General features: G+C 71.0%; 50 protein-coding genes (1 of these 50 running past the window's edge). 30 read left to right on the top strand and 20 right to left on the bottom strand.

Translation table 11 applies throughout. From position 1 onward, the window contains the following. Positions 1-573, top strand: partial view of a protein kinase domain-containing protein gene (locus ACFPZ3_RS30960; RefSeq protein ID WP_379517813.1) — the 3' portion only. Its footprint begins 294 nt before the window's first position; only the last 573 of its 867 coding nucleotides appear in the window; its start codon lies off the left edge, out of view; its stop codon occupies positions 571-573. Here ACFPZ3_RS30960 and ACFPZ3_RS30955 read toward each other — a convergent pair. Continuing rightward, positions 570-3314 carry an ATP-binding protein gene (locus tag ACFPZ3_RS30955; RefSeq protein ID WP_379517812.1) on the bottom strand — a complete coding sequence of 915 codons (2745 nt, stop codon included), beginning with the start codon at positions 3312-3314 and terminating at the stop codon, positions 570-572. The two genes, ACFPZ3_RS30960 and ACFPZ3_RS30955, sit on opposite strands and share 4 nt — an antisense overlap. Positions 3315-3447: 133 nt before the next feature. On the opposite strand from ACFPZ3_RS30955, the gene ACFPZ3_RS30950 reads away from it, so the two are divergent. Genes ACFPZ3_RS30950 through ACFPZ3_RS30940 form a run of 3 tightly spaced genes read left to right on the top strand, consistent with a single transcriptional unit; the run spans position 3448 to position 6835 of the window. Continuing rightward, positions 3448-4083, top strand: coding sequence for an SRPBCC domain-containing protein (locus tag ACFPZ3_RS30950; RefSeq protein WP_379517811.1), 636 nt, complete (start codon positions 3448-3450; stop codon positions 4081-4083). After that, complete coding sequence (locus ACFPZ3_RS30945; protein ID WP_379517810.1) at positions 4080-5360, top strand: MFS transporter; 1281 nt, start codon at positions 4080-4082, stop codon at positions 5358-5360. The genes ACFPZ3_RS30950 and ACFPZ3_RS30945 overlap by 4 nt, the downstream gene beginning before the upstream one ends. Then, entirely contained in the window at positions 5357-6835 is a 1479-nt protein-coding gene (locus tag ACFPZ3_RS30940; RefSeq protein ID WP_379517809.1) for an MFS transporter, read from the top strand. The genes ACFPZ3_RS30945 and ACFPZ3_RS30940 overlap by 4 nt, the downstream gene beginning before the upstream one ends. Before the next feature lie 55 nt (positions 6836-6890). On the opposite strand, the gene ACFPZ3_RS30935 is transcribed toward ACFPZ3_RS30940, so the two are convergent. Then, complete coding sequence (locus ACFPZ3_RS30935) at positions 6891-8378, bottom strand: PucR family transcriptional regulator (protein ID WP_379517808.1); 1488 nt, start codon at positions 8376-8378, stop codon at positions 6891-6893. Positions 8379-8451: 73 nt separating this feature from the next. Here ACFPZ3_RS30935 and ACFPZ3_RS30930 point away from each other — a divergent pair, with 73 nt between their 5' ends. From ACFPZ3_RS30930 to ACFPZ3_RS30890, 9 genes are all read left to right on the top strand, one after another. Continuing rightward, the gene (locus ACFPZ3_RS30930) at positions 8452-9564 is read left to right on the top strand and encodes a DUF917 domain-containing protein (RefSeq protein ID WP_379517807.1); all 1113 of its coding nucleotides are present in this window, start codon (positions 8452-8454) and stop codon (positions 9562-9564) included. After that, entirely contained in the window at positions 9561-11165 is a 1605-nt protein-coding gene (locus ACFPZ3_RS30925; RefSeq protein ID WP_379517806.1) for a hydantoinase/oxoprolinase N-terminal domain-containing protein, read from the top strand. The genes ACFPZ3_RS30930 and ACFPZ3_RS30925 overlap by 4 nt, the downstream gene beginning before the upstream one ends. Further along, on the top strand, positions 11162-12754 hold the full coding sequence (locus ACFPZ3_RS30920; protein ID WP_379517805.1) for an ABC transporter substrate-binding protein: 1593 nt from the start codon (positions 11162-11164) through the stop codon (positions 12752-12754). Before ACFPZ3_RS30925 ends, ACFPZ3_RS30920 begins: the two co-directional genes overlap by 4 nt. Before the next feature lie 3 nt (positions 12755-12757). After that, the gene (locus ACFPZ3_RS30915; RefSeq protein WP_379517804.1) at positions 12758-13810 is read left to right on the top strand and encodes an ABC transporter permease; all 1053 of its coding nucleotides are present in this window, start codon (positions 12758-12760) and stop codon (positions 13808-13810) included. A gap of 4 nt (positions 13811-13814) precedes the next feature. Beyond that, positions 13815-15545 carry a dipeptide/oligopeptide/nickel ABC transporter permease/ATP-binding protein gene (locus ACFPZ3_RS30910; protein WP_379517803.1) on the top strand — a complete coding sequence of 577 codons (1731 nt, stop codon included), beginning with the start codon at positions 13815-13817 and terminating at the stop codon, positions 15543-15545. Then, on the top strand, positions 15542-16333 hold the full coding sequence (locus ACFPZ3_RS30905) for an ABC transporter ATP-binding protein (protein WP_379517802.1): 792 nt from the start codon (positions 15542-15544) through the stop codon (positions 16331-16333). The genes ACFPZ3_RS30910 and ACFPZ3_RS30905 overlap by 4 nt, the downstream gene beginning before the upstream one ends. A gap of 208 nt (positions 16334-16541) precedes the next feature. Continuing rightward, positions 16542-18257, top strand: a complete 1716-nt coding sequence (locus tag ACFPZ3_RS30900; protein ID WP_379517801.1) for a CoA transferase — start codon at positions 16542-16544, stop codon at positions 18255-18257. 8 nt (positions 18258-18265) lie between these two features. Next, positions 18266-19744 carry an amidohydrolase gene (locus ACFPZ3_RS30895; RefSeq protein WP_379517800.1) on the top strand — a complete coding sequence of 493 codons (1479 nt, stop codon included), beginning with the start codon at positions 18266-18268 and terminating at the stop codon, positions 19742-19744. A gap of 124 nt (positions 19745-19868) precedes the next feature. Further along, positions 19869-20681 (top strand): HTD2 family dehydratase, encoded by an 813-nt coding sequence (locus ACFPZ3_RS30890; RefSeq protein ID WP_379517799.1) that lies wholly within the window; start codon positions 19869-19871, stop codon positions 20679-20681. 70 nt (positions 20682-20751) lie between these two features. On the opposite strand, the gene ACFPZ3_RS30885 is transcribed toward ACFPZ3_RS30890, so the two are convergent. Continuing rightward, entirely contained in the window at positions 20752-21153 is a 402-nt protein-coding gene (locus ACFPZ3_RS30885; protein WP_379517798.1) for an alpha/beta fold hydrolase, read from the bottom strand. A gap of 366 nt (positions 21154-21519) precedes the next feature. Here ACFPZ3_RS30885 and ACFPZ3_RS30880 point away from each other — a divergent pair, with 366 nt between their 5' ends. After that, positions 21520-22563 (top strand): LLM class flavin-dependent oxidoreductase, encoded by a 1044-nt coding sequence (locus ACFPZ3_RS30880; RefSeq protein ID WP_379517797.1) that lies wholly within the window; start codon positions 21520-21522, stop codon positions 22561-22563. Between the two features lie 28 nt (positions 22564-22591). On the opposite strand, the gene ACFPZ3_RS30875 is transcribed toward ACFPZ3_RS30880, so the two are convergent. Continuing rightward, positions 22592-23521, bottom strand: coding sequence for an AraC family transcriptional regulator (locus ACFPZ3_RS30875; protein ID WP_379517796.1), 930 nt, complete (start codon positions 23519-23521; stop codon positions 22592-22594). A gap of 82 nt (positions 23522-23603) precedes the next feature. Here ACFPZ3_RS30875 and ACFPZ3_RS30870 point away from each other — a divergent pair, with 82 nt between their 5' ends. The 3 genes from ACFPZ3_RS30870 to ACFPZ3_RS30860 all read left to right on the top strand — a co-directional run bounded on the left by ACFPZ3_RS30870 (position 23604) and on the right by ACFPZ3_RS30860 (position 26250). Then, positions 23604-24332: an SDR family NAD(P)-dependent oxidoreductase gene (locus ACFPZ3_RS30870; RefSeq protein ID WP_379517795.1), complete on the top strand. Its 729-nt coding sequence runs from the start codon at positions 23604-23606 to the stop codon at positions 24330-24332. A 79-nt stretch (positions 24333-24411) separates the two neighbouring features. Beyond that, a complete protein-coding gene (locus tag ACFPZ3_RS30865) occupies positions 24412-25239 on the top strand; it encodes a class I SAM-dependent methyltransferase (protein ID WP_379517794.1) in 828 nt (275 codons plus the stop codon). A gap of 261 nt (positions 25240-25500) precedes the next feature. Continuing rightward, the gene (locus tag ACFPZ3_RS30860) at positions 25501-26250 is read left to right on the top strand and encodes a peptidylprolyl isomerase (protein ID WP_379517793.1); all 750 of its coding nucleotides are present in this window, start codon (positions 25501-25503) and stop codon (positions 26248-26250) included. Between the two features lie 72 nt (positions 26251-26322). Here the strand turns inward: ACFPZ3_RS30860 and ACFPZ3_RS30855 are convergent, their stop codons facing one another. Continuing rightward, on the bottom strand, positions 26323-28905 hold the full coding sequence (locus ACFPZ3_RS30855; RefSeq protein WP_379517792.1) for a hypothetical protein: 2583 nt from the start codon (positions 28903-28905) through the stop codon (positions 26323-26325). Between the two features lie 239 nt (positions 28906-29144). Here ACFPZ3_RS30855 and ACFPZ3_RS30850 point away from each other — a divergent pair, with 239 nt between their 5' ends. Further along, positions 29145-29693 (top strand): hypothetical protein, encoded by a 549-nt coding sequence (locus ACFPZ3_RS30850; protein WP_379517791.1) that lies wholly within the window; start codon positions 29145-29147, stop codon positions 29691-29693. 51 nt (positions 29694-29744) lie between these two features. Here ACFPZ3_RS30850 and ACFPZ3_RS30845 read toward each other — a convergent pair whose 3' ends face one another. From ACFPZ3_RS30845 to ACFPZ3_RS30815, 7 genes are read right to left on the bottom strand one after another with little or no spacing between them, the layout of a single operon-like run. After that, complete coding sequence (locus ACFPZ3_RS30845; protein WP_379517790.1) at positions 29745-31007, bottom strand: MFS transporter; 1263 nt, start codon at positions 31005-31007, stop codon at positions 29745-29747. Continuing rightward, positions 31004-31561 (bottom strand): ArsR/SmtB family transcription factor, encoded by a 558-nt coding sequence (locus ACFPZ3_RS30840; protein WP_379517789.1) that lies wholly within the window; start codon positions 31559-31561, stop codon positions 31004-31006. Before ACFPZ3_RS30840 ends, ACFPZ3_RS30845 begins: the two co-directional genes overlap by 4 nt. Before the next feature lie 43 nt (positions 31562-31604). Continuing rightward, positions 31605-32594: an aromatic/alkene monooxygenase hydroxylase subunit beta gene (locus ACFPZ3_RS30835; RefSeq protein WP_379517788.1), complete on the bottom strand. Its 990-nt coding sequence runs from the start codon at positions 32592-32594 to the stop codon at positions 31605-31607. A gap of 2 nt (positions 32595-32596) precedes the next feature. Continuing rightward, a complete protein-coding gene (locus ACFPZ3_RS30830; protein ID WP_379517787.1) occupies positions 32597-32902 on the bottom strand; it encodes an MmoB/DmpM family protein in 306 nt (101 codons plus the stop codon). A gap of 11 nt (positions 32903-32913) precedes the next feature. Further along, a complete protein-coding gene (locus ACFPZ3_RS30825) occupies positions 32914-33273 on the bottom strand; it encodes a Rieske 2Fe-2S domain-containing protein (protein ID WP_379517786.1) in 360 nt (119 codons plus the stop codon). Then, complete coding sequence (locus ACFPZ3_RS30820) at positions 33263-33514, bottom strand: toluene-4-monooxygenase system B family protein (RefSeq protein WP_379517785.1); 252 nt, start codon at positions 33512-33514, stop codon at positions 33263-33265. The genes ACFPZ3_RS30825 and ACFPZ3_RS30820 overlap by 11 nt, the downstream gene beginning before the upstream one ends. Positions 33515-33524: 10 nt before the next feature. Further along, positions 33525-35012, bottom strand: a complete 1488-nt coding sequence (locus ACFPZ3_RS30815) for an aromatic/alkene/methane monooxygenase hydroxylase/oxygenase subunit alpha (RefSeq protein WP_379517784.1) — start codon at positions 35010-35012, stop codon at positions 33525-33527. A gap of 369 nt (positions 35013-35381) precedes the next feature. On the opposite strand from ACFPZ3_RS30815, the gene ACFPZ3_RS30810 reads away from it, so the two are divergent. Together ACFPZ3_RS30810 and ACFPZ3_RS30805 are read left to right on the top strand one after the other, a co-directional pair. Further along, a complete protein-coding gene (locus ACFPZ3_RS30810) occupies positions 35382-37997 on the top strand; it encodes a hypothetical protein (RefSeq protein WP_379517783.1) in 2616 nt (871 codons plus the stop codon). 48 nt (positions 37998-38045) lie between these two features. After that, on the top strand, positions 38046-38897 hold the full coding sequence (locus ACFPZ3_RS30805; RefSeq protein ID WP_379517782.1) for a hypothetical protein: 852 nt from the start codon (positions 38046-38048) through the stop codon (positions 38895-38897). A gap of 20 nt (positions 38898-38917) precedes the next feature. Here the strand turns inward: ACFPZ3_RS30805 and ACFPZ3_RS30800 are convergent, their stop codons facing one another. The 3 genes from ACFPZ3_RS30800 to ACFPZ3_RS30790 form a co-directional block, all read right to left on the bottom strand. After that, the gene (locus ACFPZ3_RS30800) at positions 38918-39157 is read right to left on the bottom strand and encodes a hypothetical protein (protein WP_379517781.1); all 240 of its coding nucleotides are present in this window, start codon (positions 39155-39157) and stop codon (positions 38918-38920) included. Positions 39158-39177: 20 nt separating this feature from the next. Further along, positions 39178-40752 (bottom strand): MDR family MFS transporter, encoded by a 1575-nt coding sequence (locus tag ACFPZ3_RS30795; RefSeq protein ID WP_379517780.1) that lies wholly within the window; start codon positions 40750-40752, stop codon positions 39178-39180. A gap of 99 nt (positions 40753-40851) precedes the next feature. Continuing rightward, positions 40852-41466 carry an acyl-CoA-like ligand-binding transcription factor gene (locus ACFPZ3_RS30790; protein WP_379517779.1) on the bottom strand — a complete coding sequence of 205 codons (615 nt, stop codon included), beginning with the start codon at positions 41464-41466 and terminating at the stop codon, positions 40852-40854. Between the two features lie 142 nt (positions 41467-41608). On the opposite strand from ACFPZ3_RS30790, the gene ACFPZ3_RS30785 reads away from it, so the two are divergent. The 4 genes from ACFPZ3_RS30785 to ACFPZ3_RS30770 all read left to right on the top strand — a co-directional run bounded on the left by ACFPZ3_RS30785 (position 41609) and on the right by ACFPZ3_RS30770 (position 43442). Continuing rightward, positions 41609-41833 carry a hypothetical protein gene (locus ACFPZ3_RS30785; protein ID WP_379517778.1) on the top strand — a complete coding sequence of 75 codons (225 nt, stop codon included), beginning with the start codon at positions 41609-41611 and terminating at the stop codon, positions 41831-41833. Beyond that, positions 41830-42090 (top strand): protein kinase domain-containing protein, encoded by a 261-nt coding sequence (locus ACFPZ3_RS30780; protein WP_379517777.1) that lies wholly within the window; start codon positions 41830-41832, stop codon positions 42088-42090. The genes ACFPZ3_RS30785 and ACFPZ3_RS30780 overlap by 4 nt, the downstream gene beginning before the upstream one ends. Beyond that, positions 42005-42412, top strand: coding sequence for a hypothetical protein (locus ACFPZ3_RS30775; protein WP_379517776.1), 408 nt, complete (start codon positions 42005-42007; stop codon positions 42410-42412). The genes ACFPZ3_RS30780 and ACFPZ3_RS30775 overlap by 86 nt, the downstream gene beginning before the upstream one ends. A gap of 133 nt (positions 42413-42545) precedes the next feature. Continuing rightward, positions 42546-43442: a LysR family transcriptional regulator gene (locus tag ACFPZ3_RS30770; RefSeq protein WP_379517775.1), complete on the top strand. Its 897-nt coding sequence runs from the start codon at positions 42546-42548 to the stop codon at positions 43440-43442. A gap of 19 nt (positions 43443-43461) precedes the next feature. On the opposite strand, the gene ACFPZ3_RS30765 is transcribed toward ACFPZ3_RS30770, so the two are convergent. Together ACFPZ3_RS30765 and ACFPZ3_RS30760 are read right to left on the bottom strand one after the other, a co-directional pair. Beyond that, complete coding sequence (locus ACFPZ3_RS30765) at positions 43462-44229, bottom strand: SDR family NAD(P)-dependent oxidoreductase (RefSeq protein ID WP_379517774.1); 768 nt, start codon at positions 44227-44229, stop codon at positions 43462-43464. Beyond that, positions 44226-44969 (bottom strand): oxidoreductase, encoded by a 744-nt coding sequence (locus tag ACFPZ3_RS30760; protein WP_379517891.1) that lies wholly within the window; start codon positions 44967-44969, stop codon positions 44226-44228. Before ACFPZ3_RS30760 ends, ACFPZ3_RS30765 begins: the two co-directional genes overlap by 4 nt. A gap of 334 nt (positions 44970-45303) precedes the next feature. Here ACFPZ3_RS30760 and ACFPZ3_RS30755 point away from each other — a divergent pair, with 334 nt between their 5' ends. Both ACFPZ3_RS30755 and ACFPZ3_RS30750 read left to right on the top strand, forming a co-directional pair. Beyond that, on the top strand, positions 45304-45780 hold the full coding sequence (locus tag ACFPZ3_RS30755) for a hypothetical protein (RefSeq protein ID WP_379517773.1): 477 nt from the start codon (positions 45304-45306) through the stop codon (positions 45778-45780). A gap of 243 nt (positions 45781-46023) precedes the next feature. After that, positions 46024-46536: a hypothetical protein gene (locus tag ACFPZ3_RS30750; protein ID WP_379517772.1), complete on the top strand. Its 513-nt coding sequence runs from the start codon at positions 46024-46026 to the stop codon at positions 46534-46536. 31 nt (positions 46537-46567) lie between these two features. Here the strand turns inward: ACFPZ3_RS30750 and ACFPZ3_RS30745 are convergent, their stop codons facing one another. Then, positions 46568-51517 carry an nSTAND1 domain-containing NTPase gene (locus ACFPZ3_RS30745; protein ID WP_379517771.1) on the bottom strand — a complete coding sequence of 1650 codons (4950 nt, stop codon included), beginning with the start codon at positions 51515-51517 and terminating at the stop codon, positions 46568-46570. A 168-nt stretch (positions 51518-51685) separates the two neighbouring features. On the opposite strand from ACFPZ3_RS30745, the gene ACFPZ3_RS30740 reads away from it, so the two are divergent. From ACFPZ3_RS30740 to ACFPZ3_RS30725, 4 genes are all read left to right on the top strand, one after another. Next, positions 51686-52534, top strand: a complete 849-nt coding sequence (locus tag ACFPZ3_RS30740; protein ID WP_379517770.1) for a hypothetical protein — start codon at positions 51686-51688, stop codon at positions 52532-52534. 15 nt (positions 52535-52549) lie between these two features. After that, positions 52550-53458, top strand: a complete 909-nt coding sequence (locus ACFPZ3_RS30735) for a hypothetical protein (protein ID WP_379517769.1) — start codon at positions 52550-52552, stop codon at positions 53456-53458. Between the two features lie 199 nt (positions 53459-53657). Beyond that, positions 53658-54014 carry a hypothetical protein gene (locus ACFPZ3_RS30730; RefSeq protein WP_379517768.1) on the top strand — a complete coding sequence of 119 codons (357 nt, stop codon included), beginning with the start codon at positions 53658-53660 and terminating at the stop codon, positions 54012-54014. A 66-nt stretch (positions 54015-54080) separates the two neighbouring features. Next, the gene (locus ACFPZ3_RS30725; RefSeq protein WP_379517767.1) at positions 54081-54347 is read left to right on the top strand and encodes a hypothetical protein; all 267 of its coding nucleotides are present in this window, start codon (positions 54081-54083) and stop codon (positions 54345-54347) included. A 42-nt stretch (positions 54348-54389) separates the two neighbouring features. On the opposite strand, the gene ACFPZ3_RS30720 is transcribed toward ACFPZ3_RS30725, so the two are convergent. Continuing rightward, positions 54390-55268: an SDR family oxidoreductase gene (locus tag ACFPZ3_RS30720; RefSeq protein WP_379517766.1), complete on the bottom strand. Its 879-nt coding sequence runs from the start codon at positions 55266-55268 to the stop codon at positions 54390-54392. A 75-nt stretch (positions 55269-55343) separates the two neighbouring features. Continuing rightward, the gene (locus tag ACFPZ3_RS30715; RefSeq protein ID WP_379517765.1) at positions 55344-56099 is read right to left on the bottom strand and encodes a DUF4389 domain-containing protein; all 756 of its coding nucleotides are present in this window, start codon (positions 56097-56099) and stop codon (positions 55344-55346) included. Positions 56100-56651 lie beyond the last annotated feature (552 nt).

The following is a 56651-nucleotide window of genomic DNA, read 5'->3' as shown; positions in this document are numbered from 1 at the left end:
GCCGCCACCGGGCATCCTGCCTTTCCCGGCTCCACCACCGCGGCGGTGGTCGGCGCCATCGTGACCCGCGAACCGGACCTGTCCGGCGTACCGGACGCTCTTGGCTCGCTGCTGAGCGCGTGCCTGGCCAAGGATCCCGCTGATCGCCCCGCCATCCACGGCATGCCGGCCGGCTTCACGCGGGTCCGTGCCCAGCCCGGCAGCCGCCACGACCGGCCGGCCCCGCCTCCCGCACCCGAGACCACGCACGGCGAGGAGGATCCCGAACAGCTACCGGCGCCTGCCGGTTCTCCTCGCCGCCGTACGTCACGGCGCCGGAGACCGGCCGCGGTCGCAGGTGTGGTGGCCGTGGCCGTCTCCTTATCGGTGTGGTTGTGGGGCCCGCCCGAAACCTGGCCATCGTTCATCCCGTCACCCGCTGCCGAACCCTTCGGCACGTTGGTCGATGAGCCGTTCTCCGCCGGCGACCGCTGGATCGACGCGCTGGCGGTGGCACAGCTCGGCGACCGCCCGGTGGTGGTCTCCGCTGACGGCGCCGGCACGGTGCGGGTCTGGAGCCTAGGTCCGGCCTAGCCGCTCTCGTGCTCCCGCTGATCTTCCGTCGAGGAGTGGCAGCCGATGGCGCGGAGTTCCTCGATCGCCTCCTGCTCCCGGCCGGGCAGCAGGCGCAGCGTGCAGGCGCGCTCGAACCGGGCGTCGATCGACGTCCACCGTTCGACCGCCTCCGCCAGCGTGTCGGGGTCGCCGTGCAGGATCGCGCGGGTACGGGCCAAACCGGCCGCCGCCCAGGCGTTCTGCTCCGCGTACGGCAGGCAGGCGGCGAACCGGTCGGCGGCGTCGGGCAGGCCCGCGACGACGGCCAGCTCCGCGCCCGCGGCGCGCGCGTAGGCCTCGTACCAGCGGATGGAGAAGGGGGCGAACGCCCGCTCGACGAGCGCGGCGGCCTGGTCGTAGGCGCGGGTGTGGAGGGCGACCCGGGCGTCGACGAACGCGGCGAAGGCGGCCAGCACCGGTGTGGAGGCCGCATCGTCCGTCCTGGCCATCTCCAGAGCGCGCGAGCGCCACAGGCCGAACTCCCCGCTGCCCGCCAGCCCATGCGCCAGCGCCACGGCGGAGACCGCGGTCGACATCCACGAGCTGCGCGGGCTGCCGGCCTGATGCCAGGCCTCCCACATGGCGGGAGCCTGCCGGAAGACCTCCGGGAACCGGCCGCTCAGCGCGAGCGGCCTGATGGTCTTGGGGAGGGACAGGTAGGGATGCTCGCCGATGGGGTCCTCGCGGTGCGCCCGGCGGGCGACGGCGAGCGCGGCAGGCAGGTCGCCGACACACAGCTCGGCGCGTGCCGCGGAGTGGAAGGTGTCGACGATCTCGGCCGCAGCGGACGGCTCGTGTGCCGGCAGGTGTTCGATGAGCGTGAGCCGCTCCTGGCAGATCCGCTGGACGGCACGCATCCGGCCGGCTCGCGCGTTCGCGCGGGTGAGCACGTCCAGCGCGCCCAGCAGGACGATGGGGTCGCCGCACTCGCGGGCGCTGGCCGCGGCGGAGCGGGCCAGTTCCAGGCCGCCGTGTTCCCAGGCCCGGGCGATCGTCAGGAGCGCCGCGGTGCGCGGCTCGGCAGCGGCGGCCTCCTGGTCGAGCAGCGCCGAGAGGCGTTCGGAGGCCGGGCCGCTGTCGCCTTTGTAACGGTGGGCGACCACGAGGGCGGAGGCGAGCGTGGCGGCGCGCGGACCGGCCTGTCCGGCCTGTCCGGCCTGTTCTGCCTGTCCGGCCTGTTCCGCGGCCCGCATCAGCAGGCGGAAGGCCAGGGGTCCGTCGGCGATCGCGACGGCCGTGTCGGCCGCGCGCAGGAGGTCCTGGTGACCTGCCGCGGCCTCGCAGGCCCGGTCGGCGGCGGCCAGGTAATGGCCGATCGCCTCGCGATGGAAGCGCCGCGCGAAGGTCAGGTGCGCCAGCGACCTGGCCAGGCCGTGCGCCCGCGGGTCCGGGACGGCGGGGGTGTCGGCGAGTGTGGCCCGGAGATCATCGGCCACCAGGTCGAACTGCGGCTGCCAGGCGCCGTCGAGCCGTGATTCCAGTGCGGCCGCCGTGCCCGCCGCCCACCGCAGACGCAGCCGGAGGCTCTCCTCGGTCTCGCCGCCGTCCGCGAGCCGGTCGGCGGCGAAGGCCCTGATGGTCTCCAGCAGCCGCCACCGGCCGCCGCCCACCACTCCGGCCAGGCTCTTGTCGACCAGCCGGCCGATGACGTCGGCCACCGCGCTCGGCGGCGCGTCCGGCATGAGCGCCGTGGCCGCCGCCAGGTCGAACCCGCCCGCGAACACCGCCAGGCGGCGCAGCAACGCGCGTTCCTCCTCATCCAGCAGGTCGTAGCTCCAGCCGATGACCGCACCCAGCGAGCGGTGCCGTGACGGCCTGCCCCGGGCGCCCGACAGCAGCCGCAGCCGATCCTGCAGCCCCACGCGCAGGGCGTCGATCCCGAGCGCGGCGACGCGTGAGGCGGCCAGCTCGATCGCCAGCGGCAGCCCGTCGAGCCGGGCGCACACCTCGGCGATCGCCGCGGGCTCGGCGTCGAACGCCGGATCGATCGCGCGCGCCCGTTCCAGGAACAGCTGCTCCGCCTCCTCCGCCAGGGGCGGCACCGTGATGACCCGCTCACCGGCGAGACCCGGCCGCTCCCTGCTGGCGATCAGGATGCCGGCCTGGGGGCAGGCCGAGCGCATGCTCTCCACCAGATCGCCGACCTCGTCCAGCAGATGCTCGCAGTTGTCCAGGACCAGCAGCGACCGACCGAGCGCGAGCCGCTCGGTGACGACCTGTTCCAGCGGCTGGGGCGGACGTTCCGCCAGGCCGAGCGCGTCGGCCACGGCTCGCAGGACGAAACCCTCGCCGATCGGGGCGAGATCGACGAAAGCCCCGCCGGCGGGGAACGACGTCGAGGCCGTCTGCGCCACCACGGCGCCCAGCCGGGTCTTGCCGACGCCGCCCGGCCCCACCAGGCAGACCGGCGCGGACTGTGCCAGCGCCGCCAGCGCCTCCTGCCGTTCGTGCCGGCGCCCGATGAAGGAGGTGTGGCTGACCGGGATCGCCTCGATGTGCCCCGGCCTGGCTGACGGGGATGACCGGTGCCGGTTCATGGCCGCCAGGGCCGCGCGGTCGGCGACGCCGTACTTGCGCAGCAGCGAGGAGACGTGACTTTCCACGGTACGGACCGAGACCTGTAACCGGCGGGCGATCTGCGCGTTCGTCAGCTGCTCCGCCACCCCCGCCAGCACCTCGGCCTCGCGGGGCGACACCTCCCGCGGCTCGCTGCGAACCATGTGCCCATTGTGGCCTTCGTGTTTCTTCAGTAGCGAATCGGTGCTGACTCCGTGGTGGTCGAGTGATCTGCACGGATGTCCCCGCGTGGCCTGGCGGGCCACAGTCGCCGGTGACATCCACTGAGAGGTTCACATGATCGAACACGCCACGTTCGTGGCCCAGCACGTCTACGGCGTCCCACCGGTCGAGGTGTTCTCCGCCTGGGCCGACCCGGCCGTCAAGGCCCGATGGTCCAGTGGTCCCGCCGAATGGAATCCGCGGCTCGACCTGGATTTCCGGGTCGGCGGACTGGAGCGGTACCACGGCACCGAGGTGGGCGGCCCCGCGCACACGGTGCAGGCGCGCTACCTCGACATCGTGCCGAGCAAACGCATCGTCTACAGCTATGACGTCCTGCTCGACCAGGTGCGCATCCTGGTCTCACTGGCCACGATCGAGTTCGCCCGGGACGGGGCGGGCACCAGGCTCATCCACACCGAGCAGGTCGCCTTCTTCACCGCCGGGGACACCTCGCCGTTCGAGCGGCACATGACATACGCACTGGAGTCCCTGGCCACGGAACTGCGCGGCCAGACCGCCGCCTTCGACGGCACGCCGGCCTCCCAGCGCGGCCGGACCGCGGAGTTCGACGAAGGACTGCCGACGCTCCAGCGCGGCCGGACTGCGGCGTTCGACGAAGGACTGCCGGCGCCCCAGCGCGACCAGGCCGCCGCCTTCGACGACGGGATGCCGGACTCCCGCCCGGTCAGCGGATCCGCGCGGCCATGACCGCCGCCATTCACGCGGGGCGGCCTCCGATCGTCACCGGGGCGCTGCTGCTGCGGATGACCACCGTCGTGGCCTCGTCGATCGGGTTCTTCCTGCCGTTCGCCGTCGTTCCCGAGTACGCCGAGCGGTCGGCGGGCGCCACCGTCGCCGGCGCCGCGAACGCCGCCCTGCTGGTGACCACCGTGGCCGTCGAACTGGCCGCGCCGGCCCTGGTGGCCAGGCTCGGCTACCGGTGGGCGCTGGGGCTGGGCCTGCTCGCCCTGGGCGCGCCCACCCTCGCGCTGATGACGTCCTCGGACACCGCGGTCATCATCGCCGTCAGCGTCCTGCGCGGCATCGGTTTCGCGGTCACGGTCGTGGCCGGGGGCGCGCTCACCGCCGAACTCCTGCCGGCCTCGCGACGCGGTGAAGGGCTCGCGCTGGTGGGCCTGGTCAGCGGGGTCAGCGCGCTGCTGGCGCTGCCCGCCGGCACCTGGCTGGCGCAAACCGTGGGCTATGACGCGGTCTTCGCCGCGACCGCCGCCGTCCCCATCCTGTCCGTCCTCGCCGTCCCATTCCTGCCGGCCCGCCCGACAGCCACCGCACGCACAACCGGGCCCACGATCGGGCGCGTCGTGGAAGGAACCGCGGAAGGCGCTGCGGGAGGCGCTGCGGAAGATGCTGCGGAAGACGCGGCGGGCCGGGCCGGGGACGGCGCTGTGGGGGTTCTGGCCGGGCTGCGTTCGCCGATGCTGATGTGGCCGGCCGCGGTGTTCGCCGCGTCGGCCGCCGGCACCGGCATCCTGTGCACCTTCGTGCCGCTGGCCGTGCGCGGCGGACCCGTCTGGGTCGCCCCGGCCGCGCTGCTGGCCCAGTCGGCCACGGCGACGCTCGCCAAATGGGTCGCCGGCCGCGCCGGCGACCGGCGGGGGCACGAAGGGCTCATGCTCCCCGGCCTCGTCCTGTCCGCCGCCGGGATGGCCGTCGTCTCCATGACGCACTGGAGCGCGGGCGTCGTCATCGGCGCCGCCGTCTTCGGGGCCGGATTCGGCGTCCTGCAGAACGCGACCATGACCATCATGTACGGGCGCGTCCGCCCGGCCATGTTCAGCACGGTCAGCGCCCTGTGGAACGCCGCCTACGACAGCGGCATGGCCGCCGGGGCGTTCGCGGTCGGCCTTCTGGCCCCCATGACCGGCTATCCGCCGGCGCTGCTGATCGCCGCGGCCCTGATGGCGGTCGCCGTCACCCTCGTTCCCCGCGCCCGCACAGCCCTGCCCTCCATGGAGCCGAGATGACCCTGAACATGATCACACCCGTGAGCGACCGGCGCCGGCTGATCGCGCTCGCCGCGCTGGCGCTGCCTACCCTGCTGGTCGCCATCGACATCTCCGTCATGAACGCCGCGCTGCCGTCCATCGCCCGCGACCTGCGGCCCAGCGCCGCCGAGCTGCTGTGGATCACCGACAGCTACAACTTCCTCGTCGCCGGATCCATGCTCGCGACGGGAGCCGCCGGCGACCGGATCGGCCGCCGGCGGATGATCCTCATCTGCGCGGCGATCTTCGCCCTGGCCTCCGCCGTCGGCGCCTTCGCCACCACCCCGCTGCTCGTGATCCTCGCCCGCGCCGTCATGGGCGTGGCCGGGTCGGCCATCATGCCCGCCTCGATGTCCCTCATCGGGGTGCTGTTCACCGAGGACAAGTCCCGGGTGCAGGCGATGGGCGCGTACATGACGGTGTTCCTCGCCGGTATGGCCGTGGCCCCGTTCGTCGGCGGGTTGCTGCTCGCGCACTTCTGGTGGGGCTCGGTGTTCCTGGTCAGCGTGCCGGTCATGGCCGTCACCATGGCCATCGTGCCACGGCTGCTGCCCGAGTCACGCTCCGACCGCGCGCCCCGCGTCGACCTCGTGAGCACCCTGCAGAGCCTGGGGGCGGTCCTCGGGCTCGTCTACGCGCTCAAGGCCTGGGTCAACGACGGCGCGGACGCCTCAGCCTGGCTCACCCTGGCGGGCGGAATCATCCTCGGTGTCCTGTTCGTCCGGCGGCAGCGGCGGCTGGAGCACCCGCTGCTCGACCTGGCCCTGGTCCGCAACCCAGGAGCGGCCAGAACTCTGGCCGCCCTGTTCCTCACCTCGCTGATCATGGGCGGCAGCTCCCTGTTCTTCAACCTCTACCTTCAGGACGTGCAGGGCCTGACGCCGCTCGGCGCCGCCTGGTGGACGTTGCCGCAGATCGTCCTCATGATCGCCGCCTCCAACCTCGGCCCCTGGCTCAACCGCCGGCTCGCCCACCGCACGATCGTGATGTCGATGCTGCTGATCACGTCGCTCGGATTCATCCTGTACGCCGTCCTGCCCGTCACCTGGATCGGCCGTCCTCTGGCGGCAGCCGGCGCCGCCCTGGCCGCGTTCGGCATCGGAGCGGCGTTCCCGCTGCTCATGGACCGCGTCATCAGCGCCACACCGCCCGAGCGAGCCGGAGCGGGGGCGGCGCTGGCCCAGGTGAGCAACGAGCTGGGCATCGCGGCCGGCCTGACGGTCCTGGGATCCCTGGGCACCGTGGTCTACCGCGGCCGCCTTGACCTGCCGGACTCCCCGGCCGCCGTCAGCATCGTCGACGGCATCCGCGACGCCGCCGCGAGCGGCGACCCGCTTCTCCTCCAGGACGTCCGGGCGGCGTTCACCGACGCCTTCAACGTCGTCGGCCTCGTCGGCGTGGCCGTGCTGATCCTGGTGCTCCTCCTCACCAGAACCATGTCGAACAGGGCCTGACGCTGAACCCGGCCCTGCTCACCAGGCGGGCCGTCGGGTCCCGCGCGGCGGCCGGTCAGGGGCGCGAGGCGATGAGCCGTACGCGGCAGGCGAGCTCGACCGCGAACCGCGCGTTCGGCTCGGTGAGGTCGAGCCCGAGCGTCTGCTCGATGCGCCGGACGCGGTAGTTGACCGCGTTGGGGTGCAGGTTCAGCTCCTCTCCCGCACGGGACAGGGAGTTGCGGTGCCCGAGATACGCCACCAGGGTTCTCATGGCGATCAGCGCGCGCTCGGGCCCGAGCGCGTTGAGCGGCGCCAGGATGTCGTCGAGCAGCGACCGGCTCAGCGGAGAGGCGTAGAAGTCCAGCAGCACGCGGCGCAGCCCCGTGACGTCGGTGACCTCGACGTGCCCCGCCCGGCCGCCGGCCACGGCCGCCTCGGCCGCGACCCGCGCCTCCGTCGCGGACTGCCGCAGGCCGGCCGCGCCGCTCTGCGGCGTCCCGAGCCCGACGGTGAAGCTCCACTCACCGCCCACGGCCGAACTCGCGTGGGCCATGACGGCCTCCATGACGTCGCGCAGGCGCCGCTGGTGGTCAGGGGCGCCGGCCTCCTCGGAGGCGACCATCACGATGTCGTTGTGGAAGGTGGCCAGGTGCCACACCTCCTCGCGGCTCTCGACGAGCTGGAGCGCGTGCAGTTCGACGGAGGAGGCGAGCACGGCGGCCGGCCGGCGCTCCGGATCGCCGCGATGGGTGGGGGTCAGCCACGCGACCACGTGGGAGAGCGACACCGGCAGCCCCGCGCGGGTCGCCTCGACGGCGAGCTTGTCGATCCGCGACGACTCGGCGGAGATGAGCTCGATGATGAGGTCGGCACGTGAGCGGACCGGCCCGAAGCGCGCCTGCATGTCGTGCTGGAGGGTACGCGAGAGCATCGCGGCGATCGCCGGGAGGGCGACCGTGACGGACGCGTCGTCACGGTCGGCCGTCAGCCGCCCGATCGGCACCTCGCCCACGCAGACCGCGTCGGGTTCCGACCATGTCACGCCGGTGTCCTGGACGAGGGAGAGCCGCACGCCGAGGGCCGCGCCGACGTCCTCCAGGATGGCCTCCGTCGGCCGGCCCTGCGCCGTGGCCGCGGCCCGCGTGGCGCGGGCGATCGCGTACTCGGCGCGTGACAGCACCTCCTCGGCGCCGCCGCGGATCGTCCGGTCCATCAGCACCGCGAGCTCGGACGGCGTCGCGGTGCTCATCAGCACCGGCAGCCCGCCGCGCTCGGCCAGCGCGCGGGAGGTCTCGGCGAGCGGGAAGTCTCCGAGGAAGACCAGCCCCGCGCACTCCGCGGCGATGGCGCGCCTGATGGCGATGTCGACCTGGTAGGGACGCGGCACCGCGTCATGGGTCGTGGTCACGATGACGAGGCGGCCGGGGGAGGCCGGCCCGAGCTCGTCCATGGCGACGATCTCCACGCCGGACACCGCCACCCCCTCGGGGTCGCCCGCGACGCAGCGGATGCCCAGCCGCTCTCCCTGCGTGACCATGTCCGCGACGCCGACCTGTTTCATGGGCACAGTCTGGCGCGTTTCTCTGGGTTGCCGGCACATTGTTGTGCCCAACCGTGCTCCCTAGCCTCGGTACATGCCCGACCAGGACCTGCATTCCCGGGGCGATGGCGCACCCGTGCGCACGATCGCCCGATCCGACGTCGCCGCTCTCGCGGCCGGCGCCGCCATATTCGGCACCGGCGGCGGAGGCGCCGTGCAGACCGAGCAGCTGGCCGTGGAGACGGCCATCGACAGGTACGGCCCGGTGAGCGTCATACCGGTGGAGGAGCTCACCGACGACGACGCCGTGATCGTGATCTCGGCCATTGGAGCGCCGTCCGTCGGCATCGAGATGCTCGTCGCCGAAGGCCAGACCGACACGATCGTCCGCGAGGTCGAGCGGTACACCGGCCGGCGCATGACGGCCGTGATGGCGGCGGAGATCGGCGGCAGCAACGGGGTAGCGCCCGTGGGCTGGGCGGCGCGGCTGGGGCTGAAGGTCCTCGACGCGGACGGGATGGGCCGCGCCTTCCCCCAGGGCACGATGATCTCGATGAACGTCGCCGGGCTCCCCAGCGAGTTCGCCGTCATGAGCGACGCGATCGGCAACGTCTCCCTGCTGCGTACGGTCAATCTCGCCTGGCTGGAACGCCACGCCCGCGCGCTCACCGTGGCCAGCGGCGGGATCTCGCTCGGCGCCCACTACGTGCTCACCTCCAGGACCGCTCCCGGCGCGGTCATCGAGGGGACGGTGAGCCGGGCGGTCCAGGTCGGCCGCCGCCTGCTCGCCGCGGCCGAGCCCATCGCCGCGCTCGCCGACGAGCTCGGAGCCGAGGCCGTCGTCCACGGCAAGATCATCGACGTCGACCGCAACACCGAGGGCGGTTTCACGCGCGGGTCGGTGACGGTCGAAGGCGTCGGTCCCGACCGCGGCCGCCTCATCCGGGTGGAGATCCAGAACGAGAACCTGGTGATCATGGAGGACGGCCTCGTCATCGCGACCGTCCCCGACCTCATCACCATCGTCGACTCCGAGACCGGCGAGGCCATCTCCACCGAGCTCCTCCGCTTCGGCCAGCGGGTCAGCGTGCTGGCCTGGGCGTGCGATCCCCTGTGGCGGACGGAACGCGGCCTGGAGCTCACGGGCCCGCGCGCCTTCGGATACGACCTCGACTACTCCCCGTTCGCCGCCGGAGCACACCGATGAACGACTACCGCGACCTGTCCATCGGCATCGACGTCGGCGGCACCAACACCGACGCCGTGGCGATCTCCCCGTCGGGCGAGGTCATCGCCTGGACGAAGAGCGCCACCACGCAGGACGTCACCGGCGGCATCCGGTCGAGCCTGGCCACCGTGCTCGACGCCCTGGGCCCGGACCGGGACTCGGTCTCGCGCGTGATGCTGGGCACGACGCACGCCACCAACGCGATCGTGCGCCGCCGCGACCTCGGGCGCGTCGCCGTGATCCGCCTCGGCGCGCCGGCCGCCACCGTCTATCCTCCGCTCACCGGCTGGCCCGAGGACCTGCGCGACACCGTCCTGGTCGGCTCCGTGCTCGCCGGCGGCGGGCACCTCGTGGACGGCTACCCCATCGCCGAGCTGGACCGGGACGGCATCCGCCGCGCGCTCGACGGCCTTGAGGGCCGCTTCGACGCGGTCGCGGTGTGCGGCATCTTCAGCCCCTCCTTCCCGGGCCAGGAGCTGGAGGTGGAGGCGCTCATCCAGGATCACGCAGGCATCGACGTGCCGATCTCGCTCAGCAGCGAGATCGGGGAGCTGGGCCTGCTGGAGCGCGAGAACGCGACCGTGCTCAACGCCGCGCTCTACGGGGTCGCGCGCGACATCACGACCGCGCTCACGACCGTGGTCGCCGAGCACGGGCTCGACGCCGCGACGTTCTTCGCCCAGAACGACGGCACGTTCATGGCCGTCGAGTACGCGGCCCGCTACCCCGTGCTCACGATCGGCTCCGGCCCCGCGAACTCGATCCGCGGGGCCGCCGCGCTCTCCGGCGCCGCCGACGCCATCGTCATCGACGTCGGAGGCACCACGAGCGACCTCGGTGTGCTCGTCGGCCGCTTCCCCCGGGAGTCGACGATGCCCCGCGAGGTCGGCGGCGTGCGTACGAACTTCCGCATGCCGGACATCCTGAGCCTGGGCATCGGCGGCGGCACGATCGTCGACGTGGCCTCGGGAGCGCCGGGCAACGACTCGGTCGGCTACCGCATCTCGCAGGAGGCGCTGCTGTTCGGCGGCTCCACTCCCACCCTCACCGACGCGGCGGCCACGCGCGCCACCGTCATGGCAGGGCGGGAGCTCCCGGCGCTGGACCGCTCCGTGCGCACGGCACTCGCCGGCGCGCTGGCCGTCGCCCACGACCGGATCGAGTCGGCCGTCGAGCGCATGTCGCTCGGCCGTACGGGGCTGCCCCTCGTCGTGGTCGGCGGCGGCGGATTCCTCGTCCCCGACCAGGTCCTCGGCGCCAGCGAGGTCGTACGGCCCGATCTCGGCGCCGTGGCGAACGCGGTCGGCGCGGCGATCGCGCTGGCGGGAGGCCGGGCGGACCGGTTGTGCGAGCTCGCGGACCGCGCGGCCACCATCGAGGAGACGAGCCGCGCGGCGATCGAGAAGGCCATCCAGGCGGGGGCGGACCCCGCCCGCGTCGAGATCACCGACGTGCTGGAGACACCGGTGTCCTACACCGCGCAGCCCACCCTCAAGGTGGCCGTCAAGGCGGCGGGACCTCTCGCTCAGATCGGACACACCCCACGCCGGCCCGCCCGGGAAATGGAAGAGCGCACATGAACAACAGACACATCAGGACGTCCGCGGCCGCCGCCGCGGTCGTCCTGGCCGCGACAGGTCTCACGGCGTGCAACTCCTCACAGGGCGGCGGCGGCACGGCGAAGGGAGCCGTCTCCGGGGGCGTCTTCGTCAAGGCGATCTCCTCCGACCCCGGCCATCTCAACCCGATGACGGGCGTCTCCCTCGCGGCCCGCGAGATGGTCGGCTACGCCTACGAGTCGCTCGTGTACTCCACCCCGGACGGCACGTTCGTGCCGTGGCTGGCCACGGAGTGGAAGGCGGGCGAGAAGAAGATCACCTACACCCTGCACGACGGCATCACCTGCTCCGACGGCAAGCCGTTCACCGCGCAGAGCGCGGCCGACAACATCAACTACCACGCCGACCCCGACCACGCGACCTTCTACTACGGCCCCCAGATCCACAAAGGGCTCTCCGCCAAGGCCGAGGGGAACACGCTCACCGTCACGAGCAAGGTCAACGACCCGTTCCTGCTCGCCAACACGGGAACGGTCGAGATGGTGTGCCAGGCGGGCCTCGACGACCCCGACGCCCTGAAGACCACCACCGACGGCACGGGCCTGTTCGCCCTGACGGCCTCCACCCCAGGCTCGGTGTACACCTACACCAAGCGGAAGGGGTACGCCTGGGGGCCGGAGGGCGTCACGAGCGAGACCCCTGGGCTGCCGGACACCCTGGAGATCCGTGTCGTCACCGACGAGAGCACCGCGGCCAACCTGCTGCTCTCCGGCGAGGTCAACGCGGCCGTCATCACCGGGACCGACCGCACCAGGCTCAGCGCGGCCCAGCTCAAGACGGTAGGCGTGCGCAACCCGGTCGGCGAGATGTTGTTCAACGAACGCCGGGAACGCCCGACCTCCGACCCGCTCGTGCGCAAGGCCCTTGTCACGGCGCTCGACCGCAAGGAGATCGGCGACGTGGTGAGCGACGGATCCGCGACGGAGTCGAAATCCCTCGTCGTGAAGAACCCGCTGCTCTGCGTCGCCGGCGGCCCGAAGTGGACGCTCCCCGCCACCGACCCCGCCAAGGCCGCGGCCCTGCTCGACCAGGCCGGATGGAAGCTCGGCCCCGGCGGGAAACGCGCCAAGGACGGCAAACCGCTGACGATCAAGTTCATCTACGACGCCGCCACGCCGGCGCACGCCTCCGCCGCCGAGCTCGTGCAGCAGACGTGGGACAAGCTCGGCGTCACGACCCAGCTCTCGGCCAACGACGCCAACGCGTGGTCGGAGCAGTTGTTCCAGACCTTCGACTGGGACACCGGCTTCGTGCAGATCGCCCCGGGCGGCCCGGTGACGGTGAGCAGCTTCTTCGACGGAGCGACCCCGGACAAGGGGGGCAACAACTTCATGTTCGTCGACAACCCCGGCTACAAGGCCCTGGTGAAGCAGGCTTCCAGCGCCTCCGCCGACGAGACGTGCGCCCTGTGGCAGCAGGCCGAGGCCGAGCTGATCGAGCGCACCGACGTGTTCCCTCTCGCCGACAACGAGATGCGCACCTTCCTGTCCGGCGTGGAGCTACAGCAGCCGAACTTCGTCGCGCCCACCACCATCCGGATGCTGGGGTGAACCATGGCGATCCCGCCGACCGCCACTCCCGGCCCCGGCCCCGGCCCCGTTCCCGGCTCGGCCCCCGGCCTGGCCTCTGGGCCGGCTGACCCGACGCCGGCGCGGCGGCTGTCCCCGCGTACGACCTTCCTGCTGCGCAGAAGCGGGCGGGCGCTGGTCTCGCTCGGTGTCGTCGTCGCCGCCACGTTCCTGGTGGTGCACCTCGTGCCGGGCGACCCGGTCCGCGCCGCGCTCGGGCCGAGCGCGACCCCGGAGCTCGTCCAGCGCACGCGCATGGAGCTGGGCCTGGACAAGCCGGCCCTCCAGCAGTTCGCCGACTACCTGTCCGGCCTGCTCCGCGGCGACCTCGGCGTCTCGCTGCGCTCCCACCGCCCGGTGTCGGCCACGCTCGCCGAACGGTTCCCCACGACGCTCACGCTCGCCTGCCTCGCCTTCCTGGTCGCGGCGCTCGGCGCCGTGCCCATCGGCGTCGCGACGGCGGTGTCGGCGTGGAACGGGCGTCGCCGTACGCTCCACGCCGGTGTGTCGTGGCTGCTCGGCGCACTGATCGCGGTCCCGAACTTCCTGCTCGCGGTCGGGCTCATCGCCCTGTTCGGCATCACATTGAACGCGCTTCCCGTGGCCGGGTGGGGCGGCGCCGCCGAGGCCCCGCTCCCGGTCGCGGCCCTGGCCATCGGGCCCATGGCCTACCTCGCACGGATCGTGCACGTCGAGATGCTCGCGGTTCTCGGCACGCCGTACATGACGACAGCCCGGAGCAAACGGCTTCCCGCACGCCTGCTCTACCTGCGCCACGCACTGCCGAACATGATCACCGCCGCGCTCGCGACCGGAGGGCTCATCCTCACCGGGCTCGTGGCCGGCACCGTCCTCATCGAGGCCGTCTTCGTGATCCCCGGGCTCGGGTCGACGATCGTCTCCTCGATCACGGCGAAGGACTACCCGATGATCCAGGGGGTGGTCCTCGTCTACGCGATCCTGGTCCTCGTCCTCAATCTGCTCATCGATCTGGTCCTCGCCACCCTGGACCCCCGTTCGTCGATCATGGAGGGCTGACATCGTGCGCTCCGGTTTCCGGCAGAGGCTGCTCAGCCCGCAAGGCGTCGTGACCGTCCTCGCGGCAGGCGTGCTCCTGCTCGCCGTCGTGCTCGCGCCGCTCGTGTGGGGGCACGACGCCACCGCCACGGCGGTGGCCGACCGGGTCCGAGGCCCGGGCGGCGACCATCCGTTCGGCACGGACGACCTGGGCCGCGACGTCCTCGCCCGCGTTCTCGTCGCGACCCGGCTGTCGGTGCTGCTGGCGCTCGGATCGACGACGATCGCGGTCCTGGGCGGGACCGTGCTCGGCGTCGTCGCGACCGTGCTCCCGCGGCCCGTGCGCCGCCTGGTGACCGCGCTCATCGACATCCTGCTGTCGTTCCCGTGGTTGCTGCTCACCCTGTTCTTCTCCGTGATCTGGGGCGCGAGCGCGAGCGGCGCCATGCTCGCGGTCGGCTTCGCCGGTGTGCCCACGGTCGCGCGGCTGACGTACACGCTGTCGTCCTCCGTGTCCGGGCGGGACTACGTGCGGGCGGCCAGGATCGTCGGCGTGGGACACGCGGGCGTCATCGTCCGGCACGTGATCCCGAACATCCTGCCTCCCCTGCTCGTCAACACGGCCGCGCACGCCTCCGCGGCGCTGCTGTCGTTCGCCGGGCTGTCGTTCCTGGGGCTGGGCGTCCAGGCCCCCGGCTACGACTGGGGACGCCTGCTGCGCGAGGGCATCGCGCGTATCTACGTCAACCCGATGGCGGCGCTCGGCCCGGGCATCGCCATCATCCTCACCGGCCTGATCCTGAACTCCCTCGGATCGTTGACGGGCGAGACGGCCTCCAGGACGTCGCCCGGCCCCAAGGCACGGCGAGCTCGCGCCATCCGGCGGGCGCCGGAGCGGCCGGAGTCCGCGGCGGTCGTCGAGGTCGAGGACCTGCGCGTGAGCTTCCCCGGCCCGGACGGAGGGCTCGTCGAACGGGTACGCGGCGTGAGGTTCTCCATCCTGCCCGGTGAGACCGTCGGCATCGTCGGAGCCTCGGGATCCGGCAAGTCCGTCACGGCGATGGCGATCGCCGGCCTCCTCGGCGCCGAGGCGCGGATCAGCGCCGGAGCCCTGCGTTTCCAGGACATCGACATGACCTCGCCGCCCACGCCCGCGGAGAGCGGCAGGCTCGGCCTCGAGGTGGCCGTGGTCTTCCAGGACCCGCTGACCTCACTCAACCCGTCCCTCACGATCGAAAGGCAGCTCACCGAGGTGAGCGAGGTCCACGACCGCGTCCCGCGCAAGGAGTCGAGACGCCGGGCCAGGGAGGTGCTCGAGTCGGTCGGGATCGCGGAGCCGGACCGGCGCGCCCGCCAGTACCCGCACGAGTTGTCCGGCGGGATGCGGCAGCGGGCCATGCTCGGGATGGGGCTCATGGGCCGCCCGCGCCTGATCATCGCCGACGAGCCGACGACCGCGCTCGACGTGACCGTCCAGCGTCAGGTGCTGCGCGTGCTCCACGAGGCGCGGCGGCGGACCGGGAGCGCCATCCTGTTCATCTCCCACGACATCGCCCTCGTGAGCGGCTTCTGCGACCGGGTCCTGGTCATGAAGGACGGGGAGATCGTCGAGGAGGTCGCCGCGGCGCGCCTGGAAGAGGCCGGGCATCCGTACACGCGGGCCCTGGTGGCGTGCGTGCCGCACATGGCGACCGATCGTTCCCGCCCGCTCCCCGTCATCGACGAGGGCGAGATCGCCGAGGAGGCCCGGACGTGAGCACACTCGAATACTCCGGCATGACCGTGCGCTACGGGCACGGCGCCGGCGCCCACGTGGCCGTCCAAGGGGTGGATCTCACCGTGGCCTCGGGCGGGGTCCACGGGCTCGTCGGGGAGTCGGGCTCGGGCAAATCGACCCTCGCCGCCGCCGCGGTCGGGCTCGTACGGCCCGCCGCGGGCTCGATCCGGCTGGACGGCACCGACATCGTCGGCCACTCGGCGTCCGCCCGTACCGCGCGGCGGCGCGTGCAACTGATCTTCCAGGATCCCTTCTCGGCGCTCGACCCGAGAATGCCGGTCGGAGCGTCGATCGCGGAGGCCATGCGCGCCGCCGGGCGGCGCAGGACGAGGGCGGAGAAGACCAGGAGGGTCGAGGAGCTGCTGGGGCTCGTGCACATCGACCCGGCGCGGGCGGAGGACCTGCCCGCGGCCTTCTCCGGCGGGCAGCGCCAGCGCGTCACGATCGCCAGGGCGCTCGCCGCCGACCCCGACGTCATCATCGCCGACGAGATCACCTCCGCCCTCGACGTCTCGGTCCAGGGGGTCGTGCTCAACCTGCTGCGCGAACTGCGGGCCGAGCTGAACCTGACCATCCTGTTCATCTCGCACAACCTCGCCGTGGTGCGTTACGTGTGCGACACGGTGAGCGTGATGCGCCACGGCCGGATCGTCGAGTCCGGCGACACCGGCAGCGTGTTGTCGGCGCCGCGCGACCCGTACACCCGCGAGCTCGTCGCCGCCGTGCCGGTGATGGGGGAGCGGTTCGACTGGGGGGAGGTCAGTTAGCCGGCCGGAACCCGACGGTGCCGTGGACGATGCGTCCGGCGTAGGCCTCGCCCGGGCACCGAGCTCACGAAGGTGCACCACGGGTTGCGCGACAGGTTATGCAGCCCCCACGGCGTAGACGTATGGGAGGAACACTCACCGATTGGGCGCTTTCATGTGTTATACGCTCACCGTCACCAGCCCGCCGTTCGACAGAGGAGCTGAGAGAGTGCCCGAGGCCCTGGCCCCCACGCGGTCGGCGGCGCTGCGTGTCGTCGTCGACGCCGTGATCGACGACATCAACGTCAGCCCCCGAGAGCTGAGCGCGGCGCTGGAGACGCTGGGGATCAGGGGTTCGAGCCAGGAGTGCGTGCGCGAGCACGTCCACCGGGCCCACAGCGAGCACGCGCGGCTGCGGCGCCGCGAGCACGAACTGGCCGCGCTGTTCTCCAGCGCGCGCGAGCTGGCCGAGGTGCGTGACGGGGAACTGCTGCTCGAACGGCTCGTGCGCCGGACGCACGAGATTCTCGGCTGCGACGTGACGTACCTGTCGGAGTTCGACCGCGAGACCCGCGAGCTGCGCGTCCGCACGACCATCGGCGCCTACAGCACCGAGTTCCGCCACCTGCTGGTGCCCGCGGGCTGCGGGCTGGCCGGCCAGATCGCGGAGACGCGGATGGCGCACTGGGCGCCCCGCTACAGCGAGTATCTGGAGGACCGGCGGGCCGCGGACGTCGACAGGGCCGTCGAGCTGGAGGGCATCGTCTCCATCCTGGGCGTGCCGATGCGGTCGGGCGACGACGTCCTCGGCGTGCTCTTCGTGGCGACGCGCGAGGAGCGCTCGTTCACGCCGGAGCAGATCGCGCTGCTGTCGGCGCTGGCCGACCACGCCTCCGTCGTCCTCCAGACCGCGCACATGCTCCGCAACCTCCAGCGTTCCGAGGACGAGGCGCGCGGCGCGCTCGAACGGCTCACCGGGCACCTGGCCGAACGCGACCGCTCCAACCTCGTCCACCAGAAGCTCCTGCGGGTCGTGCTGGGCGGCGGCGGGTTCGGCCGGCTCGTGCGGACGCTTTCGTCGGCTCTGGGCCGTGCGGTCACCGTCGTCGACGGGGAGGACCGGGTCATCGCCTCGTCGGCGCGGACCGCGCCGGGCACCCGGGCGGTGATCTCGCCGGAGATCCGCGCCGCCATCGCGGCCGGCTCGGTGTCGGGGCACTGCCAGGTGCTCGACCGCCAGGGGCCCGGTGGCGACCACGGCGAGGCGGTGGGCGCGGTCGCCTCGATGCGGGCGGGCGACCAGGACTTCGGGGCGCTGCTGCTGGGCCGGCTCGTGGACGTCGCCCAGGTCGACAGCGTCATCGCGCTCACCGAGAACGCGGTGGTCAACTACACGGTGGACGGCGAGGTCGCACGGCACACCGGCAACCGCCATCCCTGGGTACGGCCCTACGAGCTGTTCCCGTGCAAGGACGGGCACGTGTTCTTCGGCGCCTACACCGACAAGTTCTGGCGTCTGGCGTGCGAGCTGTTCGGCGACGCGGAGCTGGCCGCCGACCCCGAGATCGACACGATGCGCAAGCGGTTCGACGAGGGCGTCTACGAGCGGCGCGTGCGTCCCGTCATCGCCCGGTGGCTGGCCGGCCGCACGGCCGCGGAGCTGGAGCGGATGGCCGGCGACGTGCTGCCCCTCACCGTCGTCAAGTCGATCAAGGATGTGGTCGACGACCCCGCCACCGCGGAGCGGGACATGGTGGTGAGCGTGGAGCATCCCGGCTTCGGGGCCGTACGGATGTTCGGCCAGCCCATCAAGCTGAGCGAGACCCCCGCCGACGCCGGCCGGCCGGCCGGGGCGGTGGGCGAGCACACCGACGTGGTGCTCCAGGCTCTCGCCGGCTACGACCCTGACAAGATCGCCGGCCTCCGGGCCGCCGGCGCGATCTGAGGCCGGCCATGACCGAGAACGCACTCCTGCTGCGCGACGCCCGTCTCTACGGCGACGACCGCCGCTACGACCTCCACCTGCGCCACGGACGCGTCGTCCGGGTCGTGCCCGCCGGCACGCTCCCCGCGTCCGGCGCGGAGCCGGTAGACCTCGACGGACGGTACGCCGGCCCCGGCCTGTGGGACGAACATGTGCACTTCACTCAGTGGGTGATCCGGCGCAGGCGGATCGACCTCTCGGGCGCGGCCAGCGCGGCCGGGACCCTCGATCTCGTACGCGCGGCGCTCGCCCGCGACCCCGTGCCCGCCGGAGGCGTCCTGTCCGGCTTCGGGTTCCGCGACGCGCTCTGGCCCGACGAGCCCACGCTGCGCGCCCTCGACGAAGCCGCCCCGGACGTCCCGGTCGTGCTCGTCAGCGCGGACCTGCACTGCGGATGGATCAACTCACGCGCCGCCGACCGGTTCGGGGTGGCGGTGGACGCGTCCGGCGTGCTGCGCGAGAACGACTGGATCGGCTCGCCCGCCCTGGTCGGGAACGGCTCCCTGTCGATGGCCGACTACCGCGAAGCCGCCGACGCGGCGGCCGGCCGCGGGGTCGTCGGCATCGTGGACTTCGAGAACGCCGACAACGTGCGCGACTGGCCCGACCGGGTGGCCGCCGGGGTGACGGGCCTGCGCGTCGAGGCGTCGATCTGGCCCGACCGGCTGGACGACGCCCTCGCGCGTGGCCTGCGCACCGGCGCGCCGCTGGAGCCGGACGGGCTCGTGACGGTCGGCCGGTTGAAGGTCGTCGTGGACGGCTCACTGAACACCCGCACCGCTCTGTGCTGGGAGCCGTACCACGGCTTCGACCCTCATGCCCCGCACGCCTGTGGAGTCACCAACGTCACGCCACAGGAACTGCGCGAACTGCTCGGCCGGGCCCACCGGGGCGGGATCGGCGCGGCCGTGCACGCGATCGGCGACCGCGCGAACACCCAGGTCATCGACGAGTTCGAGCGGCTCGGCATCTCGGGCGTCATCGAGCACGCGCAGCTCGTGTGCGCCGAGGACTTCCCCCGCTTCGGCCGGCTCGGGCTCGTGGCCAGCGTTCAGCCCGAGCACGCCATGGACGACCGCGACGTGGCCGACCGGCTCTGGGCCGGGCGCACGGAGCGTGCCTTCGCCTTCGCCTCACTGCACGCGGCGGGCGCCGTCCTGCGGCTCGGCTCCGACGCGCCGGTCGCGCCGCTCGACCCGTGGCAGGCGATCGCCTCCGCGGTCGCCCGCAGCCGCGACGACCGCCCTGCCTGGCATCCCGCGCAGCGCCTGCCCCGGGACGTGGCGCTGGCCGCCGCCTCCCGAGGGCGCACCGCCGTCGCCCCCGGCGACCCCGCCGACCTGGTGATCCTCGACCACGACCCCACCACCGCCGACCGTGACGACCTGCGCGCGACGCCCGTCGCCGGCACCCTGCTCGGCGGCCGCTGGACCTGGAAGGCCCTGTGAACGGCACAACCTGGACCTGGAAGGCCCTGTGAACAGCACAACCTGGACCTGGAAGGCCCTGTGAACAGCACAACGCGGACCTGGAAGGCCCTGTGAACAGCACAACCTGGACCTGGAAGGCCCTGTGAACAGCACAACCCGGACCGACACCATCCGCCCGTGGCCCGCGCGGGCGTATCGCGACACGTTCGCCCCCGACGTCCCGGATCCCGCCGAAGGAGCGGAGCTGCCGCCCGGGTGGCACGGGCTCTACTTCCTGCCCGACCTCGGTCTCGACGCGCTGCGCCCCGACGGCACTCCGGCCCGCGACGGCGTCGTCCCCGACATCGACCTTCCCCGCCGGCTGTTCGCCGGCGAGGAGATGACCTTCCACCGCGCGATCCGCTTCGGCGAGACGCTCGACCTCGCGATCACCCTCGACAACCTGCGGGACAAGCAGGGCCGCAGCGGCAGGCTCGTGTTCGTCACGATCGCCAAGACGATCGGATCAGGCGACGACCCCGCGGTGACTGTGCGGCAGCACGACGTCTTCCTCGGCCCCACCGCCCCCGCCCGCCCCCAGCCCGGTCCCGGGCGGGCGGACATCGCCTGGGAGGAGCCGCTCGACCTCGGCCCCGTTCACCTGTTCCGATACTCGGCGCTGACCTACAACAGCCATCTCATCCACTACAACGACTCGTGGACGCGCGACGTCGAGCATCAGCCCGGCCTGCTCGTGCACGGGCCGCTCACCAGCATGCTCCTTCTCGACTTCGCGCTGCGCAGGAGCCCCGGCAGGACGCCGGCGGCGTACTCCATGCGCGCGGTCGCGCCCGTCCACCTCGGAGCGCCGGTGCGGCTCGCCGGGCGGCCGGAGCAGGACGGGGCGAGCCTGTGGGTCCTCGACGCGTCGGACGGCGTCCTCGTCACCGCCGACGTTCGCTTCGCACCGCGCTGAACGGTTCGCCAACGTCGGACGGCGTCCTCGTCACCGCCGATGTTCGCTTCGCACCGCGCTGAACGGCTCGTTAGGCGCGGGCGTTGCGGGTGACGGCCGTGACGACGTCCGGCCAGAGCTCTTCCGGGAGCATGTGGCCCATCCCGGCGTAGACGCGCAGCTCCGCCCCCTCGATCGCCGTCGCCATCTCGACGGCGGCCCGCCAGTGCAGCGACGTGTCCTCGCGCCCATGCATGATCACGGTGGGGAGGGCCAGGCCCCGTAGGCGTTCCAGGCGGTCCGGTGCGCGGAGCAGCGCGGCCCACTGGCGCGGGAGCCCGTCGGGTGCGTACCCCCGGTCGTAGGCGACGCCGGCCGCTTCGCGCACCCACGCCTCCTCCCACGGACGACCATCCGCGTAGTAGTGCCGCTGAACGGTCGCGCTCGCCTCGATCACCTCCGCCCGGGAGAGGCGCGGCTGCACGACGGACATCTCCGCCGACAGAGATCTCAATGCCCTGGGACACCGCGTACGGCATGGGAGCCCTCCTCCGGACGTTCGGACGGCTACCAGACTGACGACGGCGCGCGGCGGCACACCAGGGAGTGATCGCACATCTGATCCGCGCCACGGTGGGCGATGACCCCACAACCTGATGACGCCGGAGGAACGCACCTTCGTGCCCTCACCGGAACTGCTCGGACAGCTCTCGTCGTTCATGGGCGACGACATCTCCGCCTTCACCGCGAGGCGGGCCGCCGAGGGGTGATCCGCTGTCGGGCGGTGTGGCCGCGTCCTTGACAGTCGTTCACCCTCACAGTAGCCATGCGCTAAGGCTTGCTATCGAGGAGCGTCGGCATGCGCAAGGGCATAGTGGTCACGGCGAAGCCAGGGGTCGAGGACCTCGCGGCGAAGGCCGAGGAACTCGGATACGACAGCTTCTGGGTCTACGACACGCCGATGGTCAACGGAGATCCCTTCGTCAGCCTGGCCCTGTGCGCCAAAGGAACCAGCCGCATCCGGCTCGGCCTCGGCGTCACCTCACCCGCCCTGCGCTCGGCCCCCGCCGCCGCGGCGGCGCTCGGCAGCCTCAACGCGCTCGCGCCCGGCCGTATCATCTGCGGCGTCGGCACCGGCAACACCGCCCGCCGCACCCTCGGCATGAAGCCGACCACGATAGCGACGCTGGAGCGCTTCACCGGGCAACTCCAGGACCTCACCGCGGGGCGCACCATCGAATACAGCGAAGGCGGCCGTACGCGCGCCGTACGTTTCCTGCACGTCGGCGACCACGTCAACACCGAGGACCCGATCGAGTTCGTCGTGGCCGCCTCCGGGCTCAGAGCGGCGCGGATCGCCGGCCGTCGTGGTGCGGGAACCATCTCCTTCGGCCTGCTCGACCCGGCGGCCTGGGAGGCGTTCGCCGAGGCGCGCGAGGCAGGCGCCCGCGAAGCCGGCGACGAGACGCCGGCCACCTCCTACGTGATCACCTCGATGCATCTCCTCGCCGACGGCGAGGACCCCTACGGCGACCTCGCCCGTGACTCCGTGGGACACCTCGCCCTGGCTCTGCTCGCCTTCGCCGGCGAGAACCCGGCCCTCAGGGAAGGACTCGAACCTCAGGAGCGCGACGCGGCACAACGCTTCCTCGACCGGCGCGGAATCACCGCCACCGCCGACGACCGCCACCTTGCCCTCTACGAGAACTACCTCGGCCGCATCCGGCCCCAGGACCGCGACCTCATCGTCCCCTCCCTGGTCGACAAGCTCGGCCTCGTCGGCACCCGCGACGGTCTGCTCAAGCGCGTCGCAGTCCTCGAAGCCGCCGGAATCGACGAACTGGTCCTCCATCCGGTCCTCGACCCCGCGCGGGAAATGGCCGAATTCGCGCGACTCCTGTGACTTCGAGGTGTCAGTGGCGCGGGCCCGATCAGGTGGAGCCGCGCCAGGCCGAGGGCGTACGTCCGCGGGCGCGTTTGAACGCCACGCTGAACGCGAACGGGTCCTCGTAGCCGACCCGCCGGGCCACGTGGGCGACGGTCTCCCGGGTGTCGCGGAGCAGGTCGGCGGCGAGGGTCATGCGCCAGTCGGTGAGATAGCCGAGCGGCGGCCGGCCGACCAGGGCGGCGAAGCGCTGGGCGAAGGCGGCGCGGGACATGCCGGTCTTGGTGGCCAGCGAGGCGACCGTCCACCGGTGGGCGGGATCCTCGTGCAGCAGGCGCAGCGCCTCACCGATCGCCGGGTCGGCCAGCGCCCGGTACCAGGCGGGCGGCGTCGCCTCCGGCCTGGTGCACCAGGCGCGCAACGCGATCACGAGGACCAGATCCAGGAGCCGGGCGAGCACCGCGTCCTGGCCCGGCTCGTCGGAGACCGTCTCGGCGGACAGCAGATCGAGGGCAGTCCGGGTACGCGGCCCCGCGGGCACGACCGCCAGCGGCGGAAGCAGGTCCAGCAGGCGGGCGGCCACATCGCCGCGCAGCTCGTACACGCCGCGGAGCATGACGGTGGCCCCGGACAGGCCGGCCCCGTAGGTGCGGGGGGCCAGCGGCGCGTGGGGCCCCGCCGGTTCGCCGGTGGGGAGGTATTTCCGTCCGTCCCTGATCACGTACTGCGGTGGGGTCGCCGGGTCGTCGGCGATCGTGTACCCGGTGGGGCCGGTGACGAGAGCGATGTCACCCGCGGCCAGGCGGGTGGGGGCGGAGCCGGGCAACTGGATCGAGGCCCGGCCGCCGAGCGTGGCCGCGACCGTGAGTGGCACCGGGTCGGCGTACGTCATCGCCCACGGCGGCCGCTGGATCAGCTGTCTGACCACGGCGTTCCGCGCGCGGGCCCGGTGCAGGAGGTCGGTCAGCACGTCCACGTCGTCACCTTAGACGATCGCAAAGGTATGTCAGATCCTCTCCCATGGATCGTCTCGGCCTCCGTGGGGTTGGCTGGACGGCATGACGAAATCCATCGCAGTGTTCGGAACCGGTCCAGGCGTCGGCCAGGCCATCGCCCGGCGGTACGCGAAGGACGGCTACGACGTCGTCCTGGTCGCCCGCCGCCAGGAGCCCTTGGAGCTGCTCGCCAGGGAACTGTCCGCCGACGGCGTCACCGCCCACGTGATCACCGCCGACCTCGACCAGAGCGACGGCGTGCCGGCGCTCGCCGAGCGCATCCGCGCGAAGACCGGGGACCTCACGGCCCTCTACTACGGCCCGGTGCCCAGCGACCTGGCGTTCGTTCCCGCCGTCGAGCTCACACCGGAGCGGCTCCAGGACCGCATGCCGATCACGTTGTACACGCTCATGGCCCTGGTCGGCGAGTTCCTGCCCGCCATGGTCGAGCGCGGCGACGGCGCCATCCTCAGCGCCCAGGGGGCCGCCGCCGTCCAGGGGCGGCCGTACATGAGCGGCTGGCCCACGATCCTGGCCGCACAGCGGAACTACCTGCAGTCACTCGCGGCCGAGGTCGCCGGCAAGGGCGTCTACGTCGGCATGTTGTACATCGGCGCCCGCATCCTGGGCACCCCCTTCGAGGCGGATTACCAGCGGCGCCTGGCCCAGGGCGAACCCGTGTCAGAGATGGCCGCCGCCGATCCCGCCGACCTGGCCGACCTCCTCTGGGACATGCACGCAGGACGGGATCGGCACGAAACCGTCGTCCCCACCGGTCTCCTGGACAGGTGACGGCGACGTCAGCGATCGCCGAGGTTGAGCTTGCGGCACCGGCTTGTTAAGTGGGCGTATGCCCACTATGGTTGGGCACATGCCCACTCTATCGCAGGATCAATCACGCCCTTCCGAGAACGAGCCCCACAGGGCCAGGCAGATGGCGGAGTCGTTCGGGGTCGACGCCGAACGCTACGACCGCGCCCGGCCCCGCTATCCCGACTCCCTGGTGGAGCGGATCGTCGACGCCAGTCCCGGGCCTGACGTCCTCGACGTCGGCTGCGGCACCGGCATCGAGGCCCGGCAGTTCCAGGCGGCCGGCTGCACGGTGCTGGGCGTCGACCCCGATGCGCGGATGGCCGAATTCGCGCGGCGCAGCGGGGTCGAGGTCGAGGTGGCGACGTTCGAGGCCTGGGACCCGGCCGGCCGGACATTCGACGCGGTCATCGCGGGCCAGGCCTGGCACTGGGTGGACCCGGTCGCGGGCGCCGCCAAGGCGGCCCAGACGCTCCGGCCTGGAGGCCGGCTGGCGCTGTTCGCCCACGTGTTCGATGCTCCGCCCGCCGTCATGGCGGCCTTCGCCACCGCCTACCAGCGGGTGGTGCCCGACTCGCCGTTCAAGGGCCAGCAGCCGGGGCAGGCCAGGAGCATCTACGAGGCGATGGCCACCAGATTCGCCGACGGGATCCGCGAGGCGAGCGGGTTCGGCGAGCCGGAGCGGTGGCAGTTCGACTGGGAGCAGTCCTACACCCGCGAGGAGTGGCTGGATCTGCTGCCCACGACCGGTGGCCTCACCCGGCTTCCGGCGGACAAGCTGGCCGAGGTGCTGGAGGGCGTCGGGACCGCCATCGACGCGATCGGCGGCGGCTTCACGATGCCCTACACCACGCTGGCGGTCGTCGCGGCGCGAACCAGCGCCGGCTGACCCGAACCAGCGCCGGCTGACCCGAACCTGGGCGTCCACGCGATCCCGCTCGACCCCGCCGCCGAGCGCGTCATCCTCCTCGTCATGCCCGCCCGGCGGCCGCCGCCTTCGCCGAACTGGTCGCCTCGCCCCTCTGAGCAGCCGTTGAGGACGTCGAGCGGCGATCCCGACCGGACAGGGCGACGCCACATCCTTGACTGCGCCGGTCGGATCGATTAGACCCACAGGGAGCCCAGCGATCATCACGCAGTGGAGGACCTGATGTCCGGTAGAGCGTTGGTACGACTCGCGGCCCGCGCCGCCTTATCCGCGGTCACGACAGGCTCGCTGATCGCGATCGGCGCGATGCCGGCCTCGGCGGCCGTGGACAGGCCGCCGAGAACGACCAAGGGGCCGTGCCAGTACACCGAGACTCCCGATGACCCGGCCGTCCGCAAGGTGCCGCTGCCGCCGGACCCGCGCCGCACTCCCACGCGTCCTGTCTCCGCGGTGCTCAAGACCAACCACGGCGACATCGGGCTCACCCTCGACCCGGCCAAGGCGCCGTGCACGGTGCAGAGCTTCGTGCACCTGATCCGGCACCGCTTCTACGACGCCACGTCGTGCCACCGGCTCACCGCGTATGACCGGCTGAAGGTGCTGCAGTGCGGCGACCCCGGTTTCACCGGCGAGGGCGGGCCGGGTTACCGGTACAAGGACGAGTTGCCCGCGGATCTGCCGCCGTGGCCGGATGACCCGACCGGGGTGCGCAAGACGTACGCGCGGGGGGTGCTGGCCATGGCCAACGCCGGTCCCGACACCAACGGCAGCCAGTTCTTCCTGGTCTACGGCGATTCCGGGCTGGCGCCCAACTACACGATCTTCGGCACGGTGGACGGCCCCGGGCTCGCCGCGCTCGACCGTATCGCCGCCGGCGGCATCCAGCCGGTGCCGGACGGTCCCACACCTCCGGTGGACGGCAAGCCCGTCCTCCCGGCCGACATCCGCGACGCCCAGGTGTGCCGCGGGTAGGCCGTCACCGGTCCAGAGGTGCCCGGGCGGGCGCCGGTGGCGCCCGCCCGGGCCTCGGGAGAGGCGCGACGGTCAGTGCCGCTTGACGACCCGCATCGTCACCGGCACCGTCGTCGCCCGGTACGGAGTGTCGGTGTCGAGGACGACCGTGGCCGTGTACGCGGTGAGCACCGAGGTGGCGCGGCGGTCGGCGGCCAGCTTGAGCGTGACCTTCACGCTCTGGCCCGCGCGCAACGTCGTGGCACGCGCCTTCACCGACATCCATGCCACCTGTCCGTGCGGCTGGTCGTAGCCGGGAAGCTGCTCCAGCTGGGTCAGGGGCGCCCCCGTCTCCGGCGAGTCACCGCCGACCACGTAGAAGCCGGGCGCGCCCGCCGCGAAGGTCGTGGCCACGTTGGCGTTGGGCAGCGGCGACCAGGTGCCGGCCGCCGGGTCGTAGGCGTAGCCCTCGTTGGTGATCGCCCCGAGACCGGTGCTGTAGCCGGTGGAGACGAGCAGCTTGCCATTGGCCGAGGTGTACGCCGACGCCATCAGGTCCACCGGCATGTCCGCGATCGCCGTCCACGCCGCGGTCTCCGGGTCGTAGGCGAAGCCGTCGGAGGTCGCGCCGCCCCTGCTGCCGCCACCCGCGCAGTACACCTTGCCCGCGACGCCGCCGCAGGCCAGGTGGGAGATGCCGAGCGGGTACGACGTCGTCTTGCTCCACTTGTCGGCCGCCGGGTCGTAGACCATCACGGTCGAGTTGGCGCAGGTGTCGCCGCCCTGGGGACCCATGTAGCAGCCGCCGACGACATACAGCTTGCCGTCGAGCACGGCCGAGCCCGAGGATCCGTACGGGGTCGGGTTCGGCGCGACGGTCTGCCACTTGTCCGTCGCCGGGTCGTAGAACTCCGTCGCCGCGACGGTCTTGCCGCGGGTGTCGCGGCCCGAGGTGACATAGAAACGGCCGTTGATGAACCCGCCCACCCCGGACCAGCGCCGATACCACGGACTGCTCAGCGTGGTCCACTTCCCGCTCTCCGGGTCGTAGGAGGCGAAGGCGTTGGAGAAGCGGTTCGTGCCGTCGTCGCGGGCGCCGGTCCCGGCGTACAGCTTGCCGTCGTAGGTGCCCGCGACCATGCCGGTGGCGCCCATGTCCAGGTCGGCGAGCGTACGCCAGGTGTCGCCCGGTCGCGGCGCGGCCTGGCCGGGCTCGCCCTTGTGCCCGGAGCCGAAGCCGGTGGGCGGGCCGGCCTTCACTCGGTGCGGCGGCGTACCGGCGGCCGGGGTCCCGGTCTCGGTGAGCGTGGTGGGCGCGGTGCCGCCGCCCGGCTGCTCGCCGACGGTGAACGTGGCCGGTCCCTTTCCGGTGTTGCGTACGGTGACGGTGACGTCCTTGTCGCCGCCCCAGGTGACGGCGGAGTCGACGGCGGCCGGGGTCACGCTGATCCGGCCCGCCGCCAGCGCGATGTCGGCGCGTACCGTCCCGGAGGTGACCCGGGCCGCCTCCGACGTGGCCGGGTAGCCGAACGCGGCCTTGTCCGCGGTGACCTCGCGTCTGCCGGTCTCGGGGGAGAACAGCCCGTACAGGCCGTCGCCGAGCGCGGTGTCGTCCGGGGTGGCCACGGTGATCGCGCGGCCCTCGGTCTGCGGCTTGTCGCGATGTCCGTGTCCGTGGCCGTGGCTGTGGCCCTCGGAGTACACGGTCGCGCCGAGGACGCCCTCGCCGGTGTTGGCGTCGCTCACCAGGCCGACGACCAGCCCGCCCTTGACCGGCGCGAACGTCCGCGTGCCGACCGCCACCTTGTCGATCTCCCACATGTTGCCCAGGCCGCCGACGTAGTGGAAGCGCAGCCGAACGTCCTTCTCACCGGCGAACGCCGCCAGCGGGACCGACACGTGCGCCGGCCCGGCCAGGGTCTTCGGCGAGGTCCACGCCGTGGACCAGGTCGTGCCGCCGTCCACGCTGACGTCCACGGTGGCCTTGGGCACGTCCAGCTGCTCCAGCGGCGGGAAGTGCGTCTCGAACTCCGCGACCGGCGTCTTCACCTTCGTCAGGTCGTAAGCCGGGCTGAGCAACTCGGTGTCCAGCTTGGCCCAGCCTTCGGCGAAGTCGTCCACGATGGCGAAGCCGCCACCGCCGCCGGTCTGGTTGCTGCGGCCCAGCGGGTCGTCGAACCGCCAGCCGCCCTTGTCGTTGTTGTCGCGCACCGTCCAGCCGACGGGCGCCGTCCGCTCGTCGAAGGTCTGTACGCCGCCGTCGGGGTAGGTCAGCGAGTAGCCGGCGGCGTTCGCCTTCCCGGCGTCCACCGGGAGCGCGGTGTTCAGCGTGACCGGCTTGTCACCCAGGTCCACGGTCTCGCTCTTGGGCAGGTAGCCGGGGAACTCGGCGCTGATCGTCAGCCGGTACCGGTGGCCGAGCGGCAGCTTCACCGCGTACGTGCCGGTGGCCGGGTCGGTGAACACCGGCGCGCCGGGCACGCCCTCGACCTCGACCCGCGCGTACAGCGGCCAGCCCTGCCCGCCGCCGTCGGTCACCGTGCCGGAGACGACCTGCGAGGCCAGCGGTTCGAGCGGCACGTCCAGGGTGAGCCTCTGGTCCTCGGCCAGCGTGATGGCGCCGATCGCGGCCTCCGTGTACCCGTGGGCGCCGGCCGTGCCCGTGTAGTCGCCCACCGGGATCACCAGCTCGTAGCCGCCGCCGGCTTCGGTCGTCGCCGTGAATGTGCCCAGTCCCGACGCTACGCCGATGCGTGGCTCAGAGATACGCCGGAAGGCGAATACTCCGGCCGGGGCGCACGGCGCACGCTCGAGGTAGTCCGCAGCCGAGAGCGGCGGGCGAACCTCACCTCCGACCGGAAAGGTCAAGACTCATGCGCAGCACATGGAAGAGGGCAGCCGTAAGCGGAGCCGTCATGACGGCACTGGCTCTGGGAACGTCACTGTCCGCCGCAGCCGAGGGATCAGCCCCCGCCTGCACCTACCGCCAGGCCACGATGCCACTGCGAGTGTTCGACAAGTTCGTCCCGCCGTGGGTCAGGCAGGGCAACAAGGACTTCAGCGGGCACGGTCTCCGTGTCCAGGTGTGGGCTCAGCTCAGGAGCAACCAGAGCCAGACCGCCCTCAGCCTCTGGGTCACCATGATCGCGACGGAGACGCGGAGCGACTGGACGAAGGTGAACGGAACCCGGTCCTATCCCTTCTACACCGCACCGCCGGGCTACCGGATCCGGACCGTCACGGACCACATCGATCGCACGCTCAACAGGAGCGATTTCAGGACCTACACCGACATCGATCACGCGGACGACGTGATGGGACCGGGCGTCACCAGCGCCGCCCACCCGAGCTTCGTGCAGCAGTACCGGGTCACAGGCGACACGAACGGCATTGAGGCCGGCTCACGTACCGGAGTGACGACGACCACCAAGGGGATGGTGATAACCAGCCGAAGATGCACGTGAGCCTGCCATCCGCCCGCCCGGCCATCCCTACCGACCGGGCGGGCGCCGGCCTCAGGACCGTACGGTGCTCGGGTCGTCGGTGGTCTCGTCTTCGAGTGGTCCTGGCGCGGGGCCGGCGAGGTTCCTCGTGGAGGGCGTCGTCAGGGTCAGTGCGCAGCCGATCAGGATCGCTCCCGCCGTGATCATCAGCCATCGGTAGTCCACGACGGCGACGAGTGCGGCGCCGGCCGCGATGGAGGCCATCTGCGGCAGGGTGGTGGCGACGTTGGCGGCGGCGGCCGCGCGTCCCTGCAGCCTGGAGGGGGTGAGCCGCTGCCGCGTGGTCACCATCGCGACCATCAGCCAGGGGATCGCGACGCCGGCCGCGAACAGCGCCGTGACCGCGACGGGGAGCAGCGGAACGCCGGCGAAGTCGGCGGCCATCGCCACACCCACGGCGCCGAGCAGGGCGAGCCCGGTCGCGACCGTCGCCGCGGGCCCGAGGCGACGCAGCACCGGGGCGGCGGTCAGACCGCCCAGGACGCTGCCGGCTCCCTGGATGGCCATCAGCACCCCGAAGAACGCGGCGTCCATCCCCAGCCCCTTGTCCACGAGCTCGAACAGGGACGTGTCGAAGACGCCGACGACGCCGAAGGCCGCCGCGCTCACCATCACCATGCGCCACAGCAGCGGGACGCCTCGCAGGTGGGTCAGGCCGGCGGCGGTCTCCTGCCACCAGCCCTGCCCAGGGGGACGGGGTTCCGGCGCGGATTCGCGCACCCGGAGCGTCAGGAGCACGAGCGCCGTGAGCGCCAGGCAGGCCGCCACGCCGAGGGCGAGCGCGCTGCCACCCCAGGCGGCGTACAGGGCGCTGCCCACGACCGGGGACAGGACCCGCAGCCCCTGGTCGATGGTGGCCAGCAGGCCGTTGGCCGTGTCCAGGTGGCGGGCCGGCAACATGTCCCGGACCAGGCCGGTCTGGGCGGCGGAGTTGACCAGGCCCAAGGCGCCGTACGCGAACGCCACGCCGTACAGCAGCCATAACTGCCCGGCGCTCTGTACGGCCAGCAGCGTCGTGGCGACCCCGGCGCCGGCGAGGTTCGCCCAGATGAGCAGGGGTTTGCGGTTGACCCTGTCGGCGAGCAGGCCGATGAGTGGGAAGAGCACCACCGGGGCGGCCAGCGCGAGGAAGACCAGGCCGGCGGCGCTGCTGCTGCCCGACAGGTCCTTGGCCCACACTCCGAGCGTGAGATACAGGGCGCTGTCGGCGAGGTTGCCGATCGTCCAGCCGCCCAGCAGCCGCCGGAACGGCGGGCTGGCGAGCGCGCCTCTCACCGCTGCTCCGGGTTCGGCAGGAGATAGGTGTTGTGGAACAACCGGACGGGGCGCCCGTCTGCCGGGCGCGTGTCCGGCTCCTGCCAGCGTTCGGTGTACGGGCTGATCAGCTGGGCGATGGCCTGCCCGAGGTGTTCGGCCTCCTCCGGCGTCAGCCAGAGGGTGGCGCCGCCGTTCGACAGTTTGCCTTTCCACTCCTCCGGCGCCACCGCCGAGGCCGCGGCCTTCATCCGCGAATACTCCCAGTCCAGGAAGACCTGACTCAGCGCGGAGGCCGCCGAGCGGCTGTCCTCGTCCGGCTGCTCGGAGTCCCACGTCTGCTCGATGTCCACGAGCCGCCAGGGCCGGTCGCGCCCGGTCTGGCCCGGCACGCGCTCGATGTAGCCGAACTTCGCCAGGACCCGCAGATGGAAGGAGCAGTTGGACGGGTTCTCATCGACGAGTTCGCCCAGCCGGGTGGCTGTCGCGGTGCCTTCGATGGCCAGCAGTTCGAGGAGCTGGATGCGCAAGGGGTGAGCGAGCGCGCGCATCGCCTTCGGATCCTTGATCTTCACGCGCTCAACCTATATGCGAAATAACTCTTTCGCAATAACTCTTTCACGTATTGATCGTCGGTGGTTGCCGTTCGACGGCAGCGGTGGCGGCGGCCGCCGCGGTGGCGGGGTCGGCCGGGCTCGGGGCCGTGGCGAACGGCTCCGCCAGGGCCTGCACCGCGCGCGCGGCGCGAGGCCGCCAGGTGTGGGCCCACTCGGTGATGACCTTGAGGTTGTCCGGCCGGGCGGCCACGGCGTGGCGGACCAGGGCCGAGCTCCACTCCTGGCTGCGTGCCGTGTCGAGACCGGACTCACGCAGCAGCCGCGCCGTCAGGCCGTCGCCGTTGGCCAGCGCCAGATCGGCGAAGGACTCCTTGAACAGGCTGTCGAACGCGGGCTTGACGACCAGGTTGAGCGCGGTGAACGCCTCGCCCCAGTCGTAGGCGACCAGCAGGCGCTCCAGCATCTCGCGGGCGGGCTGCCAGGCCGGGTCGTCCTCCCAGACGCGGCGGGCCGTGCGGCTGTCGGCGAGGTCGGCGCCGTGGGTGAGCGACAACGACTTGGCCCGGTAGGCGATCCACTGCAGGGCGCGCAGCTCGTCGGCGCCCTGGAAGATGGCCGCGTTGGTGATGGCGGTGCTGGGGCCGAGCTGGGCGACGTACATGCCGGTGATCTGCAGGACGTGCAGCGCGAAACGGGCGGGCAGGTAGAGACGGGCGAGCACGGCGACCCACTCGGGGTCGAGCCGCGCGTCATGGTCGTCGGCCTCGAAGCTGTCCACCACGCCCTCGGCGTAGATCTCGCGCTCGTGCTGGAGCGCGACGTAGCGCCGGTAGTTGAGCTGCGCGGGGTCCTTGAAGGCGTCCCAGTCGCCGCCCCGCAGCGGCGATCCCTCGCGGTGGCGCAGGTACCACTGGTTGATCGCGCTGTCCGGGTCGAGGTCGAAGGGGGCGGGCCGCCTGCCGAAGTGGTAGTGGAAGCCGCGGGTGACGATGTCGTACTCGTTCGGCCTGCGACGCTCGCCCTCGAACCGACTCCACGTACGCCGGGCCATGGTCAGTCCTCCCTGTTCAGGTACCAGACGAGCTCGTCGTCGCCGACGTAACGCATGCGGCCGGCGAAGCTGACGATCGCCGGTTCGAGGCCGGCCAGCGGGAAGGGCCGCCCAACGGCCTCCTCCAGGCTGGCGCGCGTGAGGCGCAGCCGATGGGGGGCGTGGATGCGCACGTAACCGCCGTGATCCTCCACGACGAGCTTGGCATCGGGATTGTCGATCTCTATGGCGGTCACCAGGGCGTCCACGATGTCCGGGTCGAACCCCCTGGCCACGGGTCCCACGAGCCGTCTCAGGTCGTCGGCCATGAGCATGCACCTCATCCGCGGCATCGGTTGTGGTGTGGCCGCCCGTCGACCGGGACGGCCACGTCTATCCGCTCGCCTCGCAGGCGCACGGGGAAGGCGTACAGGCGGCAGGTTTCCGGGTTACGGCCCTGGCCGGTGACCAGGTCGAACTCCCAGCCGTGCCCGGCGCACGTGAGCGTCTTGCCGTCGAGGTCGCCCTCGGCCAGCGGGAACTCCGAGTGCGGGCAGCGCCCCTGGTAGGCACGCAGCTCGCCGCCCGGCAGGTGGACCAGCAGCACCCGGTCGCCGCCCACGGTGACCTCGGCGATGTCGCCCTCCCAGAGGTCGTCGAGGGTCGAGACGCTGGTCCACGCCGGTTCGTCATGACTCATCGAAGAAGGCTTCCACGTGGTCGAGCGGGCCCACCCCCGCCTCGCCGACGGGCTGCCCCGGCGGCAGCACACGGCCTTCGTGCCGTACGCGGATCGGGGCCGCCCTGTCGGGAACCCGGTGGCCGACGACGTGGGCGGCGATCTTCCTGCCGACGACCTCCGCGGTGTCCTGGTCGTCCACGGCGACGAGGAGCGCGGCGATGTCGCCGTCGAAGTTCGCGCTCAGGGGCAGCAGGGCCATGGTGTCCCCCTCACTCGCCGGTCGCCCAGGCGTAGCCGGTGGCGTCCTGGCCCTGCTCGGGCTCGGACAGCCCCATGTAGGCGAGGGCTCCGCCCAGGTCGGGCGGGTTGATGTCGCCGGCCAGGAAGCGGTCGATCAGCGACCGGTTGCCCGCGAACCGCTCGGGCCGCCTAGTGAAGATCCACTTGCACGGCTCGGAGCAGAACAGGTACGTCCTGCCGTTGTGCGTGTGCCGCAGCGGGGCGGGGTCGTCGAGCGCGCCCACCACGACGCCCGCCGGGCGGACGATCGGGAGGTGGCACAGGTTGCACATCATCGGCAGTGTCTCGGGAAAGGTCGCGGCGACGTCGCCGCGCCGGATGTTCTCCTGAATGACGTCCCAGTTACGACCGAAAGTGTCGTTCCAGCCGGGATATTTCTGCTCCAGCCATACGCGTTCCGCGGCGGAGGCTCCGGCGTCCGGGTTCCACCACACCGTGGGCCGGTAGGTCCAGACGCCGAGATGAATGGCGTGGTGATACCAGGACACCTCGCGGACGAACTTGTCCCAATACCATGGATAGTCGAGGCCGAAATCGCGGAACTGCTCCGCGAACTGCTTGATCACCCAGTCGTCGATGAATTCCTTGAACGACATCCGCCGGTTCTCCAGCGGCGTGTAGTAATCCATCGACAGCCCGGTGAGCACCGAGAACACCCGCCAGCTCCGCCAGAACATGTGGTCGATGAGGAATTGGGCCCATTCTTTGTGCCCATTGTCGATGAGGATCTTTATGGTCGGCTCGCCCTGCTGGGAGTGCCGCGCCTCGTCGGTCTGGATGCTGGAGATCAGCGCGCCGAACTCCAGGTCGCCGACGTCCATCGCGTCGGCCGCCATGCCGAGGAACTGCAGGTTCGTGAAGCCGGTCTCCAGGGTGAAGGTGAGCTGCAGCGCGATGGAGACCGCGTCGTTGGCCACGAACATGTCGTCGAACAGGCTGCGGGCGGCCAGCACCACCCAGTTGTCGGTGTGGAACGCCTTGTGCGCCCAGTCGGCGCGCGGCTCCTTGTCCAGCAGCCCGTACGGGAAGAACGCCTGGATCTGGCCGTGCCGCATCTCGTCGAGCGCCCCGAAGGTCGCCGTGTTGCGCCAGGCCGCGGCCCGGCCGAACCGCGCCATCCTGGCCTCGCCGATGGCCGCCAGGTATTCGGGCATGGTGATGGCCCCGTAGTGCGCGAGGATCACCGACTTCCAGCCGGGATCGAGCCGGTCGAACAGCTTCGAACGGCTCACCGCGTTCTTCAGCGAATACGTCGCGGTGTCCTTGGTGACCTGGTTGTGGACATACTCGCGGTAACCGATTTTATACGGCTCGTCCCACTGCTCCCATGCCTCACCGGTCACTCGGTGGGAGCCGGAGAGATCCTCCGGGAAAACCTCTTCCTCGGTGGCGTAACGGAGAGTCCAATTGGTGTCACGGGACAGGTCGTACCAATCGCCGCGCGAAAGTCTCGGCATAGGCGTCCCTTCCTCTGCCCTCTGTTCATAAGTCAGTTCCGGCGATAAGTAAACATGCGTCGACGAAGTCGCTCGCCGCCCCGGGGCGGATTGGATCAGGTGGCCGCGGAGGGGCCGGGTGTCCGGGCGGTGTGCCCGTGGTCGCCGGCCACGGCTGGTTCGCCGTGCCCGCACCCCTTTCACATTGCGGTTTCCCCGCGACGATCTGGGGCCGATCGACGAAATTCCTGGTATTTCCTGAAATAGCGTTTCAGGCAAGTGTCGCCGAAATAACCGCTGGTCAACGCCTTGACCTTGCCTTTACCATGGCAACCGCCATGCATCCAGTTTCGGCCGCCAAAGCGACCAAGGGCATAAAGGGGAAATGCAATGACGCACCCGGTGCTCGACAATTCCGCGAGGGAAGTTCTGAAAGGCACGCTCGTGCCGGTGGAGGTTTCCCTGCCGAGTGAGGAGGGCGGTGGCGGCATCGTCAAGCTCGGCGCCCTGCGCCAGCTCGCGCTCACCCCCGGCGACGTGGACGCGGTGCTCGGCCGCCTCGCCCAGGCGAGTGCGGGCGAAGCGGCCGACGCCGAGCTGTCCGCCGAGACCCTCGACGTGCTCAGGGCGTTCGAGGAGGCGCTCGTGCCGTCCCAGCGGCCTGAGGTGCCGGCGATCGCCCGGATTCCCGTCGGCGAGCTGGTGTTGTTCGCGCGGTACCTGATCGAGATGCGGTCCGAGCGGCTGCGCGGCGCCGGGCGGGCCCGCTCCTCCGAGAACGCCGGCCGGGCCGCCCAGGCGCTCAACACCGCCGTGGTCGCCCTGCGCGGGCTGAGGCTCAACACCGGCAGCCCGCCCATCGGGATGCTCAACCTCGAACGCATCGAGATGGTGCCGATCGGCGTCCAGCGCGGCGAGCTGGTCTCGACCATCCCGCTGGCGCCCGGCGAGGAGACCGCGGTCACGCACAAGGAGTGGTCGGTCACCTCCAAGGAGTTCACCACGATCGTCACCGACGCGCTGGAGGAGGTCAGCGAGACCGGGGTGACGGACAACACGGACCTGTCGCAGTCGACGGCGTCGCAGAGCCAGCACTCCAACCAGTTCAACATCACTGGAACGGTCCAAGGCGGCATCCCGATCATCTCCGGCTCCAGCACCAGCGGCTTCACCTCACAGGGCTCGACGTCCGAATCCGCCAACGAGAGCATCAAGCACGCGCACGCCACGACGCAGAAGGCCTCCTCGCGCTCGCGGCGCGAGCACAAGGTGAGCATCTCGACGACGACGGTGACCGGCGAGTCCGAGACCTCCACGCGGGTGCTGAAGAACACGCAGAAGGACCCCATCCGGATCGACTACTTCAGCCTCATGCGCAAGTGGCGGGTCCGGCTCTACCGTTACGGGTTGCGGCTGACGTACGACCTGGTGGTGCCCGAGCCCGGGGCGGCGATGCGGCGCGCGTACGCGGAGCTGGACGTGCTGCGCGCGCAGCAGGGGCCGTTCGTGTTCGGCGTCAAGCCGTCCGAGGTCACCACGGAGCTCGTCGACGCCGACGGCAAGCCCAACGAGAAGGGCAGGCCGCGCTACGTGTGGCTGGCCGAGCGTCACGGCGTGGCGGTCCGGCCCTATCCAGAGGAGCCGATGCCGCTGACGCCGAACGACCACGTCGGCACCAACGGCGGATGGTGGTTCATGGACCTGGAGTTCGAGGTGCCCGGCGGCACCCGGATCCGCGACATGCTGCTGAACGCGCAGATCGGCCACGCCGACGGCGGCGACAAGATGAACTTCGAGGTCCTCGGCGCCCAAGCCGAGCGAGCGTGGGGCGGGCTGGGCGGCGCGCTGCTGATCCGCGACCACCAGCTCAAGACGATCGGGGGTGTCGGCAACTTCCTGGAGCACTACACCGGCCGCCAGAAGGTCACCTTCTTCTTCCATCACTCCGCGGAGGTGTTCGTCCGCCTCACCGTCAACCGGGAGCTGACGCCGGAGGCGATCGAGCAGTGGCGCACCGAGGTCTGGAACACGCTGTTCAACGCCGCGCAGGCCGCGTACTTCGCGCGCCAGGAGGAGATCGCCGCCCGCATCACGGCCATCGAGGAGAGACTGGCCGGCGTAGACACGCTCACCCTGCGGCGTGAGGAGAGCGACGAGATCATGAAGTGCGTCCTGAGGTTCGTGCTCGGGACCGACTTCGACTTCATGCCGAAGAAGGTGCTGGACGCGTTCGTGGCAGCGGGCGTCGATCTCGTGCACGGCGTCGGCTTCGACGGGCCGAGCCTCGGCCTGGACCCGCTGCAGTGGTCGATCCTGCGTCAGCACGAAGACCTGATCCGCTTCATCAACCAGGCCATCGAGTGGGAGAACGTGGTGACGTTCCTCTACTCCTACTTCTGGGACGTGCCGCAGAGCTGGCCGTTCATCCGTCAGCTCCGGCATCCCGACCCCAACCGGCAGGCGTTCCTACGGGCCGGCAGCGCGCGGATCGTGCTCACCGTGCGCAAGGGCTGGGAGGAGCGCTGGATCCGGTACGCCGAAGGCGGCTCGATCGGCGCGCAGATCCCGGAACCTTACCTGACGATCGCCAGGGAGATCGCCGTCTACGACGACCGCAACTATCCGGGCATCCCGCCCGCCAACCCGGGGCGGGCGGCGGTGCACCTGCAGGACGAGGCGTACACGACGTTCACGATGGACGCGGGCCCGAGCGAGAGGCCGGTGAACCTCAAGGTGGCCAGCAGCGCGGGCTTCGTGCAAGGGCTGCCGGTCGTCATCGACGTCCAGGACGGGCGGGGGATCCAGGAGGCGCAGGTCGTGATCGCCATCCCCGACGGCACGCACCTCACGGTGGCCGGGCTCACCTACGCGCACCGGGGCACGACGGCGGCGGTGCCGGTCGTGCAACCAGGTGAGAAGGGCGCGCTGATCGCCGAGTGGCACGAATACACCCCATCGTCCGGCACCGACATCGCCGTCACCTCCAACCTCACCACGATCGCGTAGCGAGAGGGCGATCACATGGGGTACTTCAGTCTCGAGAAGAGTCCGGGCGTGCGTCTGCCGAAGCTGACGCTGAGCGTCGGCGAGGAGGCCCCGCTGATCATCTGGCAGGATGACCGGCCGGGCGAGAACCCGTACACGGCCATCCTTTTCCAGCAGGACTACACGCATCTGCTCGTGGAGGAGGTCAGGCAGCCGAGTGGCCGGCAGGGCGCCACCCGGCTGCTGCGCTGCACGGGCAAGGCGCCCGGCTCCGGCCGCGTCGAGGCCGTGGACGTGCCCAGGACCGGTGCCCTGAAGCCGCTCGGCCGGCTCGACTACGAGGTCCGGGACGACCTGGAGGCCGACCTGGTCTACACGGGGAAGCTGGTCCACTGGCGCCGCTCCGTGCCCGCCTCGCTGAGAGCCCACCGGCCCCTGCTGTTCCACGCCTCCTCCGGGGTGGACAGATCCCAGACCGCGCGGCTGCAGTCCGTCGAGGATCTAGGGCCGCTGCCCGAGGGGCTCTACACCTTCCTCACCCACGTCGACCCCCGGCAGAACTCGGTCGCGGCGGCGAACAAGCTCGGCGACCGCGCCGTCACCAACAACTACAGGGAGGGCATCCAGTTCCTGCCCATGGACGGGGATAAGCCGAAATATCCGGACTGGGGCACCATGCGGGTCCGGCTCACGCAGGTCCGGGGCGCCACCTACGGGCGCGGCGGCTTCTTCCTGCACAACTCGCGCAAGGGCTACAGCCATGGCTGCATCGAGATCGGCGGGACCATCGACGACGTGGATTTCTTCTCCGCGCTGCTGATCCACGCCGGCAGCCCGGACCGCAAGCCGAAACTGACATTGCTCGTCAAATACTCCTATCCCGATCAATCCACGTCGGGGAAGACGAAGAGGGCCGACTGAGTGGGCCGTCGGCAAGAGGATCACTGAGATTCTCCGAACGGCTCACGCCAGATCTCCTTGCCCGCGGCGTCGCGACCGACGACGGCCGCCGCGACACCAGCGGCTGCCGCCGCCGAAGCAAGCGCGGCCTTGAACGGCAGGCGTTCAAGGCCGGTTGCGCCGTCGATCCGGCTCACGTGGCTGTCGATCCGGCTCACGTGGCTGTCGATCTGGCTCACGTGGCTGTCGATCCGGCTCACGTAGCCGTTGATCCGGCTCACGTGGCCGGTGAGAGGGCAGCTCAGTGGCCGGCGGCCGTGGCGCGTTCCCGGGCCAGGCGTTCCTCGCCCGACAGCGTGGCGAGCGGCTTCTCCTTGATGAACAGCACCGCCACCAGGGCGAGCGCGGTGAGCGGAACGCCGATGAGGAACAGGTCGGCGGTGGCGGTCGCGTACACGTCCTGGATGACGCGGACGACGGGTGCGGGCAGCTTGGAGATGTCGGGTACGGCCTGGCTCTCGCCCCCGCCACCGCCGGCCATCGGACCGAGCTTCTCGGTCATGAGCGTGGTGATCCGGTTGGCCAGCACCGCGCCCAGCGCGCTGACGCCGACCGCGCCGCCCATGCTGCGGAAGAAGGTCAGCATCGAGGTGGTGGCGCCCAGGTCGTGGGCGGGCACGTCGTTCTGGGCCGCGAGGACCAGGTTCTGCATGAGCATGCCCACGCCGATGCCGAGCACGGCCATGTAGAGGCCGAGCAGCACCGAGCTGGTCTGGCCGTCGATGGTGCTGAGCAGGCCCATCCCGGCGAGCATGACGACGCCGCCGGCCACCAGGAAGCCCTTCCAGCGGCCCCACTTGGTGATGAGCTGACCCGCCACGGTGGAGGAGATCAGCAGGCCGAACACCATCGGCAGGCTCATCAGACCGGCGACCGTCGGCGACTTGCCGAGCGCCACCTGGAAGTACTGCGACAGGAAGACCGTACCGCCGAACATGGCCACACCGACCAGCACGCTGGCCACGGTGGCCAGGGCGACGGTGCGGTTCTTGAAGATGGCCAGCGGGATGATCGGCTCGGTCGCCCGCGACTCCACCCAGACGGCCAGCGCGAGGATGAGCACGCCGCCGCCGACGAGCGCGGCGCTCTGCCAGGAGCCCCACGGGAACTGGTGGCCCGCCAGCGACGACCAGATCAGCAGGGTGCACACACCCACCGTGATGAGCAGGGCGCCGAGGTAGTCGACCTTGACTTCCTTGCGTACCACCGGCAGGTCGAGGGTGCGCTGCAGCAGGACGATGGCCAGGATCGTGAACGGCACGCCGATCAGGAAGCACCAGCGCCAGCCGAGCCAGGAGGTGTCCACGAGCACGCCGCCGATGAGCGGGCCGGCGACGGTGCCGACGCCGAACACGGCGCCGAAGATGCCGGCGTAGCGGCCGAGCTCACGCGGCGGGATCATGGCGGCCATCACGATCATGGCCAGCGCGGTCATGCCGCCGGCGCCGGTGCCCTGCACGACGCGGCTGACGATGAGGATCTCCACGTTCGGGGTGAGGCCCGCGATCAGCGAGCCCACCACGAACAGTCCCAGCGAGAGCTGGATCAGCAGTTTCTTGTTGTAAAGGTCGGCCATCTTGCCCCACAGCGGCACCGTGGCCGTCATGGCCAGCAGTTCCGCGGTGACGATCCAGGTGTAGACGGTCTGCGTGCCGTGCAGCTCGGTGATGATGCGCGGCAGGGCGTTGGCCACGACGGTCGAGGCGAGGATGGACACGAACATGCCCACCATCAGCCCCGACAGGGCCTGCAGAACCTTTCGTCTGGACGTGGGCGGCGCGGCCACGGATTCGGGCTGCGCGCTGGTAGCTGTCATCTCTCCTCGGTTTCTCGGACAGGGGACCGGCGCCGCCGCAGGGCTCCTGCGGCAGCGCCGGTTCAACGGGGACGATCGAAAGGGGGGTGACCAGGGCGGTCACGGATTGGGCAGGCCGCTGGCGAGCTGGGAAAAGGCCTCGTCGACCAGGTCGGGTAGTTCCGGGTGGCCGCCCGCGGCGCTCCAGCGGACCATCGCCACCCGGAAGGCGGCCATGGCCGCCGCGGTGGCCAGTTCTGGATAGCCGCTCGTGCCCGGCCGTACGCCGGCTCGCTGGGCGACGGCCTCGGTGATGACGCGTTCGGTCTCGGTGCCACCGGCGACCAGGCGCGGGAGCAGCGACGGGTTCTGTTCGAACACCTTCAGCCGCAGCAGCCATTGCTCACGCCGCTCCTGGACGCGCTCGGCCTCGGCCCGCGACATCAGCCGCAGCGCCTCCAGGACCGGCACGTCCGCGGGCACGGCATCCATCCTGTCGCGCAGCTCGGCGGCGGAGGCCGGGCTCTGGCCGATGAGCGCGTCCTCCTTGGACGGGAAGTAGTTGAAGAACGTACGCGAGGAGACGTCCACGGCCTCGGCGATGTCCTCCACCGTGACCCCCGCCAGGCCACGCTCGGCCACCAGCGTCAGGGCGGCATGCTCCAGCGCCGCACGGGTCTCGAGCTTCTTACGGTCCCTCCGGCCGAGCTCGTCAGCGCTGTCCACGATGGTCACGATATCGAGGGTAAGGATGAACTTTCATGTTCTGCAATGTTTCAGGATCTGAAGTGCGGCATATCACACCGGCCGGCGGGAGAAGGGGCCTCTCTACCGCGGTGCCCGCCAGGCTAAGGACTTTCGCGTAACATCGTGGGATGTGACCGAGTATGGTCTTCCGCCTGTGCTCGGCCTGCTGGACGGGGATCCGAGGACGCTCGGCCCGTACCGGATCGCCGGCCGTCTCGGGCAAGGCGGGATGGGCACGGTCTACCTGGCCGAGGGGATCGCGGGGCCGGTCGCGCTCAAGGTGATCAGTCCGCATCGTCCACCGCGACCTCAAGCCCGCCAACGTGCTGCTGTCCCCCTCTGGGGCCGCGAGTGATCGACTTCGGCATCGCCCGCGCACTCGACACCGACGGCGACAGGACGGCGACGGGCCGGTGGGTCGGCACCCCCGACTACATGGCCCCCGAGCTGACCGACGGCGGCACGTGGAGCACCGCCTCGGACGTCTTCGCGTGGGGCTGCGTGGTGTTCGCGGCGGCGATGGGGCATGGACCTGTCCGGCTTATCCGGCGCCGCGCCACCCGGGCAGGCCGAGGCCGTCCCGACGCGGGAAGCGGCGTTCCCGCCTGCTGATCACCGCCGCCGCCGTCCTGCTCTCGGTCACCGCCACGGGTGCGACGATGCTCTGGTCGAGGTCCGGCACCCCGCCCGCGTTCGCGGATGCAGCCTCGACGGGAGCCTGCCCGGCTCGGGCGGGGTCCACTGCTCCTTCACCAGCAACGCCGACCGGGGGCGGCCGCACCCCTGGTACCGGATGAACGGGCGGGAGATCGGGCGGGTCTTCGGCGGGAGGCCCGAAACCAGAGACCAGATCACTCTGGGCGTGTTCGCGAACAACCCTTACGGGGGGGACGAGGCCATGAAGGCCGGCTTCGACGCCTTCGGGGTCGGCTGAGGGGTCGCGGGCCGGCGGCCTGGCTCGTGCTCTGTGACGACCCCACCGCGTTCTTCACGCCGACACAGCGCTTATTATTACACGATTACAACGGGTGGGACCGCGGTCCACCGCAGAGAGGGGACGGGAACGGATGAGCCTTCGTCAGTTCGAGTACGCCCTGGCCGTCGCCGAGGAGGGCTCGGTGACGGCGGCGGCGGAGCTGCTGCACGTCGCTCAACCGTCGGTGTCCCAGCAGATCCGCGGCCTGGAGCGGGAGCTCGGCGTGCAACTGTTCGCCCGCACGCCGACCGGCCTGGTGCCCACCGTGGTCGGCCGCGCGTTCCTGCGGGAGGCGGAGGTCGCGGTGAGCGCGTCGCGGCGGGCGAGGGCGACGGCGCGGTCCGGTGCCGATGAGCTGGTGGGCGAGCTGGTGGTCGCGGTGCAAATGGGCTTCGGCGTGCGGCAGCTGCCGAGCGCACTGGGCACGCTGGGCCGCCGCTTCCCGCGGCTGGAGGCCACCGTCTTCGAGGAGCCGAGCTCCGCCGAGCTGGAGCGGCTGTGTCGCCGGGGTGTGCTGGACCTCGCCCTGATGGCGGCGTGCGAGCGGGGCCCCGCCGACGCCCACCACCTCGGCTACGAGGAGTTCGTCGTGGTGCTGGGCGCCGGGCACCGGCAGCTCGCCGCGGACCGGGTGGAGTTGGGTGAACTGGAGGGGGAGCGGTGGGTGAGGTTCGACCGTGACAGCGCGCTCGACGGCGTGCTGCGGGGGGTGCTGCGGGACAACGAGCTGACCCCGGCCACGGTCGCCCGCGTGTCCCAGACGGCGACGGCCGTGCGCTGGGCCGCCCACGGGCTGGGGGTGACGCTGGTCCCGGCCTCCGCGGTGCCGCATGGTTATGAGCACCTCGTGCGTCCGGTGTTCCCGGTCGTGTCCCAGCCGGTCGTCGCCGTGATCCGGCAGGCTGCGGGCCCGGCGGAGACGGCCCTGCTCGAACTCCTGCGTCAGGAGATCTGGCACGGTTCCGCTTTCTTCTCACCGGTGCCCTGACGGCCGTTCGCCGAGCCCGCTAGAAGACGGCGCCGCCGGCGTCGACGTGGATCGTGGTGCCGGTGATGTAGCTGGCACGAGGAGAAGCCAGGAAATAGATCGCCTCGGCGATCTCGTGTGCCTGGGCCGTCCGCTTGATCCCCAAATCCTGGGCCACGCCCTCGTTGCCCTCCTCGCCCCATTCGGCCAGCACACCTTCGGTGCGGGTCGGACCGGGAGAGACGCTGTTGACCCGTACGCCGCCATCGGCGAACTCCGCCGCCCACGTGCGGGTCAGCGAGGTCAGCGCGGCTTTGGACGCACTGTAGGCCGAGGCGCCGGGGAAGGCCTTGAACGCCGCGAGCGAGGTGACGTTGACGATGTTGCCCTCGCCCTTCTCCAGCATGTGCGGCACGAGCGTGGCGACCAGGAAGTAGGCACCGCGCACATTGGTGTCGAAGATCCGTTCGTAGCCCTCCACGCTCTGTTCGACGGTGAGCGAGGTGGGGAAAGTACCGGCGTTGTTGACGAGGATGTCGACAGGACCGCTCCGGCGGACCAGTTCGGCGACCGAGCCCAGGTCGGCCGAATCAGCTGGGATGAATCGAACCACGCCGTCCTCCTGCGCGGCGTGCGCGGCATTCTTGCCGCGCTGGACGTCGCGGCCGGTGATGACGACCTCGGCACCCGCGCGGGCCAGCAGTCGAGTGGCCGCAAGACCGATGCCAGAAGTGCCGCCGGTGACCAGTGCGGTCTTCCCCTGCAATTCCATGCCATGTGACCTTTCGTCATTCCATTGGGGCGTCAACTCCTGGGGAATTCGCCGCCGTCCACGACGAGATTGCTCCCGGTCAGCCAACTCGCCCGCTCGGACATGAGGAACAGCACCGCGTGGGCGATGTCGTCGGGCTGACCATCGCGCCCCAGCGGGGGACTGGTGGTGTCCTGGCCCGGCCCCGCGTTCAGGCGCGCCCACTGCTCCCGCGTCGCTTCGCCGCCGGGGGTGGCGGTTCTGCCGGGAGACACGGTGTTGACCCGGATGCCGAACGGGGCCAGATCCGCGGCCAGCCCCCGGCTGTAGGCCTCCAGTGCCGCCTTCGCCGTCACGTAGTGCAGGAACGGTGGTGCCACGGTGGGCACCGCGGCCGAGGAGACGTGCACGATCACCCCCGAACGCCGTTCCCGCATCCCCGGTGCCAGCAGCGAGTCCAGCCGCACCGACGCCAGGAAGTTCAAGTCCAGCGCGTCCTGCCACTCCTCGTCAGGGATGGCCAGAGCGCCCTGGAACGGTCGCGCCCCACCCACGTTGTGCACCAAAATGTCCACCCCGCCGAGCGCCTTCTGCGCGGCCGCGGCGAGCGTCTCCGCTCCGGCCCGGGTCCGCACGTCGGCCTCCACGAAGGTGGCGCCCTCCGGCACCGTGCTCGTCGACGACCTGGCGGTGGTCAGCACCTCGGCGCCCGCGTCCAGGAGCTGGCGCACGATGGCCGCTCCGATTCCGCGAGAACCACCTGTGACCAAGGCCCGCTTTCCCGCGAGTTCTCCCATTGTGGTCATGCCACCGGTCCTATCGATCGTGTATTAGTCCGCTCGACAAAAGGAGCAGCGCGAATCTTCGGAGAAATCGCGGTGAGCACCTCGTCGAGCTGTTTTACGGTACGGCTGGAAAAGAACGAGAGGCAAAGACGAAATGTCAGCAGGTGCCATAGGGGTTTCCTATGGCACCCCGGCGGGCCGCCGCTGGGCGCGAAGTGTGAGCGATGTCACCGTAGGTAACGCCGCCATGCCACGATGGTGACCGTTCTGCGTCATACGGCTGGACCCTTAGCCATGTTTCGGGCATGCTTGGCTAGATCTTCAGTCAATTCGAGGGAGCATCCGGGTGCGAGTTCCGCGCAAGGCCATTCTGTTCACGACGGCACTGTGCCTGAGCGGTGTCCTGGCGACTCCGGCGAACGCGGCCGCCTACAGCCCAGAGGGCATCTGCGGGGCCGGTTTCGGCCGCGTCTCCGGCGGCACGAAGGCCGTCACGACGCCCAGCGGCCGCCGGTACGGCACGGTCTACCTGCTCTACAGCAAGAAGGCCCAGCAGAACTGCGTGGTCACGATCAAGTCGAGCTTCGGCGGTTCGAAGACGCCGGTGAGCGCTCAGCTCACCGTCATGCCCAAGGCGATCAAGGACACGAAGCAGGACCCGACCGTCCGCCGGGACAGCGGGAGTTACAAGTACTACGCGGGACCGGTGAAGTACTGGGCCAAGGGGGCCTGCGTGAAGTTCTGGGGCACGATCAAGCCGCTCGGGCACGACCCGGCCGTGGCGCGGGGCGGCCGCCAGAGCTGGGGCAACTGCGGCGGATAAGCGCCGAGCGTGTGGTTGATCAGGCACGCCGGCAGGTACGCCTGCCGGCGTGCCTGATCATGCCCAGGATGTACTGACGCCGCCCGTTCAAGGGCGGGTTCTCGCTGGGATTCAACCGCTTCCCATGCCTGTTACACGCATCCTTCAAGCGGACATTCCGATGCTGGTCACGACCACAACGCGACCCAAGATCGCGGCACCGATCCGATGCCGCGGACGGGCGCCCCAGCAAAGGACTACATCATGAACGGCTCATGGCGCACGACGTTCACCACCGCCGCACTCCTGATCGGATCGGCGTTGTCCGGTCCGGGCGTCGCCCGCGCGGCCGGTCCGCCGCCTTCGCCGCCTCCGTCGCTCTTCGCGTCACAGGCCGAGTACAACCGTGACTGGCAGGCGTACGCCAAACTTGACAGGGCGAAGGCGGCCGGGCACATCAAGGTCACGTACACATCGCTCAGCAATCGCGCACACGTCACAGGGCGGCTGTGGGACAAGGACAACCGGCCCATCCACCTGGGAGGCAAGTGCGCCTACGTGCGGTTCCAAGGACGCACCATCGGTGGCGGCTGGACCACGAAGCGCGAGTTCGGACATTGCGGAGCGAACACGTTCAAGCCCATCGACTTCACATGGCAGCACGTGGATGCGGTACGGCTCGTCGTCTGCCAGACCAAGTGGCCATTGAAGCAGCCCCTGGTGCCGGTCCCGGGCACGTGCGGGCCTCTCACGTACATCTACAACATCCTTCCGTGAAGGAAGCCGGGGTGCCGCGGCACCCCGGCACTCATGCGCTCGGGCATCGCCGGGCGTGCAGGTACTGCCGGCACTCCTGGCCGGTCAGCGTCCGCGTCACATTCGCGCGGGCGATGCCGATGAGGTCGTCGAGGTCGAGCGCCCAGACGCGCACGGTTCCTCCTCCGCTGCCTACGGCCAGCCTGGAGCCGTCCGGGCTGAACCGCACGCTGTAGGCGCCGCCCTCGTGCCCGCGCAGCGTCAGCGACTGCAGCCCGGAGTCCGCGTGCCACAGCCGTACGGTGGAGTCGGCGCTGCCGGTCGCGATCCGCGTGCCGTCCGGACTGAACACCGCGTCGTAGACCGGCCCTTGATGTCCCGTCAGGGTGAGGATCTTCTGCCCGCTCGCGACCTCCCAGACCCCGGCCAGGCCGCTGGGCTCGCCCACGACGATCCGGGTGCCGGTCGCGTCGAAGTCGATGCTGCTGCCGTAGAGGTGGATGGATCGCAGGAGCCTGCGCTGCCGCCAGTCCCAGATCTTCACCCGAGCCGCAGCCGGATCCGGACGACCGTACCGGTATTCGACGCAGGCGAGCAGCCGGCCGTCCGGGCTGAAGCTGAGCCGGTCCACGTTGAGCCCCGGCTCGCCGGGGAGGGCTCCAAGACTTCCGCCGGACCGGTCGACGAGCTTCACGCCGCCGTACTCGTCCGCCATGGCCAGCGTCCGGCCGTCCGGGCTCCAGTGGGGATCGCTCGTGTGAGGCACGGCGAACAGGCGTTCACCGGAGGAGGCCTGCCAGACGTTCACGTCAAAGGCGGAGGTGCCGGCGGCGACGAGGGTGCCGTCACGGCTGACGTCGATGCCGTAGACGCTGTCGGTGGGAGGTCCTTCGCGTTCTCCAAGGACGAGGCCGGCTGTCCCGGTCCTCAGGTCCCATACGTTCACCGATCGGGCGGTGCCGGTCGCCAGGAGGTTGTGGCCGTCAGGGGTGAACGCGACCGCGCTCCAGGCGGTGGGGTTGGCGGGCACGTTCAGCCACTCCGCGGCACCCGCGCGGCTGACATCCCAGATCTTCGCCGCGCCCGTCTCGAAGTCTCCGGTCAGGACGCGGTTGCCGTCGGGTGAGAAGGCCGCGCCGACGAAGGAGTCCTGCGTCCCGGAGAGGGACAGCACCTGGCGGTAACCGGACTCGTCGACCTCCCAGAGCTTGGCGGTGCCGTCGTCACTGGCGGTGATCAGCCTGCCGGAGTCGGGGCTCCAGTCGGCGGCGGCGATGGTGCCGGTGTGGCCGTACAGCGTGGAGCGCACCTTTCCCGTTCCCGTGTCCCAGATCCGCGTGAAGCCCTCGCCTCCGTATGTGGCCAGCCGGCGGCCGTCCGGGCTCCAGTCCACATCTTCGACGGCCCAGGTGTGACCGCGAAGGGTGCGCACTGTCCTGCCGGAGGAGACGTCAGCCACGAGGACGTCCCGGGGCTCGTTCAGCGCCATCGCCACGTGCTTGCCGTCCGGACTGAATCGGGCGGTGAACGCCCGGCCGGCCGGGCGGAACGTGCGAATCGTCCGTCCTGTCGCGATCTCCATCACGCGGGTCACGCCGTTGTCCCGCCACGTCGCCGCCAGCAGGGACCCGTCGGGGCTGAACGAGGGGGCCCACACCGCGCCGCTCGCGTACGTGAAGGCGACCAGCTCACGACCGGTTCGGGTATCCCAGATCTTGGCGGTGCCGTCGTCGCCGGTAGTGGCGAGCATCGTGCTGTCAGGGCTGAAGGTCACGTCATTGACGTCGGCGCCGTGGCCGCGGAACCGCAGCAGGGACGCGCCCGTGCCGGCGTTCCTGATGTCCACGATGCCGCTGTCCTCGATTCCCTCGCTGCTGAACAAGCGGCCGTCCGAGCTCCAGTCCACCGCCCCGCCCACGCCGGTCACGCTCAGCACGATCCGCGCGGCGGTGACGGCGCGGTGCAGGGCGTCCTCGGCCTCCGGCAGCACGGACCCGTTCACCACGCGGGTCCGCTTCACGGCTTCGAGGGCGAGCAGAATGCTCAGCTCGGGGTCGGTCTCCAGGTTGCCCACCGCCGAGGCGGCGAGCTCCCTCGCGGCGGCGGTACGGGCCTCGCCCTCGGCACGTTCGCGTTGGCCGTAGGCGAACACCACCAGCCCCGTCATGATCACGGCGGTCGTCGTCAGCACCGCCACCAGCGTGCGCAGCCGCCTGATGGAGCGCCGCTCCAGCGCTCGCTCACGCGCCTTCCGTCGCTCCTCCTCTTCCTCGTCACGCTCACGCGCACTGAGAGAGGTCCGGACAAACGCCTCCTGATCGGGCGTGACAGCCAGGTCGGACGTCGCCCGCCAGACCTCCAGCCGATCCAACCGGGTCCCCGACACCAGGAAGGAGTCGTCGCGGGCGGCGACCAACCAGTCGTGTGTCGCACCCGCCAGCCAGCGCTCGGTGCGCACGTCCTCACGTGCGGCGGCGATCCAGTCCCGCAGCCGCTTCCATTCACGCAGCAACGCCTCGTGCGCGACCTCGGCCGTCGGCCCCCTGGTGTCCGGGTCACGGTCGAACGACAACAGTCGCGCCGCTCCGAAGGCGTCGATGGCGGCCTGCATGTCACGGGGATCGTGCTCCAGGGACAGCAGTTCGGCCTGGGGCACCCGCCGGCGCGTGTCCCCGGCGCCGTCGCCGACGGTGAGCAGCCGGAGGAACAACTGGCGGGCCGCCTCTTGAACGCGGCGCGGAAGGGAGACGAAGACCTCGTCGGCCCGCCTCGCCAGCGCTTCCGAGATGCGGCCGATGTCACGATAGGCGGACGGCGTGAGCCGCTCGTTCCTTCGCCGGTCGAAGAGCTCGGCCAGGGCGTACTGCAACAGGGGGAGAGCGCCCGGCTGGTTCGCCACGTCGGCCGCGATCTCGGCGACGAGGCCGGGGGCGGTGGTCACGCCGGATCTGCGGGCGGGCTCCGTCACGGCGCGCTCCACCTCCTCGGCGGTGAGAGGGACGACCACCTCGGTGTGCGAGCGGATGAGCGCGGCCAGCTGGGCGTACTGGAGCGGGCGGTCGTAGAAGTCGGCTCGCAGGGTGATCACCACGCGCAGCCTGCTGCTCGGCCGGGCCATGGACGCGAGCAGCGCCGACAGGAATCCGCGACGCTGCCCCTCGTCGGCGACCAGGGTGAAGAGCTCCTCGAACTGATCGATGACCAGGAGCAGCTCGCCATGGTCGCCCGGCAGCGCGGCCGTCAGGTCCGAGGCCTCGGCGAGCGGGCCTGGGGAGTGGATCGCGATGGCGCGCAGGGCCGCCTGGAGCTCCTCCCACGGCCTGGCTCCCGGTGTCATGCGGGCCACGTACCAATGCTCCGAGCCCGTCACCGCACCGGCCCTCAGCGCCGGAACCAGCCCGGCCCGCACCACCGACGACTTGCCGCTCCCGGACGGTCCCACGACCGCCAGGAAACGATCCTCCCGCAGCCGGGCCAGGAGCCGGGCCGTCAGAGCCTCACGCCCGAAGAAGTCCGCCGCGTCCGTCTCGGTGAAGGGACGCAGCCCCTTGTACGGATTGCGCGCGGCGAGGCCAGAGGCCCTGACCCCGGATCGGGCGGCCAGTACCGCGGCGAGCAGTTCGGTGGCGTCTCGATAGCGCCGGCCTGGATCGGCCGCTGTGGCCCGCTCGATCACCTTGCGCATGGTGCCGGAAGGCGTGGGAAGCAGCTGCCCCATCATGATTCCCATCGCGTGCACATCCGTGCTCGGCGTCGATGGGCCGTCGCGTCGCCGATCGGGCGAGCCGGTCTGGGCCGTCTCCGTGGCGATGCCGAAGTCCGACAGGTAGGCGTTGCCCTCCTCGTCGAGCAGGACGTTGGACGGTCTGACGTCGCGATGGATCACGCCTTGGCCGTGAGCCGCGGCCAGAGCTCTGGTCACCTGCTCCACCATCCTGCCCGCGGCCTCGGCGGAAGGAGGACCGGAGCGGTCCAGGAGCGTGCGCAGGCTCCCGCCGCGCAGTAGCCGCATCACCAGATACGCGCCACCCGGCTCCCGCCAGAAGTCATAGAGCGGGACCACGTGCGGATGCTCCACCTTGGCGACGAGCTGGGCCTCGGCCTCGAACTCGCGCACGAACTCCGGCCGGTTGGCCAGACGCGGGTGGATCGCCTTGATCGCGACCTCGCGGTCCACCTCGGGCTGCACGGCCCGCCACACCACCCCGAACCCGCCCTCACCGATCCGCTCGACCAGCTGGTAACCCCGCAGCGCCGACCTCCCCGGCTGAAGCGCGACGTCCTGACGCAGGATCTGCTCGTGCAGCCGCCGCAGATCGGGAGAGGGATCGATGCCCAGCTCCTCCGACAGCAGGCGCCGGGACCGCTCGAACGACACCAGCGCCTCCGCCTGACGGCCCGATCGGTACAGCGCCAGCATCAACTGACCGCACAGCCGCTCCCGCAACGGATGGGCGGCCGTGAGCGCCTCCAACTCGCTGACCAGCCGCCCGTGGTGGCCCTGCTCCAGCTCGGCGCCGACCTGGTCCTCGGTCACCGACAGCCGCAGCTCCTCCAGTCTGCCGATCTCCGTCCGCAGTGACGGCTCGGAGCTGAGATCGGCGAACGGGGGCCCCTGCCAGAGGCCGAGCGCTTCCCGCAACGCGGCCGCCGCGGCCTGGGGGTCTCCCGCGAGCAGCCGCCTGCCCTCGCCGGCCTTGGCTTCGAAGAGCAGGCCATCGGCTTCGTCCGGCCGGATGCGCAGGGCGTACCCCCGGCCGTGGCTCTCAATACGATCGCCGCCCAGGGCTTTGCGCAGGTGGGACACATAGCTCTGCAGCGTGCTGCGCGCTGATTCCGGTGGCCGGTCCGCCCAGATCTCATCGATGAGCCGCTCCACGGGAACCACTTGGTTGACGCGAATCACCAGGTGTGCCAGCACCAGCCGCTGCTTGGGCCCTCCGAGCGAGAGCAGCCGATCTCCGTCGTACACCCGTAGCGGCCCGAGAAAGCACATGCGCATGACGCATGCGTATGCCGATTCACGCGTTCCGTAAAGCTGGACGGCGGCCACCGACCGGAGCCTGAAAAAGTACAAATTGAAGATTCCGTGAGACTAGGGAGATCCCAGGCGAGGTATGACCTCACTCCGACATCAGCGGGCTGATCGGGGGAGCCGGTGGAGAGGACTTTGCCAAGAGCGGTGGCGGCGCTCGCGGCGGGCGCGGCGCTGGTGAGCGGCTGTGACGGTGGGTCCGCGCCGGAGATGGACTCCTCGCCGCCTGGCAGGGTGATCGTGAAGCCGGGGAGCAGCATCGAGCTGCGCGAAGGCGGCGGCGACGTTCCCGACGCCACGGCCCAGGTGTGCCGGGAATGCCAGATAGGGCTGGAAAAGAGGCAGTTCGAGCAGCTGGCCAGGGACATGGATCAGAAGGCGTCCGCCCAGGCGGGAGCCGCTCTCAGCGATGCGAGCGCGCCCAGCGCGAGGGCGGTCGCGCTGGTGTGCGCGGGGGCGGCCAAGACGAACCTGGGGCGTTACCAGGAGGCGCTCCAGAGCATCGACGCGGCGGAGGCGGTACGCGACCACCTTCCCGCGGCGGTGCGACCGCAACTGCTGGAGCTCCTCTACCACGCGGAGCTGATCAGCGCCGCGTCCGTCGGCGACGTCGGCAGAGCCCGTGAGGCCTTCGCCCACCTCACCGAGATCGGGGGAAAGGCGGGTGCCGACATCAAGCAAGCCTGCGAGGCGGCACCGGATCGCGCGGCCCTTCCGGAATGCACGATCGTCACGTCCCCGCCCGTCGTACCCGGCAGCCCGACCGGCGGGCAACCTTCCACTTCCGGGCCGCCCACGCCGGATGAGACCGGATCGGGCGGCGAGACAGCATCGCCGGAGCCCACCTCCCCGGACACCGGCCCGGAGACCGGCCCGGAGTCTGTCTCCCCCGACGTCGAAACTGAGCCGCCCGGCCCGGATCCGGACGAAGGCCCGTCGTCGCGGGACACCGGCGGCGACCCCGCGCCGCCCATCGAGTCCTAGAGGGCGCCGTCACCCATGACCACACCGGAACGTGACGACGATCCCGCCGCCGGCCAGGACTTCGGCCGCGTGTGGAGCGTCCTCGCCCACGTCGTGACGCCGACCACCTTCATCGCGGCGCTCATGATCTATTTCGGCGCGCTCCGTGCCAACACCTCCTACTCCGCCCTCGGCGTGCACTCGAGCTTGCTGAAGTTCTCGTTCCAGGACTACGCGCTCCACAGCGTCTCCTCCCTGGCCGAGCCACTGGCGCTGACGCTGCTGGTGATTCTGGCCGCCCTTCCCGCGCATGCGCTACTGGTCCGTTTCATGACCCGTCACCGGGCCGCCACGAAACGGGCCATCGTCGTGCTGACCGCGCTCGGAACCGCCGGCGTCCTGGCGGGCCTCATCGGAGCCGCCGGCTGGTGGAAGCCACGCACCCGCGAGCCCGTCGTGCCCATGTGCTTGGCCCTCGGGGTGTTCGCCCTGGGTTACGCCGCCTCCCTCCACGCCAGGGTGTACCCCCGCCCCAGGAACACGGGATGGATCATCCAGCGCGCCGTTTTCGTGGCTCTTCTCATGCTCCTTCTCCTGTGGTCGCTCGCCGTAATCGCGCAGACGCGCGGGGCGGAAAAGGCTAAAGAGTTCCAGCGCAAGCCGTTCAACCTGCCCGGCGTCGTCGTCTACGCCCCACAGCGATTGCACCTGGAAGGCCCCGGCATCACGGAAACCACGTTTCCGGACGAGAAGGCGATGTACCGCTACCGCTACTCCGGCCTGAGCCTCCTGCTCCATTCGGACGAAAAGTACTTCCTCCTCCCCGCCTGCTGGTGGACGACGACGACCTCGCCGATCCAGGCGATAACCCTGCCCGCCGACAGCTCGCTCCGGCTGGACTTCTTCTCGTACACCGTGCTGCCGACCTGCCCGCCCGGCCGGTGACGGTGTCGCGTGGATCGAAGGCCGCCGGCGCGCCCCAGATCCGGGCGGTGTCGTCGGTGCTGGTCGTGGCGATCATCGAGCCGTCGTGTCCCGGCGGTGTTGGGCTGGGCGCGATCTGTGCCATACCTTGGGTACCAAGGCTGAGAGTGCTTCTCCGATGTCTCGGGACATCAGCCGCAATCAGAGAGCGAGACGCGACATGAGCAGTGCTCGCAAAAATGACGATCAAGCCATTGAGGGCCCTACCCAGCCGGCTGGGAGCGACGAGCGGCCCGATCACGCGGCCAACGCGCAGTGGCTCAAGGACAACCCGGTCGCCATGCCGCAGGTGGGCGCCGGGAGGTGGGCCGTCTACGACCGCGACGGCCATCTGCGCGGCCACCTTGTCGGCGGCGGCCCGACCCGCGACACCCGCTTCAAGGCGACCAGCGCGACGAACGAGTGGTCGCCTCCTGACCAGGCGCCGGGCTACGGCATCACCCTGCACGACGCCGGGGCCCATCTCCTCGACACCAGCGTGGGCAATGGACGGCCGGATGAGGGAGCGGGTGACTGAGCGCCACATCGCTGAGCACGCCGGATGGGCTCGCGCGGAGAGTGATCGCGGGTCACGATGGCCAGTATGAGCAACGATGATGACGCGCGCGCCGAGCTGGAGGAATGGAGCGAGTTCATCGGCCGGATTCGCTACGACGGTCCACGTTCCGGTGATGCGGGCGACGAGCGGCTGGCCGACGAGGCGGTGTCCAACGAGTTCTCCAGCTGGGGACGACTCGACGGCTCCGCCGAGATGAACAACCTGATCTGCCGCGCTTTGGAGATCGGCTACCTGCGGGCCCTGCAGGACGTGCGCGAGCAGCGCATCGCTGGGCTGGGGCCCACAGAATGACATCGGTACGAAAGGCGCGGCTCACGCATCGTTGCCCACGCCTCACACGCGGGGGTCGGTGGTCAGGCCGGCCAGATCGGCGCTCACGTGCCAGAGCCGCGCGGCGGCAGCCTGGTCGTGGCTGCGCTTGGAGGATCTCCTGGGTTTGCCGCCGGCGAAGTAGCCGCCGGTCACCTCCTTGAGGTCGGGAGCGGACGCCAGGTGAACCGACGTGGCGGCCCCCTGGGCCGGGACCTTCATGAACGGCCGGAGGAACGGCACGAGCAGCCGCTGGACGCCGGCCGGGTCCTCGGCACCGAAGGAGGTGCTCACCACGCCGGGATGCAGGGCGTTCGCGGTGACGGAGGTGGCCCGCAGTCTCCTGGCCAGCTCGTAGGTGAACAGGACGTTGGCGAGCTTGGACTGGTCGTAGGCCCGCGACCCGGAGTAGGACCGTTCACCCTGGAGGTCGTCGAAGTCGATGTGCCCGGCGGTGTGCGCGTGGGAGGAGACCGTGATCACCCGGGCTGGGGCGCTGTGCTCCAGCCGGTCGAGGAGCAGGCTGGTGAGCAGGAACGGCGCCAGATGGTTGAGGGCGAAGGTGCGCTCGAGGCCGTCGGCGGTGACGTGCCGGGTGTGCCAGTAGCCGCCGGCATTGTTGATCAGTACATCGATCCGGGACAGGCGTTCGAGCACCTCGCCGGCCAGCCGCCGCACCTGCGACTGGGAGGTCAGGTCCGCGACGAACACGTCCGCCTGGCCGCCGCCGGCCGCGCGGATCTCGCGAGCCGCGTCCTCGGCCCGTCCCGGGTCTCTGCCGACGATGGCCAGGCGCGCACCCATGGTGGCCAGGCCCAGGGCGGTGGCCCTGCCGATGCCTGCGGTGCCGCCGGTGACCAGCACTGTTCTGCCGGTCATCGGCCCGTGGTGGATCTGCCGCATGTTCTGCTCCTTCGGCGTGCGCCGGCACCGGTCACCGGGAGCTTGCCCGCGGCCCGCTGTGCGATCCGGAAGTGATCAGCCGCTGTCAGCGCCGGAGCGGACGGCGGGCCCTCCGCCCTGAACGGCCGCGCCGCCGGGGTCGTCGCCGCCGAGATCGAGGCGGAAGGGCGGGTAGCGGTCGGTCATCAGAGAGGTGTAGCCGGCGACCCGCAGCCCCCAGCGGTTCAGGCCGAGGACGAGGTCGAACAGCGACCGGGGGTACTGCCCGGTGACGGCGAGCACGATCCCGGCGATCAGGACGAGCAGTGCGACCAGACCGCCGCCGCCCCAGCTCCATATCTCGCCGCCGGCTTGCCGGCTGAGCCAGGCGCTGCCGCTGAACAGGATCCCGACGATCAGGAGATGCGGGATGGCCAGGAGCCACTTCACCAGGACGAGTCCGCGGTGCAGCCGCGCCGGGTACTCGACGCTCAGCCCGGCCGGGTATTCGGGGATCTCTCGCAGCGCGAACGGCGGGTAGCGGTCGGTGCCGAGCGCGTTGTAGGCGTAGTAGCCCACTCGCCAGCTCCACCGCATCACGCCGACGTTGAAGTCGAAGATCGACCGCGGATAGCGGCCGGTGATCACGATCGCGACCAGCGCGACGAGGCTGAGCAGGCTGAAGGCGATCCACAACGGGATCAGTATCAGCACGTGGGGCACGATCAGCAGCCATTTCACCAGCCACAGCCAGCGTGACAGGGAGTCGTCCTGCCGGGCGTGCACCTGGATCGGGTACGGCCGGACCTCGGGTGTGGGGGCGCGCGTGCTGATCGGGGTTGTCGAGCTCATGGTCGTTCCCCTCTTGTCAGAGTCGAAAGGAAGGCGAAGATCGCACGACCTTCGCCGTGGTGCGCTTTGTGCGCATGCGGGCGTACACGGTGCTTCTCCGGCCAAGGAGGGATTCAGCCGCGGACTGAGCGCGGAACAATCGGGGACGGGGTACGGCGGGGGAGGAGCGCAGCCATCGTTTCCTGGCCTGTCCAGGCCCTCAAAAAGGGCCGCAAGCGTCTATCGCCGCGGGCGACGCCAACCTGGATGCCAACGCGCGAAATGTCCTCGGTGCTGTAACTATAACTCTTTCCGCGAGGCAGGAAAAGGCATTGGAAAATTGGCGCAGTTCGCGGCTGGGCCCCGGGGCCGACGCATTCCCCGGTATTCAGAGATCAGCAATATCCGGCACAAATCTTGAAAAGGCTGCGTACCCCGTTTCCTTGAATTCCCGGCGCGGCGGTCAGTCGTCAGGCAGGGGGCCGGACGGTACCGGCGGTACGAGAGGTGGGTTCCAGCCAGCCGAGTCGTTCGGCGAGTTGCCGGGCGCTGTCGATGACGGTGGCGATGTGG

Source organism: Nonomuraea insulae, from assembly GCF_042656245.1.
The sequence above is the reverse complement of the archived record's forward strand: the minus strand, read 5'-3'. Positions and strand labels throughout refer to the sequence as shown.

Coding starts and splice junctions, on each gene's coding strand:
- ACFPZ3_RS30860 (WP_379517793.1), top strand. CDS start 25,501: ATGTCCGGTAGAGCGTTGGTACGACTCGCGGCCCGCGCCGCCTTATCC.
- ACFPZ3_RS30870 (WP_379517795.1), top strand. CDS start 23,604: ATGACGAAATCCATCGCAGTGTTCGGAACCGGTCCAGGCGTCGGCCAG.
- ACFPZ3_RS30835 (WP_379517788.1), bottom strand. CDS start 32,594: ATGGCCCGGCGTACGTGGAGTCGGTTCGAGGGCGAGCGTCGCAGGCCG.
- ACFPZ3_RS30745 (WP_379517771.1), bottom strand. CDS start 51,517: ATGCGCATGTGCTTTCTCGGGCCGCTACGGGTGTACGACGGAGATCGG.
- ACFPZ3_RS30885 (WP_379517798.1), bottom strand. CDS start 21,153: ATGTCCGTCGTGCAGCCGCGCCTCTCCCGGGCGGAGGTGATCGAGGCG.
- ACFPZ3_RS30865 (WP_379517794.1), top strand. CDS start 24,412: ATGCCCACTCTATCGCAGGATCAATCACGCCCTTCCGAGAACGAGCCC.
- ACFPZ3_RS30825 (WP_379517786.1), bottom strand. CDS start 33,273: ATGAGTCATGACGAACCGGCGTGGACCAGCGTCTCGACCCTCGACGAC.
- ACFPZ3_RS30720 (WP_379517766.1), bottom strand. CDS start 55,268: ATGCGGCAGATCCACCACGGGCCGATGACCGGCAGAACAGTGCTGGTC.
- ACFPZ3_RS30810 (WP_379517783.1), top strand. CDS start 35,382: ATGACGCACCCGGTGCTCGACAATTCCGCGAGGGAAGTTCTGAAAGGC.
- ACFPZ3_RS30750 (WP_379517772.1), top strand. CDS start 46,024: ATGAACGGCTCATGGCGCACGACGTTCACCACCGCCGCACTCCTGATC.
- ACFPZ3_RS30945 (WP_379517810.1), top strand. CDS start 4,080: ATGACCGCCGCCATTCACGCGGGGCGGCCTCCGATCGTCACCGGGGCG.
- ACFPZ3_RS30895 (WP_379517800.1), top strand. CDS start 18,266: ATGACCGAGAACGCACTCCTGCTGCGCGACGCCCGTCTCTACGGCGAC.
- ACFPZ3_RS30955 (WP_379517812.1), bottom strand. CDS start 3,314: ATGGTTCGCAGCGAGCCGCGGGAGGTGTCGCCCCGCGAGGCCGAGGTG.
- ACFPZ3_RS30820 (WP_379517785.1), bottom strand. CDS start 33,514: ATGGCCCTGCTGCCCCTGAGCGCGAACTTCGACGGCGACATCGCCGCG.
- ACFPZ3_RS30830 (WP_379517787.1), bottom strand. CDS start 32,902: ATGGCCGACGACCTGAGACGGCTCGTGGGACCCGTGGCCAGGGGGTTC.
- ACFPZ3_RS30775 (WP_379517776.1), top strand. CDS start 42,005: ATGGACCTGTCCGGCTTATCCGGCGCCGCGCCACCCGGGCAGGCCGAG.
- ACFPZ3_RS30925 (WP_379517806.1), top strand. CDS start 9,561: ATGAACGACTACCGCGACCTGTCCATCGGCATCGACGTCGGCGGCACC.
- ACFPZ3_RS30920 (WP_379517805.1), top strand. CDS start 11,162: ATGAACAACAGACACATCAGGACGTCCGCGGCCGCCGCCGCGGTCGTC.
- ACFPZ3_RS30715 (WP_379517765.1), bottom strand. CDS start 56,099: ATGAGCTCGACAACCCCGATCAGCACGCGCGCCCCCACACCCGAGGTC.
- ACFPZ3_RS30880 (WP_379517797.1), top strand. CDS start 21,520: ATGCGCAAGGGCATAGTGGTCACGGCGAAGCCAGGGGTCGAGGACCTC.
- ACFPZ3_RS30760 (WP_379517891.1), bottom strand. CDS start 44,969: ATGGGAGAACTCGCGGGAAAGCGGGCCTTGGTCACAGGTGGTTCTCGC.
- ACFPZ3_RS30930 (WP_379517807.1), top strand. CDS start 8,452: ATGCCCGACCAGGACCTGCATTCCCGGGGCGATGGCGCACCCGTGCGC.
- ACFPZ3_RS30795 (WP_379517780.1), bottom strand. CDS start 40,752: ATGACAGCTACCAGCGCGCAGCCCGAATCCGTGGCCGCGCCGCCCACG.
- ACFPZ3_RS30770 (WP_379517775.1), top strand. CDS start 42,546: ATGAGCCTTCGTCAGTTCGAGTACGCCCTGGCCGTCGCCGAGGAGGGC.
- ACFPZ3_RS30815 (WP_379517784.1), bottom strand. CDS start 35,012: ATGCCGAGACTTTCGCGCGGCGATTGGTACGACCTGTCCCGTGACACC.
- ACFPZ3_RS30935 (WP_379517808.1), bottom strand. CDS start 8,378: ATGAAACAGGTCGGCGTCGCGGACATGGTCACGCAGGGAGAGCGGCTG.
- ACFPZ3_RS30735 (WP_379517769.1), top strand. CDS start 52,550: ATGACCACACCGGAACGTGACGACGATCCCGCCGCCGGCCAGGACTTC.
- ACFPZ3_RS30730 (WP_379517768.1), top strand. CDS start 53,658: ATGAGCAGTGCTCGCAAAAATGACGATCAAGCCATTGAGGGCCCTACC.
- ACFPZ3_RS30915 (WP_379517804.1), top strand. CDS start 12,758: ATGGCGATCCCGCCGACCGCCACTCCCGGCCCCGGCCCCGGCCCCGTT.
- ACFPZ3_RS30940 (WP_379517809.1), top strand. CDS start 5,357: ATGACCCTGAACATGATCACACCCGTGAGCGACCGGCGCCGGCTGATC.
- ACFPZ3_RS30950 (WP_379517811.1), top strand. CDS start 3,448: ATGATCGAACACGCCACGTTCGTGGCCCAGCACGTCTACGGCGTCCCA.
- ACFPZ3_RS30850 (WP_379517791.1), top strand. CDS start 29,145: ATGACGGCACTGGCTCTGGGAACGTCACTGTCCGCCGCAGCCGAGGGA.
- ACFPZ3_RS30725 (WP_379517767.1), top strand. CDS start 54,081: ATGAGCAACGATGATGACGCGCGCGCCGAGCTGGAGGAATGGAGCGAG.